This window comes from Streptomyces sp. NPDC005393, assembly GCF_040606675.1.
Classification (GTDB): domain Bacteria; phylum Actinomycetota; class Actinomycetes; order Streptomycetales; family Streptomycetaceae; genus Streptomyces.
In genome coordinates, this window is the sequence record NZ_JBEXFG010000007.1 from 1 (window position 1) to 55636 (window position 55636).

Annotated in this window: 55 protein-coding genes and 1 pseudogene (1 of these 56 cut by a window edge); 21 read left to right on the plus strand and 35 right to left on the minus strand. The window is 71.4% G+C overall.

Annotated features, from left to right (window positions below; genetic code table 11):
• Nucleotides 1-310, plus strand: a 310-nt coding sequence (locus tag ABZS71_RS09130) for a zinc ribbon domain-containing protein (RefSeq protein WP_356208536.1), incomplete at its 5' end; no start/stop codon positions are given.
• A gap of 267 nt (nucleotides 311-577) precedes the next feature.
• Complete coding sequence (locus ABZS71_RS09135; protein ID WP_356208538.1) at nucleotides 578-1435, plus strand: DUF5707 domain-containing protein; 858 nt, start codon at nucleotides 578-580, stop codon at nucleotides 1433-1435.
• An 84-nt stretch (nucleotides 1436-1519) separates the two neighbouring features.
• On the opposite strand, the gene ABZS71_RS09140 is transcribed toward ABZS71_RS09135, so the two are convergent.
• From ABZS71_RS09140 to ABZS71_RS09190, 11 genes are all read right to left on the minus strand, one after another.
• Entirely contained in the window at nucleotides 1520-2797 is a 1278-nt protein-coding gene (locus ABZS71_RS09140) for a thymidine phosphorylase (RefSeq protein WP_356208691.1), read from the minus strand.
• Nucleotides 2798-2843: 46 nt separating this feature from the next.
• Nucleotides 2844-3266 (minus strand): cytidine deaminase, encoded by a 423-nt coding sequence (locus ABZS71_RS09145; RefSeq protein ID WP_355856291.1) that lies wholly within the window; start codon nucleotides 3264-3266, stop codon nucleotides 2844-2846.
• The gene (locus ABZS71_RS09150) at nucleotides 3263-4558 is read right to left on the minus strand and encodes an ABC transporter permease (RefSeq protein ID WP_356208539.1); all 1296 of its coding nucleotides are present in this window, start codon (nucleotides 4556-4558) and stop codon (nucleotides 3263-3265) included. The genes ABZS71_RS09145 and ABZS71_RS09150 overlap by 4 nt, the downstream gene beginning before the upstream one ends.
• An 88-nt stretch (nucleotides 4559-4646) precedes the next feature.
• The gene (locus ABZS71_RS09155; RefSeq protein WP_355856298.1) at nucleotides 4647-5777 is read right to left on the minus strand and encodes an ABC transporter permease; all 1131 of its coding nucleotides are present in this window, start codon (nucleotides 5775-5777) and stop codon (nucleotides 4647-4649) included.
• Nucleotides 5774-7384 (minus strand): ABC transporter ATP-binding protein, encoded by a 1611-nt coding sequence (locus ABZS71_RS09160; RefSeq protein WP_356208693.1) that lies wholly within the window; start codon nucleotides 7382-7384, stop codon nucleotides 5774-5776. Before ABZS71_RS09160 ends, ABZS71_RS09155 begins: the two co-directional genes overlap by 4 nt.
• 128 nt (nucleotides 7385-7512) lie before the next feature.
• A complete protein-coding gene (locus ABZS71_RS09165) occupies nucleotides 7513-8547 on the minus strand; it encodes a BMP family ABC transporter substrate-binding protein (protein ID WP_355856301.1) in 1035 nt (344 codons plus the stop codon).
• Nucleotides 8548-8677: 130 nt separating this feature from the next.
• Nucleotides 8678-9901 carry an amidohydrolase gene (locus ABZS71_RS09170; protein ID WP_356208695.1) on the minus strand — a complete coding sequence of 408 codons (1224 nt, stop codon included), beginning with the start codon at nucleotides 9899-9901 and terminating at the stop codon, nucleotides 8678-8680.
• A 179-nt stretch (nucleotides 9902-10080) separates the two neighbouring features.
• Nucleotides 10081-11277: a hypothetical protein gene (locus tag ABZS71_RS09175; protein ID WP_355856304.1), complete on the minus strand. Its 1197-nt coding sequence runs from the start codon at nucleotides 11275-11277 to the stop codon at nucleotides 10081-10083.
• A gap of 116 nt (nucleotides 11278-11393) precedes the next feature.
• The gene (locus ABZS71_RS09180) at nucleotides 11394-12326 is read right to left on the minus strand and encodes an N-acetylneuraminate synthase family protein (protein ID WP_355856307.1); all 933 of its coding nucleotides are present in this window, start codon (nucleotides 12324-12326) and stop codon (nucleotides 11394-11396) included.
• Complete coding sequence (locus tag ABZS71_RS09185) at nucleotides 12327-13529, minus strand: acylneuraminate cytidylyltransferase (protein WP_356208540.1); 1203 nt, start codon at nucleotides 13527-13529, stop codon at nucleotides 12327-12329. It lies immediately after the preceding gene.
• Between the two features lie 56 nt (nucleotides 13530-13585).
• Nucleotides 13586-14905 (minus strand): DUF6716 putative glycosyltransferase, encoded by a 1320-nt coding sequence (locus ABZS71_RS09190; RefSeq protein ID WP_356208697.1) that lies wholly within the window; start codon nucleotides 14903-14905, stop codon nucleotides 13586-13588.
• 223 nt (nucleotides 14906-15128) lie between these two features.
• On the opposite strand from ABZS71_RS09190, the gene ABZS71_RS09195 reads away from it, so the two are divergent.
• The 3 genes from ABZS71_RS09195 to ABZS71_RS09205 all read left to right on the plus strand — a co-directional run bounded on the left by ABZS71_RS09195 (nucleotide 15129) and on the right by ABZS71_RS09205 (nucleotide 18831).
• A complete protein-coding gene (locus ABZS71_RS09195) occupies nucleotides 15129-16106 on the plus strand; it encodes a glycosyltransferase family 2 protein (RefSeq protein ID WP_356208542.1) in 978 nt (325 codons plus the stop codon).
• Nucleotides 16106-17518 carry a polysialyltransferase family glycosyltransferase gene (locus tag ABZS71_RS09200; protein WP_356208544.1) on the plus strand — a complete coding sequence of 471 codons (1413 nt, stop codon included), beginning with the start codon at nucleotides 16106-16108 and terminating at the stop codon, nucleotides 17516-17518. The genes ABZS71_RS09195 and ABZS71_RS09200 overlap by 1 nt, the downstream gene beginning before the upstream one ends.
• 215 nt (nucleotides 17519-17733) lie before the next feature.
• Nucleotides 17734-18831: an acyltransferase gene (locus tag ABZS71_RS09205; protein WP_356208699.1), complete on the plus strand. Its 1098-nt coding sequence runs from the start codon at nucleotides 17734-17736 to the stop codon at nucleotides 18829-18831.
• Nucleotides 18832-18883: 52 nt separating this feature from the next.
• Here ABZS71_RS09205 and ABZS71_RS09210 read toward each other — a convergent pair whose 3' ends face one another.
• From ABZS71_RS09210 to ABZS71_RS09220, 3 genes are read right to left on the minus strand one after another with little or no spacing between them, the layout of a single operon-like run.
• Nucleotides 18884-19108 (minus strand): hypothetical protein, encoded by a 225-nt coding sequence (locus tag ABZS71_RS09210; protein ID WP_356208546.1) that lies wholly within the window; start codon nucleotides 19106-19108, stop codon nucleotides 18884-18886.
• Nucleotides 19109-19155: 47 nt separating this feature from the next.
• Nucleotides 19156-19488, minus strand: a complete 333-nt coding sequence (locus tag ABZS71_RS09215) for an AzlD domain-containing protein (protein WP_355860510.1) — start codon at nucleotides 19486-19488, stop codon at nucleotides 19156-19158.
• On the minus strand, nucleotides 19481-20215 hold the full coding sequence (locus ABZS71_RS09220; protein WP_356208548.1) for an AzlC family ABC transporter permease: 735 nt from the start codon (nucleotides 20213-20215) through the stop codon (nucleotides 19481-19483). Before ABZS71_RS09220 ends, ABZS71_RS09215 begins: the two co-directional genes overlap by 8 nt.
• Before the next feature lie 62 nt (nucleotides 20216-20277).
• Here ABZS71_RS09220 and ABZS71_RS09225 point away from each other — a divergent pair, with 62 nt between their 5' ends.
• Nucleotides 20278-20736, plus strand: a complete 459-nt coding sequence (locus tag ABZS71_RS09225; protein WP_356208550.1) for an Lrp/AsnC family transcriptional regulator — start codon at nucleotides 20278-20280, stop codon at nucleotides 20734-20736.
• Between the two features lie 557 nt (nucleotides 20737-21293).
• On the opposite strand, the gene ABZS71_RS09230 is transcribed toward ABZS71_RS09225, so the two are convergent.
• Nucleotides 21294-22685 (minus strand): CoA transferase, encoded by a 1392-nt coding sequence (locus ABZS71_RS09230; protein ID WP_356208552.1) that lies wholly within the window; start codon nucleotides 22683-22685, stop codon nucleotides 21294-21296.
• A 47-nt stretch (nucleotides 22686-22732) separates the two neighbouring features.
• Complete coding sequence (locus tag ABZS71_RS09235; protein ID WP_356208554.1) at nucleotides 22733-23383, minus strand: TetR/AcrR family transcriptional regulator C-terminal domain-containing protein; 651 nt, start codon at nucleotides 23381-23383, stop codon at nucleotides 22733-22735.
• 68 nt (nucleotides 23384-23451) lie between these two features.
• On the opposite strand from ABZS71_RS09235, the gene ABZS71_RS09240 reads away from it, so the two are divergent.
• The gene (locus tag ABZS71_RS09240; RefSeq protein WP_356208556.1) at nucleotides 23452-24963 is read left to right on the plus strand and encodes an FAD-dependent monooxygenase; all 1512 of its coding nucleotides are present in this window, start codon (nucleotides 23452-23454) and stop codon (nucleotides 24961-24963) included.
• A gap of 12 nt (nucleotides 24964-24975) precedes the next feature.
• Here the strand turns inward: ABZS71_RS09240 and ABZS71_RS09245 are convergent, their stop codons facing one another.
• The 4 genes from ABZS71_RS09245 to ABZS71_RS09260 all read right to left on the minus strand — a co-directional run bounded on the left by ABZS71_RS09245 (nucleotide 24976) and on the right by ABZS71_RS09260 (nucleotide 28861).
• On the minus strand, nucleotides 24976-26052 hold the full coding sequence (locus ABZS71_RS09245; RefSeq protein WP_356208701.1) for an L-idonate 5-dehydrogenase: 1077 nt from the start codon (nucleotides 26050-26052) through the stop codon (nucleotides 24976-24978).
• 26 nt (nucleotides 26053-26078) lie between these two features.
• The gene (locus ABZS71_RS09250) at nucleotides 26079-26849 is read right to left on the minus strand and encodes a glucose 1-dehydrogenase (protein WP_356208558.1); all 771 of its coding nucleotides are present in this window, start codon (nucleotides 26847-26849) and stop codon (nucleotides 26079-26081) included.
• A gap of 81 nt (nucleotides 26850-26930) precedes the next feature.
• On the minus strand, nucleotides 26931-28328 hold the full coding sequence (locus ABZS71_RS09255; RefSeq protein WP_355860498.1) for a gluconate:H+ symporter: 1398 nt from the start codon (nucleotides 28326-28328) through the stop codon (nucleotides 26931-26933).
• Nucleotides 28329-28348: 20 nt separating this feature from the next.
• Complete coding sequence (locus ABZS71_RS09260) at nucleotides 28349-28861, minus strand: gluconokinase (protein WP_356208560.1); 513 nt, start codon at nucleotides 28859-28861, stop codon at nucleotides 28349-28351.
• Nucleotides 28862-28993: 132 nt separating this feature from the next.
• On the opposite strand from ABZS71_RS09260, the gene ABZS71_RS09265 reads away from it, so the two are divergent.
• From ABZS71_RS09265 to ABZS71_RS09275, 3 genes are all read left to right on the plus strand, one after another.
• Nucleotides 28994-29704 (plus strand): FCD domain-containing protein, encoded by a 711-nt coding sequence (locus ABZS71_RS09265; RefSeq protein WP_355860495.1) that lies wholly within the window; start codon nucleotides 28994-28996, stop codon nucleotides 29702-29704.
• Between the two features lie 479 nt (nucleotides 29705-30183).
• Nucleotides 30184-30315, plus strand: coding sequence for a DUF397 domain-containing protein (locus ABZS71_RS09270; RefSeq protein ID WP_356208562.1), 132 nt, complete (start codon nucleotides 30184-30186; stop codon nucleotides 30313-30315).
• A gap of 113 nt (nucleotides 30316-30428) precedes the next feature.
• The gene (locus tag ABZS71_RS09275) at nucleotides 30429-32645 is read left to right on the plus strand and encodes a glycoside hydrolase family 9 protein (RefSeq protein ID WP_356208564.1); all 2217 of its coding nucleotides are present in this window, start codon (nucleotides 30429-30431) and stop codon (nucleotides 32643-32645) included.
• A gap of 28 nt (nucleotides 32646-32673) precedes the next feature.
• Here ABZS71_RS09275 and ABZS71_RS09280 read toward each other — a convergent pair whose 3' ends face one another.
• Complete coding sequence (locus tag ABZS71_RS09280; RefSeq protein ID WP_356208566.1) at nucleotides 32674-34098, minus strand: amidase; 1425 nt, start codon at nucleotides 34096-34098, stop codon at nucleotides 32674-32676.
• Nucleotides 34099-34229: 131 nt separating this feature from the next.
• Between ABZS71_RS09280 and ABZS71_RS09285 the strand changes: the two genes are divergently transcribed.
• On the plus strand, nucleotides 34230-34373 hold the full coding sequence (locus ABZS71_RS09285; protein WP_356208568.1) for an SCO1431 family membrane protein: 144 nt from the start codon (nucleotides 34230-34232) through the stop codon (nucleotides 34371-34373).
• Between the two features lie 193 nt (nucleotides 34374-34566).
• Nucleotides 34567-35083: pseudogene (locus ABZS71_RS09290) on the plus strand (phenylalanine--tRNA ligase beta subunit-related protein); the annotation flags it as partial.
• 25 nt (nucleotides 35084-35108) lie between these two features.
• On the opposite strand, the gene ABZS71_RS09295 reads toward ABZS71_RS09290, so the two are convergent.
• The 3 genes from ABZS71_RS09295 to ABZS71_RS09305 are packed head-to-tail and all read right to left on the minus strand — an operon-like array spanning nucleotide 35109 to nucleotide 37564.
• Nucleotides 35109-35321 (minus strand): hypothetical protein, encoded by a 213-nt coding sequence (locus ABZS71_RS09295; RefSeq protein WP_355844788.1) that lies wholly within the window; start codon nucleotides 35319-35321, stop codon nucleotides 35109-35111.
• 15 nt (nucleotides 35322-35336) lie between these two features.
• Nucleotides 35337-35927 (minus strand): hypothetical protein, encoded by a 591-nt coding sequence (locus ABZS71_RS09300; protein ID WP_355844790.1) that lies wholly within the window; start codon nucleotides 35925-35927, stop codon nucleotides 35337-35339.
• Between the two features lie 47 nt (nucleotides 35928-35974).
• Nucleotides 35975-37564: a methylmalonyl-CoA mutase family protein gene (locus tag ABZS71_RS09305; protein ID WP_355844793.1), complete on the minus strand. Its 1590-nt coding sequence runs from the start codon at nucleotides 37562-37564 to the stop codon at nucleotides 35975-35977.
• Nucleotides 37565-37714: 150 nt separating this feature from the next.
• Here ABZS71_RS09305 and ABZS71_RS09310 point away from each other — a divergent pair, with 150 nt between their 5' ends.
• Nucleotides 37715-38602, plus strand: a complete 888-nt coding sequence (locus ABZS71_RS09310; protein ID WP_356208570.1) for a L,D-transpeptidase family protein — start codon at nucleotides 37715-37717, stop codon at nucleotides 38600-38602.
• 183 nt (nucleotides 38603-38785) lie between these two features.
• Here the strand turns inward: ABZS71_RS09310 and ABZS71_RS09315 are convergent, their stop codons facing one another.
• The 4 genes from ABZS71_RS09315 to ABZS71_RS09330 form a co-directional block, all read right to left on the minus strand.
• Nucleotides 38786-39934, minus strand: coding sequence for a hypothetical protein (locus ABZS71_RS09315; RefSeq protein WP_356208572.1), 1149 nt, complete (start codon nucleotides 39932-39934; stop codon nucleotides 38786-38788).
• The gene (locus ABZS71_RS09320; RefSeq protein WP_355845124.1) at nucleotides 39934-40614 is read right to left on the minus strand and encodes an RNA polymerase sigma factor; all 681 of its coding nucleotides are present in this window, start codon (nucleotides 40612-40614) and stop codon (nucleotides 39934-39936) included. Before ABZS71_RS09320 ends, ABZS71_RS09315 begins: the two co-directional genes overlap by 1 nt.
• 57 nt (nucleotides 40615-40671) lie before the next feature.
• Nucleotides 40672-41667, minus strand: coding sequence for a DUF4328 domain-containing protein (locus tag ABZS71_RS09325; protein ID WP_356208573.1), 996 nt, complete (start codon nucleotides 41665-41667; stop codon nucleotides 40672-40674).
• 293 nt (nucleotides 41668-41960) lie between these two features.
• Nucleotides 41961-43550, minus strand: coding sequence for a glycoside hydrolase family 20 protein (locus tag ABZS71_RS09330; RefSeq protein ID WP_356208575.1), 1590 nt, complete (start codon nucleotides 43548-43550; stop codon nucleotides 41961-41963).
• Between the two features lie 260 nt (nucleotides 43551-43810).
• On the opposite strand from ABZS71_RS09330, the gene ABZS71_RS09335 reads away from it, so the two are divergent.
• The 6 genes from ABZS71_RS09335 (at nucleotide 43811) to ABZS71_RS09360 (ending at nucleotide 49408) form a co-directional block, all read left to right on the plus strand.
• A complete protein-coding gene (locus ABZS71_RS09335; protein ID WP_356208577.1) occupies nucleotides 43811-44353 on the plus strand; it encodes a 2-oxo-4-hydroxy-4-carboxy-5-ureidoimidazoline decarboxylase in 543 nt (180 codons plus the stop codon).
• Nucleotides 44354-44510: 157 nt separating this feature from the next.
• Complete coding sequence (gene sdhC / locus ABZS71_RS09340) at nucleotides 44511-44891, plus strand: succinate dehydrogenase, cytochrome b556 subunit (RefSeq protein ID WP_355844811.1); 381 nt, start codon at nucleotides 44511-44513, stop codon at nucleotides 44889-44891.
• Nucleotides 44892-44896: 5 nt separating this feature from the next.
• The gene (locus ABZS71_RS09345) at nucleotides 44897-45367 is read left to right on the plus strand and encodes a succinate dehydrogenase hydrophobic membrane anchor subunit (RefSeq protein ID WP_355844814.1); all 471 of its coding nucleotides are present in this window, start codon (nucleotides 44897-44899) and stop codon (nucleotides 45365-45367) included.
• A gap of 24 nt (nucleotides 45368-45391) precedes the next feature.
• On the plus strand, nucleotides 45392-47146 hold the full coding sequence (gene sdhA, locus ABZS71_RS09350; RefSeq protein WP_355844817.1) for a succinate dehydrogenase flavoprotein subunit: 1755 nt from the start codon (nucleotides 45392-45394) through the stop codon (nucleotides 47144-47146).
• A complete protein-coding gene (locus tag ABZS71_RS09355; protein WP_356208578.1) occupies nucleotides 47146-47919 on the plus strand; it encodes a succinate dehydrogenase iron-sulfur subunit in 774 nt (257 codons plus the stop codon). The genes sdhA and ABZS71_RS09355 overlap by 1 nt, the downstream gene beginning before the upstream one ends.
• Before the next feature lie 214 nt (nucleotides 47920-48133).
• Nucleotides 48134-49408: a serine/threonine-protein kinase gene (locus tag ABZS71_RS09360; RefSeq protein ID WP_356208579.1), complete on the plus strand. Its 1275-nt coding sequence runs from the start codon at nucleotides 48134-48136 to the stop codon at nucleotides 49406-49408.
• 229 nt (nucleotides 49409-49637) lie between these two features.
• On the opposite strand, the gene ABZS71_RS09365 is transcribed toward ABZS71_RS09360, so the two are convergent.
• On the minus strand, nucleotides 49638-49790 hold the full coding sequence (locus ABZS71_RS09365; RefSeq protein WP_356208580.1) for a hypothetical protein: 153 nt from the start codon (nucleotides 49788-49790) through the stop codon (nucleotides 49638-49640).
• 167 nt (nucleotides 49791-49957) lie between these two features.
• Here ABZS71_RS09365 and ABZS71_RS09370 point away from each other — a divergent pair, with 167 nt between their 5' ends.
• Nucleotides 49958-50707 (plus strand): VanZ family protein, encoded by a 750-nt coding sequence (locus tag ABZS71_RS09370; RefSeq protein ID WP_356208581.1) that lies wholly within the window; start codon nucleotides 49958-49960, stop codon nucleotides 50705-50707.
• A gap of 351 nt (nucleotides 50708-51058) precedes the next feature.
• Here ABZS71_RS09370 and ABZS71_RS09375 read toward each other — a convergent pair whose 3' ends face one another.
• Nucleotides 51059-51487, minus strand: coding sequence for a hypothetical protein (locus ABZS71_RS09375; protein WP_356208583.1), 429 nt, complete (start codon nucleotides 51485-51487; stop codon nucleotides 51059-51061).
• A 49-nt stretch (nucleotides 51488-51536) separates the two neighbouring features.
• Nucleotides 51537-51788 carry a hypothetical protein gene (locus ABZS71_RS09380; protein WP_355844826.1) on the minus strand — a complete coding sequence of 84 codons (252 nt, stop codon included), beginning with the start codon at nucleotides 51786-51788 and terminating at the stop codon, nucleotides 51537-51539.
• 106 nt (nucleotides 51789-51894) lie between these two features.
• Here ABZS71_RS09380 and ABZS71_RS09385 point away from each other — a divergent pair, with 106 nt between their 5' ends.
• A complete protein-coding gene (locus ABZS71_RS09385; RefSeq protein ID WP_356208584.1) occupies nucleotides 51895-53169 on the plus strand; it encodes a D-alanyl-D-alanine carboxypeptidase in 1275 nt (424 codons plus the stop codon).
• 8 nt (nucleotides 53170-53177) lie between these two features.
• On the opposite strand, the gene ABZS71_RS09390 is transcribed toward ABZS71_RS09385, so the two are convergent.
• The 4 genes in view from ABZS71_RS09390 to ABZS71_RS09405 are tightly spaced (at most 44 nt apart) and all read right to left on the minus strand, a layout consistent with a single transcriptional unit that may run on beyond the window.
• Nucleotides 53178-54113: a YihY/virulence factor BrkB family protein gene (locus tag ABZS71_RS09390; protein ID WP_356208585.1), complete on the minus strand. Its 936-nt coding sequence runs from the start codon at nucleotides 54111-54113 to the stop codon at nucleotides 53178-53180.
• Nucleotides 54114-54140: 27 nt separating this feature from the next.
• Nucleotides 54141-54590: a GtrA family protein gene (locus ABZS71_RS09395; protein ID WP_356208703.1), complete on the minus strand. Its 450-nt coding sequence runs from the start codon at nucleotides 54588-54590 to the stop codon at nucleotides 54141-54143.
• 44 nt (nucleotides 54591-54634) lie between these two features.
• Entirely contained in the window at nucleotides 54635-55600 is a 966-nt protein-coding gene (locus ABZS71_RS09400; RefSeq protein ID WP_355844835.1) for a decaprenyl-phosphate phosphoribosyltransferase, read from the minus strand.
• On the minus strand, nucleotides 55593-55636 hold the end of the coding sequence (locus ABZS71_RS09405) for a phosphatase PAP2 family protein (RefSeq protein WP_356208587.1). The gene runs 556 nt beyond the window's last position; the window shows 44 of its 600 coding nt (coding positions 557-600); the start codon falls outside the window, past its right edge — the gene reads right to left on this strand; the stop codon is at nucleotides 55593-55595. Before ABZS71_RS09405 ends, ABZS71_RS09400 begins: the two co-directional genes overlap by 8 nt.

Below are 55636 nucleotides of genomic sequence, written 5' to 3' on the forward strand. Positions count from 1 at the left end.
GCTGGAGTACAAGTGCGCCTGGTACGGGCGCGAACTCGTCGTGATCGACCGCTGGTTCCCGTCCAGCAAGCTGTGCGGGGCCTGCGGCACGGTCGCGGCGAAGATGCCGCTGAACGTCCGTGAGTGGACGTGCGACTGCGGCGCCGTGCATGACCGCGACGTGAACGCGGCTCGCAATATTCTCGCCGCCGGGCTGGCGGCGTCTGCCTGCGGAGACGGTGTAAGACCTCAACGGGAGTCCTCCCGGACGGGGCGGTCGTCGGTGAAGCAGGAACCCCAGCGGGCGACCGCTGGACCCCCCCGCCTTTAGGCGGGGGAGGAAGTCAAACGGGCAGTCAACAGCAGGGGCCACAGTCCCTGGCCGTGGCTGCCCTACGACAGGCACGGCGGCCACGCCGTGGTCCGAAAGCGCGACGGGCCAGCGCCCTTGGCAAAGCGTCCGCAAAGGCTTCACCGGCCGTACAACTGGTCGCGAAGAGGGCGTGTCTGATCTCGCGAGTCAACAGACTCCCAGGTCACTCAGGCCCCGCGTGACGACATCCGCACCGTGGGGCCCCTTCTCCACAATGGGGAACACATGCACATGCGTGCCACCATGGCCGCCGCGACCGTCTCCGGCGCGCTGGCCCTCGCTGCTTTCGCCGTGCCCGCCGCACAGGCCGATCAGGGGGCGGCCAGGCCGGACGCCGCCTCGCGCTTCGGCATCCAGTCGTCGAAGGCGGGGTTCCGCGCCACCGGCGCCACGGCCGCGCCGACCATCAGCAAGGTCACGATCAACGGCGGCAAGGACATCGTCGTCGGCACCACGTCGTCGAAGACGGTCACCGTCTCGGTGACGGCCTCGCATCCCTCTGGTATTTCCGACGCCTTCGTCGACCTGTGGCACGGCACGGACCCGGACAACGATTTCGACGGCTACCTGGTCCCGAATGAGGACGAGGCGACCTGCACCGCGTCCAGCGCCACCACGTCCACCTGCGAGCTCACCATCACGGTCGACCCGCAGGCCGACCTGGTGAACTCCCTCGCGGGGTCCTGGCATGTGACGGCCGGCGCGCTCGCCGGTGACGGGAGCGACTACTACTGGAACGACTTCTATGGCACCGCCAGGGTGCAGCGTCTGTCGAAGCTGACCGTCAACGCCTCGCCGGAGCCGGTCAAGAAGGGCCGGACCATCACGGTCACCGGCGCGCTGACCCGCGCGAACTGGGACACCTCCGCCTACGCGGGCTACACCAACCAGTCCGTGAAGTTGCAGTTCCGCAAGGCGGGCAGCAGCACCTACTCCACGGTCAAGACGATCACGTCGAGCAGCACGGGCAGCCTGAAGACGACGGTCACCGCGTCCACGGACGGCTACTGGCGCTACGCGTTCGCCGGCACCTCGACGACCCCGGCCGTGAACGCCACGGGCGACTTCGTCGACGTGCAGTAGTCCCTCACCCCAGCCCCTCACCGCCCAGGCCGAAGGGGCCGTCCCGCCGCTGTGCGGCGGGGCGGTTCCTTCCCGCGCGATCCGTCAGGCGATGCGCTCCAGGACGATCGGGGACGGGGCGAACGCGGTGTCCGCCGGGGCGTACTCCACGGCGCCCTCCAGTGCCTCCAGCGCGTAGCCGAACTTCTCGGGGGTGTCCGTGTGGAGGGTCAGCAGCGGCTGGCCCGCCGTCACCCGCTCGCCCGGCTTGGCGTGGATCTCCACGCCCGCGCCCGCCTGGACCGGGTCTTCCTTACGGGCGCGGCCCGCGCCGAGGCGCCAGGCGGCGACGCCGACCGCGTAGGCGTCCAGCCGGGTGAGCGTCCCGCTCGCCGCGGCCGTGACGACATGCTGTTCGCGGGCGGTCGGCAGCGGTGCGTCCGGGTCGCCGCCCTGGGCGGCGATCATGCGGCGCCAGTGGTCCATCGCGGAGCCGTCGGCGAGGGCCTTGGCCGGGTCGGCGTCGGGCAGGCCCGCCGCGTCGAGCATCTCGCGGGCGAGGGCCAGGGTCAGTTCGACGACGTCGGCCGGGCCGCCGCCGGCGAGGACCTCCACGGATTCGCGCACTTCGAGGGCGTTGCCCGCGGTGCGGCCGAGCGGGGTGGACATTTCGGTGAGCAGCGCGACCGTACGGACGCCGTGGTCGGTGCCGAGGCCCACCATGGTGGCGGCCAGTTCGCGGGCGGCGTCGAGGTCCTTCATGAAGGCGCCGGAGCCGACCTTCACATCCAGCACCAGGGAGCCGGTGCCCTCGGCGATCTTCTTCGACATGATCGACGACGCGATGAGGGGGATGGACTCGACCGTGCCGGTGACGTCGCGCAGCGCGTACAGCTTCTTGTCGGCCGGCGCGAGCCCGTCGCCCGCCGCGCAGATGACGGAGCCGATGTCACGGAGGACCTGAAGCATCTCGTCGTTGGAGAGCGACGCGCGCCAGCCGGGGATGGACTCCAGCTTGTCGAGGGTGCCGCCGGTGTGACCGAGGCCGCGGCCGGACAGCTGGGGTACGGCGGCGCCGCAGGCGGCCACGAGGGGCGCCAGCGGCAGGGTGATCTTGTCGCCAACGCCGCCGGTGGAGTGCTTGTCGGCGGTCGGGCGCGGGAGGGACGAGAAGTCCATCCGCTCCCCGGACGCGATCATCGCGGCGGTCCAGCGGGCGATCTCGGCCCGGTCCATGCCGTTGAGGAAGATCGCCATCGCGAGCGCGGACATCTGCTCGTGGGCGACCTCACCGCGCGTGTAGGCGTCGATGATCCAGTCGATCTGGGCGTCGCTGAGGCGGCCGCCGTCGCGCTTGGCGCGGATGACGGAGATGGCATCCATGGTGGACATGGTGGACATGGTGGGGTGCGGGGCCTTTCGTCGGGGGTCAGCCGTCGGCGCCGAGGCGTTCGAGGTCGGCGGGGCCGAAGGCGTCGGGCAGGAGCTCGGCGAGCGGGCGGATGCCGGCCGCCGTGTCCATCTGGAGCCCCGGGCCCCCGTGCTCCCACAGCAGCTGGCGGCAGCGGCCGCAGGGCATCAGCACGGCGCCGTCGCGGCCGCAGCAGGTGAAGGCGGTGAGCCGCCCGCCGCCGGAGGCGAAGAGGGCGGAGACCAGACCGCATTCGGCGCACAGCGCGACGCCGTACGCCGCGTTCTCCACATTGCAGCCGCTGACCGTGCGGCCGTCGTCCACGAGCGCGGCGGCGCCCACCGGGAAGCGGGAGTACGGGGCGTAGGCCCGGGACATGGCGTCCCGGGCCTGCGCGCGCAGCGATTCCCAGTCGGGGGCCGCCACAGCGGGTGTGCTCATGTGCCCTGTCCCTTCCGGTAGGGCTTGTTGTTCGCCTTGGGCATCCGCAGCCGCTGCGAGGCGAGTCCCATGACCAGCAGCGTCACGATGTACGGCGTGGCGCTGACCAGATCGTTGGGCACCGTGTCGGTCAGGCCGTACCAGACCAGCAGCAGGACGGCGGCGGCGCCGGACACCGCGCCCGCGACATAACTCTTGCGGAAGATCCGCCAGCCCGCCATCAGAACGAGTCCGAGCGCGATCAGGAGCAGCAGGGCGTGGACGGTCGCGCCGCCGTTGCGCAGCTGGAGGGCGTCGGAGTAACCGAAGAGGCCGGCGCCCATGGCGAGCCCGCCGGGCCGCCAGTTGCCGAAGAGCATGGCGGCGAGGCCGATGTAGCCGCGGCCGCCGGTCTGGCCCTCGTTGTAGATGTGCGAGCGGACGAGGGCGAGGAAGACGCCGCCGAGCCCGGCCAGACCGCCGGAGACCACGACGGCCGCGTACTTGTAGAAGTAGACGTTGACGCCGAGGGACTCGGCCGCCGTCGGGTTCTCGCCGCAGGACCGCAGCCGCAGCCCGAACGAGGTCTTCCACAGGACGAAGAAGCTGCCGACGACCAGCAGGACCGAGAGGATGGTCAGCGCCGAGATGTCGGTGACCAGGCCGCCGAGCACGCCCGCGATGTCCGAGACCAGGAACCAGTGGTGGTTCTCCAGGGTCGCCAGCCAGTCGGAGAGGCCGGGCACGGTGAACGACGGGATGTCGTCGACCTGCGGGGACTGCTTGGGGGAGCCGCCGATGCTGGACAGCGGCTCGAACCAGCGCTTGGCCAGATAGGTGGTGGCGCCGAGGGCGAGGATGTTGATCGCGACACCGGAGATGATGTGGTCGACGCCGAAGGTGACGGTGGCGACCGCGTGGACGAGACCGCCGACCGCGCCGCCGAGGACGCCCGCGAGCACACCCACCCAGGGGTTGGTCTGGTAGCCCGCCCAGGCACCGAAGAAGGTGCCGAGGATCATCATGCCCTCAAGGCCGATGTTGACCACGCCGGCCCGCTCGGCCCACAGCCCGCCGAGCCCGGCGAGGCCGATGGGCACGGCCATGGAGAGCGCGGCGCCGATCTGGCCGGAGGAGGTGACGTTGTCGAAGTCCGCCTGCTGGGCGGCGTCGGCGAGCGCTCGTAGGACGGACAGCGCGATCAGCGCCCCGGCGACGATCAGCAGGATGGTGGCCAGGGACATCCGGGAGGTGGGCTTGTTGCCCTTCCCCGGCGTGGTCGTGCTCTTGGTGGTGGTCACCGTGGCACTCATCGGCTATCTCCGTTCGCTTCTCCGCCCGCTCGGCACGGAGGCGCGGCCATCGTCGTCGTCTGCGGCCCGGAGGCCTCGCGTGCGTCGCTCACGACACCTCCGTCTTGTCCGTGCCCTGACCCTTGGCGGCCTTGGCCTGGGCGGCGAGCTCCGCGCCGACCCTCTGCTGCTGGCGCTTGAGCCCGTAGCGGCGCACCAGTTCGTATGCGATGACGACGCACAGGACGATCACGCCCTGCATCACGCCGACGACCTCCTTGTCGTAGCCCTCGAACTCCAGCCGGTTGGCGCCGCGCTCCAGGAAGCCCCAGAGCATGGCGGCCAGGGCGATGCCGACCGGGTTGTTGCGGCCGAGCAGCGCGATGGCGATGCCGGTGAAGCCGATGCCCGTCGGGAAGTCGGAGGTGAACTGGTGGGTGTCGTTGAGCAGGGTCGGCATGCCGATCAGACCGGCGACCGCGCCCGAGAGCACCATGCTGGTGAGCACCATGCGCTTGACGTTGACGCCGCTGGCCTGGGCGGCCGACTCGGAGCGGCCCACCGCGCGCAGATCGAAACCGAACCGGGTGCGGCCGAGCAGGAACCAGAAGCCGACGCCGGCGAGCGCCGCGACGACGATGAAGCCCCAGATGGGGTCGAGGTCGCCGCCGGCCGGGATGGTGAAGAAGTGGCTGGAGGCGGGCAGCGGGTCGGTGGCGACGATGTTGGTCTGCTTGTCGAGGTCGGCCAGGCGCCCGTCCACCAGCAGATAGCTGATGAGGATGCCCGCGAGCGCGTTCAGCATGATGGTGCTGATCACCTCGCTGACGCCGCGGTAGACCTTCAGCAGCCCGGCGATGGACGCCCACATCGCGCCGACGAGCATGCCGACAAGGATGATCAGCGGGATCTGCACCGGACCGGGCAGCTTCAGCGCGCCGCCGACGACGGCGGCGAAGAAGGCGGCGAGCCGGTACTGGCCGTCGACGCCGATGTTGAAGAGGTTCATCCGGAAGCCGATGGCCACCGCGAGCCCCGCCAGGTAGTACGTCGTCGCCTTGTTGAGGATGTAGACCTGGCTGTCGGCCTTCACCCCGTAGTCGAACATGACGCCGAAGGCGTTGAACGGCTCCTTGCCGGTGGCCACCAGCACGAGCGCGGTCACCACGAACGCGGCGGCGAGCGCCAGCACCGGGGCCGCGACCGCGAGGACCACCCGCTCCTTGTCGATCTTCTTCATCGGTCCTCTCCCCCAGCCGTGACGTCGGCCTCAGCCGCGCCTTTGAGGTGGCCGGACGCCGCGCCGGTCATGGCCGAGCCCAGCTCCTCCGGGGTGATCGTGGCGGGGTCGGCGTCGGCGACCAGCCGGCCGCGGTACATCACCCGCAGGGTGTCGGACAGGCCGATCAGCTCGTCCAGGTCGGCGGAGATCAGCAGTACGGCCAGGCCCTCACGGCGTGCGGTGCGGATCTGGTCCCAGATCTGCGCCTGCGCGCCGACGTCCACACCGCGCGTCGGATGCGCGGCGATGAGCAGCTTGGGGTGGTGGCTCATCTCCCGGCCGACGATCAGCTTCTGCTGGTTGCCGCCGGACAGCGAGGCCGCGGTGACCTCGATCCCGGGGGTGCGGACGTCGTACTCGGCGACGATCCGCTCGGTGTCACGGCGCGCGGCGGCCGGGTTGAGCAGGCCGCCCTTGCTGTTGGGCTCCTCGGTGACATGGCCGAGGATGCGGTTCTCCCACAGCGGCGCCTCCAGCAGCAGCCCGTGCCGGTGGCGGTCCTCGGGGATGTAGCCGATGCCGTCCTCGCGCCGCTTGCGGGTGGGCGCGTGGGAGATGTCGGTGCCGTCGAGGGTGATGGTGCCGGCGTCGGGGTCGCGGATGCCCATGATGGCCTCGACCAGTTCGGCCTGGCCGTTGCCCTCCACCCCGGCGATGCCGAGGACTTCGCCCATCCGGATGGTGAAGCCGATGCCGTCGAGCACGGCCCGCTCCACGCCGTCCACATCGGTGGCGGTGAACCGCAGTCCGTCGACGGTGAGCATGTCCGTGTCGGTGACGGTGGACTCGCGGGTCTCCGGGGAGGGCAGCTCGCTGCCGACCATCAGCTCGGCGAGCCGGCGGGGGGTGGTCTCGGACGGAACGACCGAGGCCACCGTCGTACCGCGGCGGATGACGGTGATGTCGTCGGCCACGGAGAGGACTTCGCCCAGCTTGTGGGAGATGAACAGGACGGTCAGGCCCTCGGCCTTGAGCTCGCGGAGGTTGTCGAAGAGCGCGTCGACCTCCTGCGGGACGAGGACCGCGGTCGGCTCGTCCAGGATGAGCGTACGGGCGCCCCGGTAGAGGACCTTGAGGATCTCCACGCGCTGACGGTCCGCCACACCGAGGTCCTCGACCAGGACATCGGGGCGGACGTTCAGTCCGTAGGCGTCGGAGATCTCCTTGATCCGGGCGCGTGCCTTGCCGCCGATGCCGTGCGGCTTCTCCGCGCCGAGGACGACGTTCTCCAGCACGGTGAGGTTGTCGGCGAGCATGAAGTGCTGGTGCACCATGCCCACTCCGCGGGATATGGCGTCCGCCGGGGAGTGCAGTTCCACCGTCCGGCCGTCGATCGCGATGGTGCCCTCGTCCGGGCGCTGCATCCCGTAGAGGATCTTCATCAGGGTCGACTTGCCCGCGCCGTTCTCGCCCACGAGGGCGTGCACGGTGCCGCGGCGCACGGTGATGTCGATGTCGTGGTTGGCGACGACTCCCGGGAACCGCTTGGTGATTCCGTGGAGTTCTACGGCGACGTCCGTGACATCACCGGCGGGGGCGCCCTTGGGTGGGCTGGCGGCTTCGATGGCGCACTCCTGAGGGGCGAGGGCGATGGGGCGGGCCGGGGCAGGCCGAAGATGTGCCACGGACCCGGGCGGACGCGCGGGGAGCCGTACCCCCGGTGCCTTCCGCCCAGGTCCATGGCGATCCGGGATCAGTCCTTGTAGGTGTCGGCCACCTGGATCGTGCCGTCGACGATCTTCTTCTTGGCCGCCTCGATCTTCGGCTTGATGTCGTCGATGAAGCCGCCGGAGTACGAGAGGGAGACGCCGCCGCGCTTGAGGTTGTAGGACTGGACGCCGCTCTCGGGCTTCTTGTCCTTGAGGACGCTCTTGATGAAGTCGTAGACCGAGCCGTTCACGTTCTTGACCATGGAGGTCATGATCGTGTGCTTGTACGGGGCCAGGCCCTTGTCGTAGTACTGGTCGCCATCGACGCCGATCGACCAGGTGCCCTTCTTCTTCGAGGTCGCCTCGATGGCGCCGGCGCCGGAGCCGCCGGCCGCGGAGAAGATCACGTCGGTCTTGTGGGAGAGCATGCCCTCGGCGATGTCCTTGCCGCGGTCGGGCATGCCGAAGCCCTTGGCCGAACCGATCTGGACCCACTGGACCTCGAGGGACGCCTTGGGGTTGGTGTCCTTCAGGCCCTGCTGGAAGCCGCCCGCGAACTTCTTGATCAGCGGGCTGTCGGTGCCGCCGATGAAGCCGACCTTGTTGGTCTTGGTCTTGAGCCCGGCGGCCACGCCGGCGAGGTAGGAGCCCTCGTGCTCGGCGGAGACCAGGCTGGCGACGTTCTTGAGGTCGACGACCGAGTCGACGATCGCGAAGTCGGTGTCCTTGTACTTCTTGGCGGCCTTGGTGAGCGCGGGGGTCCAGGCGTATCCGACGCCGACGACGGGGTTGTAGCCCCCCTCCGCCAGGCTGGACAGCTTGTCGTAGCGGTCGGCGTCGGTGTCGCCGTCCTTGGCCGTCAGCTCCTTGCCCTTGACCTTGAAGTCCTTGAGGGCCTTGTCATAGCCCTTGGCGGCGGAGTCGTTGAAGGAGTGGTCACCTCGGCCGCCGACGTCATAGGCGAGGCCCACGCCGGCGTCCTTGCTTCCTTCATCGGAGCTACTGCCACACGCGGTGACGGAGAATGCGAGAGCCGCGGTGGCAATGCCCGCGACAGCTATGGTGGATACCCGGCGCACGAGGGTCCCCTCTGACTCGAAGCGCCTGCTTGGCGCTGGCTCCGCCGCATCGTAACGCGCGTAGATGTCAGATAAAGGCCCCTCCGGAAGCCGTTATCGGATCGTCGCGAACCTCTCCGGTCCGCCAGGTCTACAGAACGTTGCGATCAAGCAAAGCCGCGGCCGTGAAGAGCTCCACGCCCACCGCGATGGCACCCTCGTCCACGTCGAAGTCGCCCGCGTGCAGGTCACGCCGGGTGGTGTCGCCGACCCTGCGGACGCCCAGCCGGGCCATCGCACCGGGCACCCGCTCCAGATACCAGGAGAAATCCTCACCACCGAGGCTCTGCTCGGTGTCCTCGACCGCATACGATCCGCGCCGGGCCACCATCGCGTCGCGCAGCAGCTCGGCCGAGCTCGCCTCGTTGACCACCGGCGGGACGCCGCGGATGTAGTTGATCTCCGACTTGGCGCGGTGCAGGGTCGCGATCTCGTCGACGGCGGCGTGCACCAGATCGGGGGCCTCGCGCCAGGCGGGCAGATCCAGACAGCGAACGGTTCCGGACAGCTCGGCGTGTTGCGGGATCACATTGCAGGCGTGGCCCGCCTCGATCCGCCCCCAGGTGACGGCGAGCCCCGAGCGCGCGTCGACCCGGCGGGCCAGCAGCGCGGGCACCTCGGCGACCACCTTGGCGGCGGCGGTCACCAGATCGGTGGTGAGGTGGGGGCGCGCGGTGTGACCGCCGGGCCCGTCGAGGGAGATCTCCAGCCGGTCGCAGGCGGAGGTGATCGGCCCGACGCGCAGCCCGACCTTGCCGACCTCGACCTTGGGGTCGCAGTGCAGCGCCAGGATCCGGCCGACGCCGTCCAGCACACCGGCCTCGATCACGTCGGCGGCGCCGCCCGGCAGCACCTCCTCGGCGGGCTGGAACAGCAGCCGCACCGGACGGGCCAGCCGCCCCTCGCGGGCCAGCTCGGCCAGGACCAGACCGGCGCCGAGCACCACGGTGGTGTGCACATCGTGGCCGCAGGCGTGGGCGCGGTCGGCGACGGTCGAGCGGTAGGGGACGGTCTTGGTGTCGGGGATGGGCAGGCCGTCGATGTCCGCGCGCAGCGCCAGCAGGGGCGCCACGCCATCGCGGGGACCGATGTCACAGAGGAGGCCGGTGCCGGTCGGCAGCACCCGCGGTTCGAGGCCCGCCTGCTCCAGCCGCGCCTTGATGGCGGCGGTGGTGCGGAACTCGCAGTTGCCGAGCTCGGGGTGCATATGCAAAGCCCGCCGGAAGGCGATCAGTTCGGCGCGCAGCCCTTCGGGGAGCGTGCCGGGCAGCGCCGCGTCGGCGGGGGGTGTCGCAGGGGTCTCGTCGATGGACATCAATTGCTTCACCTGAAGAAGCGTAGAACGCCAGGTGGGTCCACCGAATGTCGATCAACAAAACTTCAACCGATCCGGGGAGGGAAAACTCCCCCTCCCGGCGCATGGTCTCCCTAGTCAGGGGGTATAACAGGGCGTTTCCTCGTGAGAAGCGCCACACGGCCGTATGAGCGAAGCTGTCAGGAAGCTGCCACGGGTGCGCCGGGTCCGGGCGCCGCGGACGGCCCGGGGGCGGCCGGTGGCGCGGGGGGCGGCGGCGCCGAGCTGAGCCGGTGCACATCCCGGGCCGTTCCGGTGACGCCCGACAGGAACCCCTGGGCGCGCGGCGAGGCGTCGCTGGTCAGCCAGGCGGGGTCCACATCGCAGACGGCGACCTGCACACCGGTGCCCGCGAGCGCGAGCGGCAGCGTGTGCACGACGGTCGACGGGAAGCTCACGATCGTATGGCCGATGGGGCCGCGGCGGGCTATCAGCTCCAGCGGCAGATCGGGCCGTACGATCTCCAGCCCCACCTCGCCGGCGACCCGGTGCAGCTTCTCGGCGCTCTCGCGGCGGTGGGCGAAGTAGCGGGTCGCGCCATGGGTGCGGGCCAGGGCGGTGACCGCCTCCAGATAGCGCTCCGGGTCGACGACGCCGGTCTCGACCAGGGAGGTGCCGACCAGATCGGTGGAGCGGGTGATCCGGGGCGGGCCGAAGCGGGCCCGGGTCCAGGCGAAGTCGTTGGCGGTGACGGTGACCCCGGCGGGCGGCTCGACGGGCATCGAGCTGAACACCTCGACCCGGCGCTTGGCGCCCGGGGTGAGCCTGCGGCGCGCGGTGGCGGACACCGGCGCGAAGATCATGTCGCGCGCTCCCCTGCTGTTGCCGCGCCGGTGCCAGCGCACCAGCCGCTCCCCGTTGGCCAGCTGGGAGATGAACTCCATGGTGGCCGTGCCGTCGTCCACGACGACCAGGTCCCGGGCGCGGCCGAGGGTCAGCAGCAGCTGCACATAGCGGGAGAACGGGTCGCCTATGACGATCCGGCCGGCCCGGCGCAGCGGCCCACGCAGCCCGACGATGGTCTTCAGCGGGGCGCCCGCCCCGCCGCGCGCCTCCTCCCAGCGCACCGCGACGCCCTCGTCCCGGGCGAGCTCCACCATCCGGCGCAGCTGGCCGCGGGTCATCGGATCGTGCGGGGAGAGCACGACCACGGTGAGGTCGACGGCCCCGCCCAGCGGGGGCAGCGGGGACGGCGCCGCATCGGACGCCGGGGGCTCGGGCGGCGGCCCGGCGGACCGGAGCGCGTCCGTATACGCCCACTCCAGCACGTTCAGCAGCTGGACCGGGCTCTCGACGAAGGCAAGCGTGGCCGAGGGGGTCGAGGGAGCGGAGGGCATCGCACCGTCCAAAGGCAGGGCCCGGAAGCGACGGGCAGCCCCCGAGGGATCGGGGGAACCCGCCGCTTCCGGGCGTGGGCCGGTCTCACCGGCCGGTGGATTCACGGCAGAGAGCCTCAGACCGCGACGGGCTCGCGGTCGGCGGTCTCGGTCTCGGCGACGACGCCCGCGACGCGGCGGAGCTTCTTCATCGGGCCGAGCTCGCTCTCGTAGACCTTCTTGACGCCGTCGCCCAGCGACTCCTCGATGGTGCGGATGTCACGCACCAGGCGCGTGAGGCCCTGCGGCTCGACGGAGGCGGCCTGGTCCGAGCCCCACATGGCGCGGTCCAGGGTGATGTGGCGCTCGACGAACGCCGCGCCGAGCGCGACGGCGGCGAGGGTGGTCTGCAGACCGGTCTCGTGGCCGGAGTAGCCGATCGGCACGTTCGGGTACTCGGCCTGCAGCGTGTTGATCACGCGCAGGTTGAGCTCCTCGGCCTTGGCCGGGTAGGTGGAGGTGGCGTGGCACAGCAGGATGTTGTCGCTGCCGAGCACCTCCACCGCGTGGCGAATCTGCTTGGGGGTGGACATGCCCGTCGACAGGATGATCGTGCGGCCGGTCGCCCGCAGGGCGCGCAGCAGCTCGTCGTCGGTCAGCGAGGCGGAGGCCACCTTGTGGGCCGGGACGTCGAACTTCTCCAGGAAGGCGACGGCCTCGGTGTCCCACGGGGAGGCGAACCAGTCGATGCCGCGCTTCTTGCAGTGCTCGGAGATGGCGCGGTACTCGTCCTCGCCGAACTCCACACGGTGGCGGTAGTCGATGTAGGTCATCCGGCCCCAGGGGGTGTCCCGCTCGATGTCCCACTGGTCACGCGGGGTGCAGATCTCCGGGGTTCGCTTCTGGAACTTGACCGCGTCACAGCCGGCGTCGGCGGCAGCGTCGATCAGCTTGAACGCGTTCTCCAGGTCGCCGTTGTGGTTGATGCCGATCTCACCGGTGACATAGACCGGGTGGCCGGGTCCGGCGATCTTGTCACCGAGGGTGCGGAGGCGATTGTTGGAGCTCACTTAAGACAGTTCCTTTCCGAGAATCCACGAGGCGATCTCGCGGATCGCGCCGTCTCCTCCGGGGGTGGAGGTGACCGCACGTGCGGCGCCGCGTACGACGTCGTGCGCGCTTGCGACCGCCACGGGCCAGCCGACAAGGCCGAAGCACGGGAGGTCGTTGACGTCGTTGCCGACGTAGAGCACGCGCTCCGGCGCGATGCCCTGCTCCTCGCACCACTGCTTCAGTGCGAGATCTTTTCGGTCGATGCCGTGGAGCACGGGGACCCGCAGCTTGCGGGCCCGTGCGGCGACGACCGGGTTCTTTTCCGTGGACAGGATCAGCAGCGCCAGCTCAGCGCGGCGCAGGGCGGCGATCCCGAGCCCGTCGCCGCGGTGCACGGCGACCAGTTCGCGTCCTTCGGAGTCGATCAGCACCCTGTCGTCGGTCTGGGTGCCGTCGAAGTCGAGTACCACCGCGTCGATGTCGTCGCGGGTGGGGAGGGCGCCCGGCCGCTCGGCGTCGAGCAGCGGGGCGAGCGCGCGGGCGCGGGCCAGGTCGTGCGGGTCGTCGATCTCCAGCACCCGGGCGGCGTCGGTGCGCACCAGCTCCGTACGGCCGAAGAAGCGGTGGCCCGCCTCGCGGAAGCCGCGCGCGTCCATGGCGTAGGCGGCGCCGGTCTCCAGGAAGTCCTGGGGGCGGTCCTGGCGGCGCGGACGGTAGGACTTGTCGTGGTTGACCCCGTCGCCGCCGTCGGCCTCCGGTTCCTCGCCCTCGCGCCAGACGAAGCCGTGGAAGGGGGCCACGGTCAGGGCGCTGTCCGCGCCCTTCTCGGCGACCGCCGCAGCGACCCCGTCGATGTCCTCGCGGACGATGAAGGGGCTGGTGCACTGGACGAGGAGGACCACATCCACCGCCGTGCCGTGCGTCGCCTGGTAGGCGTCCATGGCGTGGATCACCGCGGCCTCGCTGGTCGCGGTGTCGCCCGCGATGTCGGTGGGCCGCTGGATGACCACGGCGCCCGCGCCGCGGGCGGCGGCGGCGATGCCAGGGTCGTCGGTGGAGACGACCACGTCCGTCACCAGCCGGCTCGCCCGGCACTCCAGGACGGCGCGCGCGACGAGCGGCACGCCCCCCACGGCGGCGAGGTTCTTGGCGGGGACCCCTTTCGAACCGCCGCGGGCGGGGATCACGGCGAGCACACACCGGTCGGTGGAGGGGGTCATCGCGGCTCCTTCAGGGCTTTCGGAGGTGGTCACGTCGCTCACGGCGTTTACGTCGCTCACAGGTCCCCCATCCGCCGGATGACGGGGGCCACGCGCTGGACGCCATGGCGGTAGGCACCACGGGCCGCTTCCCGCATCGTGTTGCGCACGACCCGGCGCAACCCGCTGACCTGGGCCTCGTCCTCGGACGAGGCGCCGGGGCGGGGCCGGCCGTCGGGCTCGAAGCCGTAGCGGGCGAGCCGGCCGGGCAGATAGCCGGGCGCGGTGGCCTGGGTGTAGTAGGGGGCGAGCGGCGGAAGCGCGTCCGCCGCGGCCAGCTCGGCGACCCGCTCGCGCGCGGCGTCGAACCAGGTCTCGTACGGCCCGTCGGCGGCGACGCCCTGGCGGCTGAGCCACGTCGGGTCGGGCTCGGGCCGGTATCCGGCGTCCAGCTCGTCCCAGGAGGCGAGGCAGCCGGAGCCGAGGAAGTGGTGGTTGCCGAGCGCCTCGCGCACCCCGAGGTCGGTGAGGACGGCGGTCGGGATGGAGCGGTGCAGCGACTCCAGGGCGGCCGTGGAGCTGACCGTGACCAGCAGGTCCGTGGTGTCCAGGACCTCGCCCATGTTTCCGTAGGCGAGCCGGACGTTGGACGGCAGATTGTCGCCGAACTTGGCGATCAGCTTCTGGTACGGAAGCTCCTCGATATGCGTGGTGTGCTCGCCCGGCTTGCTGCGCAGCTTGACCAGGACCTCGCGGTCCGGGTGGCGGCGGGCGTGGTCGACGGCCCGGCGCAGCAGATACATACGGTCGGCGCGGTTGTCCGGGACGGACGGCTGGACGGCGAAGACGACCGTGCCGCCGGGGTACGTCCGCCCCTCGCGGGCCTTCTCGTCGTACCGGGCGCCGCCGAGGAAGGGAAGTGCGCACTCGACGACGCTCTCCGCGCTCGCGCCGACGCCCTGATAGACGTCACGGAAGCGCTCCGCGTCATGGCGGGAGTTCGCGAGCACCACATCCGCGCCATGGCGCAGCAGCAGTCCGTCGGCGAGCTTCTCGTAGACGACGCCCACGTAGCCGGTGACGACCACGGGGCGGCGGTCGGCGCCCTGCCAGGCGTGGCGAAGCCCGTGCAGCATGGCCTGGACGGCGCCGCCGACCAGGGACAGGACGATCACGTCGTAGCGCTCACGGTCCATGGACCGGACGAATTCGGTGCCCGTCACCTCGCGCATGGCATCGGCGCGCACCCCGACCTCGGCGAGCTGCCGGACGGTCGGAGTGGCGCGGCCGCGCAGCAGGAAGCCGTCCAGACGGCGGCCTGACTCCGAGCTGTCGGGGACGAGGCGGTGCGCGGTGAGCGCGCCCCATTTCCACCGGGTGTCGGAGTCGGCGAGCACGGCTACTCGCACGGGGGAATTGGTACGTGAGGGCACGTCGCAGACGCTAGGAAGCGATTTCGATTCACGGCCCAACGCAGCAGCAACAATGGGTTAACAGCACGTCGACGATTGGCGAATCGGCAGGCTGGAGTAGCGGGTTAACCGTTCCGACGTTCTTCGTTCACCTTTACGTACCCCTCAGGTCAAGACGAATGCCAGCCGGCGACCTAGCGTCACCCGCGTGGTTAAGCTCTCCGTCATCGTGCCGTTCTACAACGTGCAGACCTATGCCCCCGACACGCTCAGAAGTCTGCGCGCGAACGCGCGGGAAGACTTCGAATTCATTCTCGTCGACGACTGTGCCACCGACGGGACACCGGAGATCCTGGAGCGCGCCGAGCGCGATCTTCCGGGGGCCGTCTATGTACGGCATGAGAAGAACGGCGGGCTGGCCACCGCCCGGAACACCGGCCTCGACAAGGCTACTGGGGAGTACATCGCCTTCCTGGACGGCGACGACTGGCTGGCCCCCGGCTACTACGGGCAACTGCTCGCGGCGATCGAGGACTTGGGGTGCGACTTCGTCCGCACCGACCATGTCCAGTGCACCGCCCGCGCGCGCTCGATCCACCGGGTGCCGCATGGCCGGCGCAATGCGGTGATGCCCCCGCGGGACGCGATCCTCCCCGCCGACCGCTCGACCTCCGTCGACTACGCCTACGCCTGGGCGGGCATGTACCACCGCCGGCTGGCCGACCAGGGACTGCTGCACTTCACCCATGGGCTGCGCACCGCCGAGGACCGGCCCTGGATCTGGCGACTGCACCGCGAGGCGCGCAGCTTCGCCGTGCTGGGTATGCACGGGGTCTTCTACCGGCGCGGTGTCTCGTCCTCTCTTACTCAGATCGGCGATGTGCGGCAGCTGGACTTCATCCGCGCATTCGATCAAGTCATCGAAGAAACGGCACGTGACCAGGACGCCGATACTCTGCTGCCCAAGGCCGTGCGCACCTATTGCGCGATCATTTCCCATCACCTCGGCAACATCGAGAGATTCGAACCGCAAGTGGCTCGCAAACTCCGCTCCATGTCGGCGGCGGCGATGAAGCGCATGCCCCAGGACGTACTGAAGGACGCGCTGGATTCCATGGACTACGAGCGCGCCGCACGCCTGCGGCGGGTCAAGCGCCGCCCGGCGGGCACGGAGGTGGCGGCCTGATGTCCGCGTACACCCCGCTCGCCGCGCGCAAGCGCACCCAGATCTTCCTCGCCTCCACCCTCTACGGGGCGGCGACCCTGGCCGCCGCCATCGACGCGGCGAGCATCGAACCGGCCGACCGCCGGCTGCTGCTCATCAGCAACAACGCGGCGACGCCGGAGACCACGCCCGCCGTCGACGAGATGCCCGGCTTCGAGCGGCTGCGCGCGCGCTTCGACCGGGTGGTGTCCTGGAACGAGACGATCAGCCCCTTCCACCCCGGCGGCTGGTCCCCGCGGTCCGACGACGCCCCGCTGTGGGAGCGCCATCTGCGGCTGCTGTGGAACCTCGGCGACGACGACATCGAGCTGGTGCTGGAGTCCATCCAGGTCAACCCGGCGATGGCGGTCGCGAATGTCTTCCAGGGCGCGCCCATCGACGTCTACGCCGACGGGCTGATGAGCTACGGCCCGACCCGTAACAAGCTCGAACCGCTAATCGGCACCCGCATCCGCCGCCTCCTCCACCTGGATCTGGTGCCGGGGCTGCGGCCGCTGCTGCTCACCGAGTTCGGCGTCGAGCCCGAGGTGCTGCCCACCGAGGTCTTCACCAAGGTGCTTGCCGAGGTCGCCGACGCCGCCCCGCGCGGCGTCGTCTCCGCCAGCGAGCGGATCGCCACCGGCTCGGGCCCGGCCCTGATGCTGGGGCAGTATCTGTCCGCGCTGGACATCCTCACTCCGCAGGAGGAGGAAGAGCTGCATGTGCGGATGTTGCGCGGCGCCGTGGCGCTCGGCCACCGCACCGTCGTCTTCAAACCGCACCCCACCGCCCCGGCCCGCTGGTCGCGGATGCTGGAGAAGAAAGCCGCGGAGCTGGGCGCGGAGCTGACCGTGATGGACACCCCGGTCCTCGCCGAGGTGCTCTACCAGCGGATGCGTCCGGGCCTGGTGATCGGCTGCTTCTCCACCGCGCTGCTTACCGCGTCCGTCTTCTACGGGCTGCCGGTGGCCCGGATCGGCACCGAGGTGCTGCTGGAGCGGCTCACCCCGTACCAGAACAGCAACCGGGTGCCGGTCACCATCGTCGACGTGCTGCTGCCCGACCTGGAGGACCACAAGGCCGTGACCGCCGGTGCGCGGCCGGTCGACGAGCGGGCCGGAAAGCGGCTGACCGGTCTGGTCGCCGCGGTCGGCTTCTGCATGCAGGCGAAGATCTACCCCGATCTGCGGCCCGCCGCCGAGCGCTATCTGGCGGCCCATCTGGACGTCCACACCTGGCGCTACTTCAAGCGCCGCCGACTGACCTCGCTCGCCCTGCCCGGGTCGGTCCCGTCGCAGCTCGCCTTCATCCCGCGCAACGAGACGGTGCGCCGGGTCGCGCGCCGCGCCCGCGCCCTGAAGCGGTCCGCGCTGAAGCGGACGGCGACGGGATGAGCCGCGTGGCCGTGAGCGTCCACCACGAGAAGGAGTGACGGCGTGACCGCCGATCACGAGGCAAGCCCTATACGCAGCCGGCGCCCGGAGGTGATCTCGTGACCGCGGCCGCGAGCGCACCGCCCGCCTCCGACACGGGCCCGATACCCACCGGGACCACGGCGGCGCCCGGCCCGGATTCCGTGAACGAGTCCGCCAAGGCGTCCGCGAAGCAGATCGCGCAGGGGGCCGCACGCCCCGCGCGCGGCGGGCACCCGGCCCGGCTGCGCGCGCTGGACGGGCTGCGGCTGCTCGCCGCGCTGATGGTCGCCGCCTACCACTACGGCGGCCGCAGCGGCGAGATCGGCCAGGCGTGGGGTTCCTCGCCCCGCGTCCAGTTCCCCACCGCCTCGACGTTCTTCGCGTACGGCTGTCTCGGCGTCCAGATCTTCTTCATCATCAGCGGCTTCGTCATCTGCATGAGCGGCTGGGGGCGGCCGCTGCGGTCGTTCTTCGCCTCCCGCGTCTCCCGGCTCTTCCCCGCCTACTGGGCCGCGATCATCCTGGTCACCGCCGTCTTCGCGCTCCCCTGGGTCACCTATGAGGCGGTCTCGCCCAGCGACGCGCTCGTCAACCTCACGATGCTGCAGCAGCCGCTCGGGGTGGACCGGGTGCTGGGGGTGTGCTGGACCCTGTGGGCGGAGCTGCGCTTCTACGCCCTCTTCGCGCTGTTCGTCGTGCTCCCGGGCGCCAACCGCCGGCGTGTGGTGCTCTTCTGCGCCGTCTGGACGCTGGGCGCGGCGATCGCCCAGGCGGCGAACCTGCCGCTGCTGGACGTCGTGCTGATGCCGGAGTACGCCTCGTACTTCATCGGCGGCATCGGCCTCTATCTGATCCACCGCTTCGGCCACGACGCACTCTCCTGGGGCATCGTCGGGATCAGCTTCCTGATCGGCCAGCACTACGCGATCCGGGGGCTGTGGCACCCCGCGTCCATGGAGGCCTTCTCCTACCGCTCCTCCATGGGCATCATCGCCGTGGTGGCCTTCGGCTATGTGACGGTGGCGCTGGTCGCGCTCGGCAAGCTGCACTGGGCCAACTGGCGCTGGCTGACGGTCGCGGGGGCGCTGACCTACCCGTTCTATCTGGTCCATGAGCATCTGGGCTGGGTGGTGGTGTGGGTGCTCCACCGGAAGCTCGGCATCCCCTCGTACGGGACCCTCGCCCTGACCGTCCTGCTGATGCTGGGCCTCGCCTGGGTGCTCTACCGCTTCGTCGAACAGCGGCTCACGCCGCTGATCAAGCGGTCGCTGTCGACGGTGCGGCTGCCCTAGCGGCGGCCCCCGGCGCCGCGCGGGTGCGCGGTGCCGGGGGCCGAGGGGCTCGCTAGGGCCAGGCGCAGTGCTGGGCCTTCTCCTGGTCCGTCATGGGGCGGGTGTGCTGTGTCTTGGTGCTGGGCGCGTCCGGCTTGGGGCCGGTCGCCTCGAACGGCACGTACCAGATGTAGTGCCCGTAGAACCGGTCCGGGAAGTGCAGCTCATAGGTGCCCTTGACGCTCCGCGTCTGGGGCTCGCGGGTCACCCAGCCGGCCTCGCCGGGGCGGACGTCCACATTGGTGGTGTCGGTCCAGTGGGTCAGTGGGTCAGTGGGTCAGTGGATCAGCGGGCGAAGACCGTGCTCGCCAGGGCGACATGGATCGCGGTGCCGCCGAGGATGCTCAGGACGGCGTTGTGCCGCCACAGATGCAGTCCGACCGTGGCCGCGAGCGCGATGGCGACGGGCAGTCCGTACGGGGCGGCCGTGAGGGAGACACCGCGCAGGCTGTAGACGGCGAGGATCACCATCACCCCGACCGGCATATGAGCGCCCAGGAAGCGCACGGCGCGGGAGCCGCGCAGCGGGACGAGGGCGGCGAAGGGCAGGGCGCGCAGCGCCCAGGTGATGACGGCGGAGACGGCCACCGCGGTGAGCAGGTAGCGGGTGTCAGGCACGGGCCGACCGCCGTATGCCGAGCGCGTACCGGACCAGGAGCGCGGCGGTGAACAAGGTCATGGCGGTCAGCAGCAGCTGTCCGGGGAAGACGACCATGGCGATCAGCGCGGAGCCGAGGGCGAGGGCCGGGGTGGGAATGTCGCGCTGGGCGCGGTACGCGTCGAGGAACAGGACGACGAAGAGCGCGGTCAGGGCGTAGTCCAGCCCGACCAGCCGGGCCGGGACCAGCGCCCCGAACAGCGCCCCGGCGGTCCCGCCCGCCACCCAGTACACCTGCAGGAACACCTGGAGCCAGAGGATGCGGCCGCCGGTCAGGGTTTCGGCGGGGCGCGCGGTGCTGAGGGCGTACGCCTCGTCCGTCAGCCCGAAGGTGCTGTACGCCTTACCGGCGGCGCCGCGCACCCGGTGCAGGGGGAAGGACAGCGCGTAGAAGACATGGCGGATGTTGACGAGGAACGCGGTCACCGCGATCTGGGCCAGCGGGGCGACGGCCACGACCAGCCCGATCAGCAGGAACTCCAGCGAACCGGCGTAGACCACCGCGGTGAAGGCGGTCGCCCACCACCAGTCCAGACCGGAGTGGACGACGAGGATGCCGAAGGCGATGCCGAGGGGGAACATGGCGAGCCCCACCGAGCTGGTGTCCCTGAAGGCCAGCGCCGCGTCGGAGGGCGTCGGGGCCGTCGGGGCCATCTCGCGGGGGGTGGTGGCCGTGGCGGTTTGCATAGGGAAAGGTTAGGTCGAATTGAGCGTAATATGGTTTCCGGTTATGGCTCTAAAATGTTCGTATGGGCAATGATCGAGCACTCGATGACCTCGACCATGAGATTTTGTTTCAGCTGAGCCAGGACGGCCGGCTGACCAACGTCGAACTGGCCAAGCGGGTGGGTTTGACCCCGCCGCCGTGTCTGCGGCGGGTCAAGCGGCTGGAGGACGCGGGGATCATCGCCGGCTACCGGGCCCGTATGGACCCGGCGGCCCTCGGGCGGGGCTTCGAGGTCGTGGTCGCCGTCGACATCGGCGTCAACGATCTGAAGACGGTGGACGAGTTCGAGGGGGTCGTGGCGTCGTACGACGAAGTCATCGAGTTCCGCCGGATGTTCGGGCGACCCGACTACTTCATCCGGATCGCGGTCGCCGATCACGCGGCGTACGAGGAATTCCTGACCCGGAAGCTGATCGGACTGCCCGCGATCACCCGCGTCGACTCCCATCTGACGATGAAGCGGATCAAGACGGACGACTGACGGTTGCCGTGGGCCGGGCCCCGGGAACGTGCGGCAGGCCTGGCCCGAGCTGGGGGCCCGGGGGCTGGACGCCGTGGGGGCGGCAGGCGCCGTGGGACGCCCAGCGCCGTGGGACGCCCAGCGCCAGCGCGAGCTGGGGGCTGAGCGGGCGCCGGGGCCACGACCGGGCCGGGCCCCAGGAACGTGCCGCAGGCCCGGCCCGAGCTGGGAGCCCCGGGGGCTGGACGCCAAGCGGACGCCCAACGCCGTGGGACGCCCAGCGCCGTGGGGGCGCCAGGCGCCAGCGCGAGCTGGGGGCTGAGCGGGCGCCGGGGCCACGACCGGGCCGGGCCCCAGGAACGTGCCGCAGGCCCGGCCCGAGCTGGGAGCCCCGGGGGCTGGACGCCAAGCGGACGCCCAACGCCGTGGGACGCCCAGCGCCGTGGGGGCGCCAGGCGCCAGCGCGAGCTGGGGGCTGAGCGGGCGTCGGGGCCGCGACCGGGCCGGGCCCCGGGAACGTGCCGCAGGGCCGGCCCGCGCCGGGCGCCGGTGCTGGCGGGCGGCAGGGGCCGGGGCGGTCAGAGCCAGCGTGGGGCGTCGGTGCCCCACTGGCCGGGTGGGCGGGCCCAGTCGAGGGGGCGGCCGGCGTAGGTGATCGGCGAGCGGGCGTAGCGCAGTTGTCCGTAGGGGGCGGGCCTCTCGGCGAGATGGGGCTCGGGGTCGTACGGGGCGCCGTCCACGGCGGCGGGGGTGATGCCGTGCGTCAGCCAGGACGCGGTGCCCGCGAGGGAGAAGCGCAGATGGCGGCCGCCGCCCGTCTCGTGGCGTTCGGCCAGCGCGCGCAGCACCGCCGCGGCGAGCAGATAGCCGGTGCCGTGGTCCAGCGCCTGGGCGGGCAGCACCCCGGGGCTGCCGTCGGGTCCGGCCTCGGTCGCGGCGATGCCGGTCGCCGCCTGGACCAGGCTGTCGAAGCCGCGCCGGGCGGCCCAGGGCCCGGACCAGCCCCAGGCGCAGACCTGGGCGACGACGAGTCCGGGGTGCCGTTCCAGCAGGTCGTCGGGGGCGAGGCCGTAGCGGTCGAGCGCCCCGGGGCGGTAGCCGGTGACCACGACGTCGGCGCGGGCCAGGAGGTCGTTGAAGGCCCGTCGGTCCGACGGATCGCCGAGGTCCAGTTGGGCGGACCGCTTGCCGAAGCCGGTGTCGGCGTGCAGGTCCGGGTCCTCGGGCAGCCGCGGGGAGTCGATGCGCAGGACGTCCGCGCCCAGCAGGGCCAGGGTGCGGGTGGCCACCGGTCCGGCGAGGACCCGGGTCAGGTCGAGGACCCGGACACCGCTGGCGGGCAGGGGCGCCTCCGGGAGGGGCCGCGGGGCGCCCTCGCCGACCCGCCGGGATTCGATCAGCGGCAGCTCGGTCAGCGGGATCCCGGTCGGCGGGATCTCGGTATTGCCACGCTCCAGGACGGCCACGGCCAGTCCGCCCGCCGCGTACACGGTCTCCTGGATCCAGCGGGCCGGGCGGGTCGCCAGCTCCGCCGACAGCCGCTCGACGAGCGCGTCCGTCTCGCCGCCGTCGGGGAGGCCGAGGGCGGCCAGCAGCCGGGCGCGGTGGTGCGGGTAGTTGGCGTGGGTGCGGACCCAGCCGTCGGCCGCGCGCCAGAAGCCGGACAGCGGGGCGAACGACGTCGGCTTCCGGCCGTCGATCCGCACATGGCGTTCGCTGTGGAACGCCGTGGCGACCGCGGCCTCGTCCACCCGTACCGCCGGAACCGCCCCGCCCGCGCGCCGCGCGCCCAGCTCGGCGGCGGCCAGCGAGGCCACACCCACGGTGGCGCGGGCCAGCTCCCGCACGGGCAGCCGGGCGGCCGGCACCCCGCTGGAGGGGGCGTACGACACCGCCCCGAGCAGTTCGGCCGGGCCGCCAAGGGCGGTCCAGACGTGGGCGGTTGCCGCGTCGGTCTCCCCGTTCGCCATGCGCTCATTCTGCGGCACGGCGGCGAGGCGTCGAGCCACCGGGGGGATCAGCCCGAGGCGGGCCCCAACGTGGCCTCGATGCCCGCGACGACGGCGCGCAGACCCTCCTCGAAGCGCTCCTCGAAGTCCAGGAAGAGATCCGCGCCCGCGGCCGCCGCCAGCGGATAGTCCGCGCCGATGCGCTCGGCCCGCTTCTCGAGGTCGTACCCCCGCGCCCGTTCGCCCTCCATCGGCTCCACCGCCTGCTCCTCGACCACGAAGCCGAGGGTGAAGGAGTACACGATGAACGAGGCGCGGGCGGCGGCGCTCGGCGTGAAGCCCGCGTCCACGAGGACGCGCAGATGGGCGTCCATGGTCTCGGCGTGCCCGGTGTCGGTGAACCGGGTGCCGCTGAAGACCTTCGCGCCGTCGCGGTAGCCGAGCAGCGTACGGCGCAGCCCTCGCTGGACCTCCATCAGCCGCTCCTGCCAGGTGACACCCTCGGTGACCGCCAACCGGCGGGCCATATCGCGGTACATGGCCGTGGCCATCTCGTCGAGCAGCGCCTGCTTGTTCTTGAAGTGCCAGTAGAGGGCGGGCGCCTGGACGTTCAGCTCCTTGGCGATACGGCGCAGGGTGAGCCCTTCGAGCCCCACGTCATTGAGCAGCCGCAGCGCGGTGTCCACCACCTGGGCCGGGTCGAGTCGCGTTGTCGCCATAAGCCCATGCTCGCAGCTTAGCGTCCCTCCACTTGACAACTTAACAACGTTAAGGGCACGCTCGGGGCATGGAACTTAACAACGTTAAGGACATGGCCGGGGCCGAGGTGCTGATCGTCGGAGCGGGTCCCTCGGGCCTCACGCTCGCCATCGATCTGGCCCGGCGGGGCGTCCTGGCACGGCTCGTCGAGCGCGGCGAGGGGCTGTTCCCCGGCTCGCGCGGCAAGGCGATCCAGCCGCGTACCCGGGAGGTCTTCGACGACCTCGGGGTCATCGACGCCGTGCGGAAGGCGGGCGGGCCGTTTCCGTCGATGATGGCGTGGGAGGACGGCAGGCGGCTCGGCACGTTCGAGATGCTGGAGGGCGCCGCCCCGGCGCCGGACGCGCCGTACCGCGAGGTGTGGATGGTGCCGCAGTGGCGGACGGCCGAGGTGCTGTACGAGCGGCTGCGGGAGGTGGGCGGGGAGGTCGAGTTCGGTACGGCGCTGACGGGCCTGACCCATACCGCGGACGCCGTCGAGGCGCGTCTCTCGTACGCCGACGGCTCGACCGGGACCCTCCGAGCCCGCTACCTGGTGGCGGCGGACGGCGGCCGCAGTACGGTGCGCAAGTCGCTCGGGATCCCCATGACGGGCGAGTCCGTCGTCCCGCATCCGCTGATGGTCGCGGACGTCCGGCTCGACGGCCTCGACCGCGACCACTGGCATGTCTGGCAGCGGGCGAAGGGCGGCGGCTTCTCCCTGTGCCCGCTCGCCGGGACGGACCACTTCCAGGCCCTGGCCCAGTACGAGGACCTCGACGCCGTCCCCGAAACCGCCCCGGAGGCGGTGCGCCGGCTGATCGCCGAACGCACCCACCTCGCCGCGTCCGACGTCCGCGAGGTCCTGTGGGCCTCCCCCTTCCGCGCCCGCGCCGCCCTGGCGGAACGCTTCCGCGAGGGCCGCGTCTTCCTCGTCGGCGACGCCGCCCATACCCACTCCCCGGCGGGCGGTCAGGGCCTCAACACCAGCGTCCAGGACGCGTACAACCTCGGCTGGAAGCTGGGCGCCGTCCTACGGGGCGGCGCGGATCCGGCGCTGCTGGACACCTATGAGGAGGAGCGGCTGCCGGTCGCCGCCGACGTACTCGGCCTCAGCACCCGCATCCACCGAGCCGCCATCGCGGGCGACGCGTCGGGCCGCCGCCGTCCGACGGAGATGCACCAGCTCGGCCTCTCCTACCGCGCCGGCTCCCTCTCACTGGACCGCCGCTCCCCAGGCCCCCTCCACGCGGGCGACCGCGCCCCGGACGCCCGGTGCGCTCTCCCCGACGGAGCCCCCTTCCACCTCTTCGACGCCTTCCGTGGCCCGCACTTCACGGTGCTGGCCATCGACGGCGCGGAACTTCCCTCCCACGATGCGGAGTTCGACGCCCTCCAAAGCCTCCTGGGGTGCGCGGGCTCCGTACGGACCTACCGAGTCGGCGGCCCGCACCCCGACCTCCTCGACCAGCACCACCACATCCGCGACGGCTACGGGACGGGCCGCGGCCTCTTCCTCATCCGCCCCGACGGCCATGTCGCCTGGGCGGCCGAGGGGTGAGCGGGGGCGGGGTCAGGCGGCGCCTGCAGCGCCCCCCCGCCCCTCCACCGCCGTCCAGACCCCGCCGTCGAACTCCAGCAGCACCTTGCAGGACCGGCCGCGGTCGGCGGCCAGGGCGAACGCTTCCGCCGCCTCCCGGACCGGCCGTACCGCGCTGATCAGGGCGTCGAACGACGGCTCGGCGGCCAGCAGCCGCAGCGCGTCGTCGAACTCGGTGTGGAAGCGGAAGGCGCCCCGCAGCTCGATCTCCCGGCTGACCAGCAGATTCCCCGCGAACGGGCTCTGGCCGGGCGGCAGCATGCCGAGCTGTACGACCACCCCGCCCCGCCGCACCCGCCGCAGGCAGGTGTCCAGTCCGGCCGCGACCCCCGACGCCTCGATCGCGAGGTCGGCCTCGTCCGACGGCCAGTGGGGGTCGGCCGGATCGTCGGCCCTCACGCATGCGGTGGCCCCTGCGGCGGCGGCGAACTCCAGGGCCCGGGGCAGCAGATCGGTCACCGTGATCGTCGCCGCGCCCGCAGCGCGGGCCGCGGCGACGACCAGGCAGCCGATCGGCCCCGCGCCCGTGACCAGCACATGGCGGCCCTTCAGCTCACCCGCGCGCCGCACCGCGTGCAGCGCGACGGCCAGGGGTTCGGCGAGTGCCGCGCGCCGCGGCTCAAGGTCGTCGGGCAGGGCCCGCAGCTGTGCCGCCGGGACGGCGATACGGGCCGCGAAGCCGCCCTGGACGTGCGGGGTGCGCGCGGCGCTGCCCAGGTAGCGGGTGTCACGGCAGACGTTGGCGCGGCCGTCCACGCATTCGGGGCACGCTCCGCAGGGCGTCGCCGGGTGGACGGCGACCGGGGTGCCAGGGGCGGGCCCGGTCGCGCCCTCGCCGTACGCGACGACCGTGCCGACGACCTCGTGCCCGAGCACCATCGGCTCCTGGAGCCGGAAGTCACCCACCCCGCCGTGCCGGTGGTAGTGCAGATCCGAGCCGCAGATGCCGCCGTAGCGGATCGCGACCAGGGCCTGGCCCGCCTCCGGGCGCGGCTCGGGGATTTCCTCGACCCGCAGGTCGTCCTGTCCGTGGATCACGCAGCCCAGCACCACGTTCCGGTCCTCCGCGTTCGCGTTCACAGCACGCTCGTCATGCCGCCGTCGACGTACAGCACCTGTCCGCTGACGAAGTCGGCGGCGGGCGAGGCGAGATAGAGCAGCGCGCCGACCAGGTCCTCGGTACGGCCCCAGCGGCCGGCCGGGGTCCGCCCGCGCACCCAGGCGCTGAACTCCTCGTCCTCGACGAGGGGCCGGGTCAGCTCCGTCTCGATATAGCCGGGGCCGAGCCCGTTGACCTGGATCCCGTACGGGCCCCAGTCCGCGCACATGCCCTTGGTGAGCATCTTCAACGCGCCCTTGGTCGCCGCGTAGGGGGCGATGCCGGGGCGTACCACCTCGCTCTGGAGCGAGCAGATGTTGACGATCTTCCCGTGGCCGCGTTCGGTCATCCGCCGGGCGGCCTCGCGGCCCACCAGAAAGGCGCTGGTGAGGTTGGTGTCCACGATCTGATGCCAGGCGGAGTCGGTGAACTCCAGCAGCGGCGCCCGGTTCTGCATCCCGGCGTTGTTGACCAGGATGTCCAGCGGACCCACCCGCTCCTCGACCTCGGCGATCCCGGCGGCGACGGCCGGTCCGTCGGTGACGTCGAAGGCGGCGGTGTGGATACCCGCCGCGACGCCGCCGAGCTCGGCCGCCGCCTTGTCCAGGGCCTTCTGATCGCGCCCGTTGAGGATCACCGTGCAGCCCGCCTCCGCCAGGCCGCGCGCGAGGGCGTGGCCGATGCCCCGGCTGGAGCCGGTGACCAGCGCGGTGCGGCCCGTGATGTCGAAGAGCGGATGTGTCGTCATGCCGTGCGTCCTCACAGAGCGGCCAGGTCGTCCGGGCCCCGGATCGGCCAGGTCGTCCGGGCCCCGGATCGGCCAGGTCGGCTAGATCACGAGCGAGAGCAGCAGGACGAAGCCGATCGAGACGACGGAGATGATCGTCTCCATCACCGACCAGGTCCGCAGGGTCTGCCCCACGCTCATCCCGAAGTACTCCTTGACCAGCCAGAACCCGGCGTCATTGACATGGCTGAAGAACAGCGACCCGGCACCGATGGCCAGCACCAGCAGCGCCACATGCGCGGTGGACATATCGGCGGCAAGCGGCGCCACCAGGCCCGCGGCGGAGATCGTGGCCACGGTCGCCGAGCCGGTCGCCAGCCGGATGCCGACCGCGATCAGCCAGGCCAGCAGCAGCGCGGAGATGTGCCAGTTGTTGGCGAAGTCCAGGATCATCTGGCCGACGCCGATGTCGATGAGCGTCTGCTTGAAGCCGCCGCCCGCGCCGACGATCAGCAGGATCCCGGCGATGGGGGCGAGCGAGTGCTCGACGGTGGACGAGATCCGGCCCCGGGTGAAGCCCGCGGCGCGGCCGAGCGTGAACATCCCGACGATGACGGCCGCCAGCAGCGCGATCAGGGGCGAGCCGACGACGTCCGTGACCCGCTGAAGGGTGTTTTCCGGGTTGTCCACGACGATGTCGACGAGCGCCTTGCCCAGCATCAGCACGACCGGCAGCATCACGGTGGCCACGGTGGCGCCGAAGCCGGGCCGCCGCTCCAGGTCCTCCGAGGGGCGCTGCGGGATCATCTTGTCGGGCGGGGTGAGGTCCACCCAGCGGGCGGCGACCCGCGAGAAGAGGGGGCCCGCGATGACGACGGTCGGCAGCGCGACCAGCACACCGAGGGCGAGGGTGACGCCCAGGTTGGCGTGGACGGCGTCGATCGCGGCCAGCGGGCCGGGGTGCGGGGGCACGAGCCCGTGCATCACGGACAGACCCGCGAGCGCCGGGATGCCGATCCGCATCAGCGAGTAGTTGCCGCGCTTGGCGACCAGCAGCACGACGGGGATCAGCAGCACGATCCCCACCTCGAAGAACAGCGGCAGCCCGATGATCCCCGCGATCAGCGCCATCGCCCACGGCATGGTGCGGCCGTTCGCCTTGGCCAGGATGGTGTCGACGATCTGGTCGGCGCCCCCGGAGTCGGCGAGCAGCCGCCCGAGTATCGCGCCCAGCGCGATCAGCACACCGACGCCCGCGACCGTGGTGCCGAGCCCCGTCGTGAAGCTGGCGATCGCCTTGTCGAGCGGTGCGGCGGCGGCCGCGCCCAGCGCCAGTGAGCCGATGGTCAACGACAGAAAGGCGTGCAGCTTGAACTTGGTGATGAGGAGGACGATGACGGCGATGCCGATGAGTACGGCTATCCCCAGCTGTGCGTGACCGGCCGACGTGATCGGGTCGACGGTGTCCGCTGCCAGCATCTCGACGCTGAGTCTGGTCACGGCGGTTTCCTTTGCGTGTGTTACTGGCCTTCGCCTTGCCGCAGCGCGGCAAGGGCGTGATCGGTGATGACGTCGGGCTCCGGAGCGATGTCCACGACGATGCCGTGCTCGTCCGGCTGAAGGGGCTCGAGCGTCGCGAGCTGCGAGTCGAGCATCTTCTCGGAGAAGAAGTGGCCCTTGCGGGCCTCCATCCGGTCGGCGATCAGCCCACGATCGCCGGTGAGGTGGAGGAAGACGATGTCGGGCGCGGCGGCCCGAAGCCGGTCCCGGTATCCGCGCTTGAGCGCGGAGCAGCTGACCACTCCGCCCTGCCCGGCGTGAACATGCGCCCAGGAGCCGATGGCATCCAGCCACGGCCGCCGGTCCTCGTCATCCAGCGGGGTGCCGGCCGACATCTTGGCGATGTTCGCCGGCGGGTGGAAGTCGTCGGCCTCGGCGTACTGGACGCCGAGTGCGTCGGCCAGCAGAGGGCCGACCGTGGTCTTGCCCGTGCCGGACACTCCCATGACGACGACAACCTGGGGGGCGTGCATCGTGAAAAACCTCGCTGTCTTCCTTGACCTCGGCGCCGGGGAAACTCAACCCCACAGATACGACGTATTCAAGAGGTCGTGACCTAATAGTCATACTTAATTGCCAGCGCCCCGGCCACGTAGGCTGAGCCCATGGACAACCAGGGGCCCAAAGGGCGTGGACTGCACGGCCGAGTCCTGGCCTCCCTCGGCCCCGCGATCACCGCGGGCGACTACCCACCGGGCACCGTGCTGCGCACCGATGAGCTGGAGCGGCGCTTCGACGTCTCGCGGACCGTCGTACGGGAGGCGGTGCGGGTCCTGGAATCCATGCATCTGGTCGAATCCCGTCGCCGCGTGGGGGTGACGGTGCGTCCCGCCGACGAGTGGGACGTCTTCGACCCCCAGGTCATCCGCTGGCGCCTGGCCGGCCCGGACCGCCCCCGCCAGCTCCGCTCCCTGACCGCCCTCCGCTCCGCCATCGAACCGGCCGCCGCGGCCCTGGCCGCCGAGCACGCCACCCCCGAACAGTGCGCCGAGCTGACCGGACACGCGCTCAATATGGTCGCCACCTCACGGGGGCAGCAGCTGGCGGCGTATCTGGTGCACGACATCGCGTTCCACCGGGTGATCCTGCGCGCCTCGGGCAACGAGATGTTCGCCCGCCTCGGTGACGTCGTCGCCGAGGTCCTCACGGGCCGCACCGAGCACGAGGTCATGTTCAGCGACCCGGACCCGGAGGCGGTCACCCTGCATGTGCGGGTCGCCGAAGCGGTACGGGAGCGGGACGCGGCGCGGGCGGAGGCGTACACCCGCGAGATCACCGTGGGCGCCCTCCGTGAGCTGGACATCCTGGCACCGTAGCGCGCGGCGCCGGCCGCTTCGGGTACCTATGGCTCACCGGTCGAGCCGGTCCACGGCACGTGTGATCAACGCTCGCGCCGGCTGGCCGTACACCGCCGACCGCTGGAGGAGATCGAACGCCCTCGCGTAGAGCGCGATCATTGCTGTCCCGGCCGGGGGCCGTCGCGTGTCTGGGGTTGTCGAGGCCGAGCCTGCCCCGCCGAACCGCTTGTGCGCCAGCCGAGTTTGGGCGCAATCACCCGTGCGGGTGATGAGCGGCCGGGTTTGGTGGGGTCGGGTGGGTTCTCTCCCGAGGGTTCTTGGTCTTTGATCGCCCGCAGTCCCGGCGTATGGGCCACCGGGGCCCGGTTTTCCGGGACCCGGCGCGGCGCCGGACCGGGCACCTGCCCGACCAGGGCTGGGACCGGGTGCTGGTGTGGGCGTTTCGCGACCGGCATCGCGGGCACCCACCGACGACAGCCAGTGCGCTTAAGATCACGGTGGACACCGGGTACCTCGGCCGCGGCCTTTCCTACCGCATGCTGGCCGCGCTGCGGAACCCCACCGGCCCCCGACTCACCGTCACCCCGACCGCCTGGTCCACCTTCGTGACGTACGCCCGCAACAACTGAGGCCGACCGACCCCCGCCCGCGCGCGGCGGTCCGTCCCCGGGGACGGACCGCCGCGGGCGGCTGCGTTCGCGCGCGGGTGGCACGCGCCGTGAACACGGCGCACGCTGGAAACATGGCACAGGATCCGCTGGAGAGGGTCTTCAACGGGGGTTTCGGCGAGGGCACCGACGGCTGGTTCGCCTCGGAGGCCGCCCCGGTTTCCGTTGTCGACGGGAAACTGTGCGCCGACGTGCCGGGGGACACGCACCAGCCCTCTGACGTCATCATTGGACAGAACGACATCTGGCTGCAAAGGGATAAGCCGTACGCCCTCTCGTTCACCGCCTCGGCGAGCCAGCCGGTGAGGGTGAAGGTCCAGGTCCAGCTCAGCGACGAGCCATGGACCGCAGAGCTGTCTCAGGACATCGCCCTCGGCCCGGAACAGCGGCACACGTGCACGTTCACGTCCAGGGTCGACACCGACCGCGCCGCGGTCTCGTTCCAGATCGGCGGTAACCCCGCGGCCTGGCGCTTCCGCGTGGACGACGTATCCCTCACAGGTGGCGATCCGCTGCCACCCTACGTACCGGACACCGGCTCGCGGGTGCGGGTCAACCAGGTCGGCTACCTGCCGTTCGGGCCGAAACGCGCGACCGTCGTGACCGACGCCACCGAGCCGATCCCCTGGCAGGTGAACAACGGCGCCGGCATCACCGTCGCGTCCGGCACCTCAACGCCTCGCGGGGTCGACGCATCGTCCGGGCAGCAGGTGCACACGGTGGACTTCAGCGCGGTGACGGAGGACGGCACCGGGTACACGCTGAGCGCCGACGGGGAGACCAGCTACCCGTTCGACATCTCCGCCAGCGCCTATGACCAGTTGCGCTCCGACGCCCTGCACTTCTTCTACGTCCAGCGCAGCGGCATCGCCATCGACGACGCGCTGGCGCCCGGGTACGCGCGGCCGGCCGGGCATGTCGGCGTCACACCCAACCAGGGCGACACCAGCGTGCCCTGCCAGCCGGGTGTCGGCGACTATCAGCTCGATGTGCGCGGCGGCTGGTACGACGCCGGCGACCACGGCAAGTACGTGGTCAACGGCGGCATCGCCGCCTACCAACTGCTCAGCCAGTTCGAACGGACCCGGAACGCGCCCGTGGCGCGCCCGGACGCGCTGGGCGACGGCAGCCTGCGCGTTCCCGAGCGCGGCAACGGCGTACCGGACATCCTCGACGAGGCGCGCTGGGAGTTGGAGTTCCTGCTGCGCATGCAGGTCCCCGCCGGCCGGCCTCTCGCGGGAATGGCGCACCACAAGGTGCACGACGAGAAGTGGACCGGGCTGCCGCTGCGTCCCGAGGAGGACTCGCAGCCCCGTAAGCTGCACCCGCCGTCAACGGCGGCGACGCTCAACCTCGCCGCGACCGCCGCACAGGGCGCCCGGCTGTATGCGCCCTTCGATCCGGACTTCGCCGCGCGCTGCCTGACCGCGGCCCGTACCGCCTGGGCGGCGGCGCAGGCCCACCCGGCGATCCTGGCCAGCAAGACCGACACCATCGGCGGTGGCGCGTACGACGACGCCCACGTAAGCGACGAGTTCTACTGGGCGGCCGCCGAACTGTTCATCACCACCGGCGAGCAGACCTTTTTCGACGCGCTGCGGGCCTCGCCGCACTGGACCGGTGAGGTGTTCCCGCCGTCCGGGTTCAGCTGGCAGGATGTCGCGGCACTCGGCCGGCTCGACCTGGCGACCGTGCCCAGCCTGCTGCCGGACGCCGACCGGGACGCCGCCCGCGCCTCGGTACGGGCCGCTGCGGACCAGTACCTCGCGACCGCACGCGAGCAGGCGTACGGGATGCCGCTCACGAAGGACGAGTATCTCTGGGGCTCCAATAGCTCCGTGCTCAACAAGCTCGCCGTCATCGCCACCGCGTTCGACCTGACCGGCGACGAGCGGTACCGGGACGGGGTAGTGGAAGGGCTGGATTACCTCTTCGGTCGCAACGCCCTCAACCAGTCCTATGTGACCGGGTACGGCGAACACCACTCCCACAACCAGCACAGTCGCCTCTACGCTCACCAGATCACGCCGGCGTCGCCTGCGCCGCCTGCCGGTTCGATCGCCGGCGGCCCGAACACCGGGCTGGAGGATCCGAAGGCGAGAAGGGTGCTGATCGACCGCACGGTCGATCCGCTCAAGCGGCCCGAGCCGCAGTTCTCCTACATCGACGACATCCAGTCGTGGTCGACCAACGAGATCACCATCAACTGGAACTCGGCGCTGTCGTGGGTCATCTCGTTCGTGGCCGACCAGCGGGACGGTGGCGCGCCCCGCCACCGCGACGACCAGTGACGAGGAAACCCTGTCCCGCGCACAGTGGTCAGCCCCGGTCGATTAGCCGCTGGGGCCGGCGCTCGTACCAGCGCTGATCCGCTTCCAGCTGCGCCGCCAGGGAGATCAGGCGCGGCTCGCTGTCGGCGGGGCCCAGGAGCTGGGCGCCCAGGGGGAGGGTCTCGTCCGGGTCGGCGAAGCCGGCGGGGACGTTGACGGCGGGCCAGCCCAGGACGTTCCAGGGCCAGGCGTACGGGCAGGCCGCGATCATCGCGCGGTCCGTGTGCCAGCCCGAGAGCTCGGCCATGGCGCCGATCCGCAGCGGCGGGGCGGCGGTCGTCGGGGAGAGGACGAGGTCGAAGCCCCGGCGGTGGAAGATCTCGCCGACCCGGCGCCGCACCGGCCCCTCGGCCGCCCGAGCGAGCCGCAGGGCGGGGCCGCCGAGGAGGCGGCCGTGGCGGGCGGCGGCGCGGGTCCGTACGTCCAGGAGGCGCTGGTCCGGGGCGCGCCCGGCCCATTCGTGGATGCCCGCCGTGGCGCGCGGCAAAAAGGAGAACCCCACCGCCCCGTAGCGCGGCTCGGCCTCCACCACCTCGTGCCCCAGGGCGGCCAGCCGCTCGGCGAGGCGTACGACGGCGGCCCGTACGACCGGGTCCAGGCTCTTCGGCGTACCGGTGAAGGCGGGCTTGAAGGAGAGCGCGATCCGCAGCCGACCCGGGTCGCGGCCCACCGCGGAGAGCACGTCCACGGGCTTGGGACAGTGCAGATCGCCCTCGCGGTTGCCGCTCGCCGCGTGCAGCATCAGCGCGGCGTCGGCGACCGTACGGGCGAGCGGCCCGTGGCAGGTGATGCCGTTGAAGGACTCGGCGTCCGGCCAGGTGGAGATCCGGCCGCGCTGCGGTTTGATGCCGATGAGATGGCTCCAGGCGGCGGGGATCCGGACGGATCCGGCGCCGTCCGAGCCCAGCGCGCCGGCGACCAGCCCGGCGGCGACAGCCGCCGCGGCGCCGCCGGAGGAGCCGCCCGGGGTGTGCTGGAGGCTCCAGGGGTTACGGGTCTCCCCGAAGGCGGTGCCCTCGGTGAAGGGCCACTGCCCCAGCTCGGGCGTGTTGGTCTTGCCGACGATCACGGCCCCGGCGGCCCGCAGCCGCCGTACGGCCTCGCCGTCCTCCGTCTTGGCCGGGAAGTCGCCGGGGCAGCCGAAGGCGGTCGGCTCGCCCGCCACGTCCGTATCGTCCTTGACGGCGACCGGCACCCCGAGCAGCGGCAGCCGCTCCCCCGTCGCCAGCCGCCGGTCGGCCTCGTCGGCCTCGCGCAGCGCGGCCTCGGCCCGGATCCGGCGGAAGGCGTTGAGGGTGGGCTGTGTCTCGGCGATGCGCTCCAACGCCTGTTCGACCAGCGTACGGGAGGACACCTCACCGCCGGCCAGCGAGCGGACCTGCTCGCTCAGCCCCATGGGAATGACGCTGGTCACCGTGGACCTCCTCGGGTGAATTCGGCCACTCCCCCTTTACCCCAGGCGCCCTCTACGCGCACCCTGGGCAACGGTGATGACCTGTTTCATCACTTTCATCACGATCATCGCTGAGCACCAAGGACACCCGCATGACCGAGATCGCGGCGCGCCGCACCGGCCTCCTCCACCGTACCGGTGGCCCCTCCGACGACGAGCGGCTGACGGAACACATCCTCGGCTGGGCCCTCGTCATCGTCATCGCGATGTTCACCGCCCAGCTCGGCCTGTTCTAGGCCACCTGGCCCCGGACGGCGTCGCGAGCGCGCGCAGCGCACGGTCGAAGAAGGCCGCGACATGGCGTCGGTGTACGTCGCGTGGCGCGAGCCGGGCAGCGTGAGATCGAAGCGCGGGCCCGGGCTCAGCGAGGGTCTGCTGGCCGACGCCGAGGCGGCGGCGCGCAAGCGGTTCGGGGACGGTCCGGTGGAGGAGCATCCGCATCTCGCCGCGTGGCGGGAGGCGTTCCGCGCCTTCGGCGCGAAGCCGCAGCGCACCCGGCCCAGCGCGGAGGCGCTGCTGCGGCGGGTGTCCGCCGGGCTCCCCGGGTGGACCGGCTGACCGACATCTACAACGCGATCTCCGTCGCGTCCGCCCTGCCGCTGGGCGGCGAGGACCTCGACTCGACCACTACGCCGACGCGGCCCGGCTCGTCCGCGCCGAGGGCGACGAGACCTTCGGGACCACGGCCGGGGGCGAGCCCGCCGTGGAGCACCCCGCGCCCGGCGAGGTGGTGTGGCGGGACGACGCGGGCGTCACCTGCCGCCGCTGGAACTGGCGCCAGTGCACCCGCACCCGGCTCACCCACACCACCACCCGCGCCCTGTTCGTCCTGGACGCGCTCGGCCCGGTGGACGACGCCGAGCTGACCGCCGCGGGCGACCGGCTCAGCGAGGCGCTGACGGCGTCCAGCCTGGGGGTGACGATCGCCTCCCGGCTGGTCCGCTGATCAACCCGGAGGCGGCCCGGCGTCGTCAGAACAGGGCCTGCTGGCCCTGCGTCGGCGGATCGTCCTGGCCGAACAGCTTGGCAGGGGTGGTGAGCAGCGGCGCGATCCGCCGCGACCCCGGGCAGGAGACGAGGTCGTAGCCGGAGCGAGGCCCCGGCGGATCGTGGCGGGCGAAGCGCCCGCCGACGACCGCGATCTCACGGGTGCAGACCGGACAGGTGCGGCGGGGAGAGGACATGCACCCCAGTGTCGCTCACCCGCCGCGCAGGTCCTGGGCGAGCCGCTGGGCCGAGTCCCGGGTGAAATTCCCCGTGATCTGGATCTTTCCGCCGGAGATGCCCGAGGTGACGGACGGGGCGGACAGCAGCGTGCCCTCGCGGACCATCGCGAGCCGGTTCAGCGGGTACTGCTCGGCGGCGAGCTCGCGGGTGAGCTGGGCGAAGCGGACGCTGTCGCGCCGGTCCAGGCCCACGGTCACGGCGTAGCCCCCGAACGAGCTGTCGTAGCCCGCCCGCGCCGAAGCGGGACGCACCGTCATACCGGAGTCGGGCGAGACCGTGAGACAGGCCCGGCTCGGCTGGTCCTCGTAGGCGTCGGGGGCACCGCTCGGGCAGCTCCCGGGTGCCTGACGCGTCACGGGGAGGAAGCGCAGCGGCTGCGCGTCCTGCGCCACGGCGTACGGATCGGCGCTCACACTCGTCGCCGGGGCGAGCGTGGGCTGGGTGCCGATGTCGCCCTTACCGCCGTCGTCCCCGTCGGCCCCTTCGGTCCCGCACCCCGCGACCGTCGTCGCGGCCAGCGCGAGCCCGGCCGCCGCCGCGATCCTTCCCCATGTCCCTCTCATCGGCCCAAAGCCCCCTGTCGTCCTGATCCGTCGTCCGGATCCCCTGCTCAGAACGCGTCGGCGGGGACATAGGTACCCCACACCCCGCGCAACGCGTCACAGACCTCCCCCAGTGTCGCGCGCGCGGCAAGCGCGTCCTTCATGGGATACAGCACATTGGCCGTGCCCGGCTCACTCTCGGCCGCCTTCATCAGCGCCGCCAGCGCCGCGCTCACCGCCGCCCCGTCGCGCTCGGCGCGCAGGGCGGCGAGGCGGTCGCGCTGCCGGGCCTCGATGGCCGGGTCCACGCGCAGCGGCTCGTACGGCTCTTCCTCCTCCAGCTGGAAGCGATTGAGGCCGACCACTACCCGTTCGCCCGCGTCCGTCTCCTGCGCGATCCGGTATGCGTTGCGCTCGATCTCGTCCTTCTGAAAGCCCTGTTCGATCGCGGCCACGGCACCGCCGAGGTCCTCGACCCGCCGCATCAGATCCAGGGCCGCGGCCTCCACCTCATCGGTCAGCGACTCGACGGCGTACGAGCCCGCGAAGGGGTCGACGGTCGCCGTCACATCGGTCTCGTACGCCAGCACCTGCTGCGTGCGCAGCGCGAGCCGGGCGGACTTGTCGGTGGGCAGGGCGATGGCCTCGTCGAAGGCATTGGTGTGCAGCGACTGGGTGCCACCCAGGACGGCGGCGAGCCCCTGGACGGCCACGCGGACGAGATTCACCTCGGGCTGCTGGGCGGTGAGTTGGACGCCCGCGGTCTGGGTGTGGAAGCGCAGCATCTGCGACTTCGGGTCACGGGCGCCGAACTCCTCCCGCATCACCCGCGCCCAGATCCGGCGCGCGGCACGGAACTTGGCGACCTCTTCGAGAAGGGTGGTCCGGGAGACGAAGAAGAAGGAGAGGCGCGGCGCGAAGTCGTCGATGTCCATGCCCGCCGCGACAGCGGTACGGACGTACTCGATGCCGTCGGCCAGCGTGAAGGCGATCTCCTGCGCGGGCGAGGCACCGGCCTCCGCCATGTGGTATCCGGAGATGGAGATGGTGTTCCACTTCGGCAGCTCGGCCTTGCAGTACTTGAAGATGTCCGCGATCAGCCGCAGCGACGGGCCGGGCGGGAAGATATACGTGCCGCGGGCGATGTACTCCTTGAGGACGTCGTTCTGGATGGTGCCGGTCAGCTGGTGCCCCGCCACGCCCTGCTCCTCGGCGACGAGTTGGTAGAGGAGCAGCAGCAGGGCCGCGGGCGCGTTGATCGTCATGGAGGTCGAGACCCGGTCGAGCGGAATGCCGTCCAGCAGCACCCGCATGTCCTCGATCGAGTCGATCGCGACGCCGACCTTGCCGACCTCGCCGTGCGCGAGGCCGGCGTCGGAGTCGTACCCCATCTGGGTCGGCAGGTCGAAGGCGACCGACAGGCCGGTGGTGCCATGGGCGATCAGCTGCCGGTAGCGGGCGTTGGACTCGGCGGCGGTGCCGAACCCCGCGTACTGGCGCATCGTCCAGGGGCGGCCGGTGTACATCGACGGATAGACGCCCCGGGTGAAGGGGTACGCCCCGGGCTCGCCCAGCCGCTCGGCCGGGTCCCAGCCGGTGAGCGCATCCGGCCCGTACACCGGTTCGACCGGGAATCCCGACTCCGACTCGCGCGCCATGGGACCACGCCTCCTGATGGCTGATACCGGACCTTGTCCCGGTACGGGGCCTTCTTCACAGCATGCGTCGATGTTCGCCGCATGGCAGCCCCGGGAAACATTCAGGACGAAAGATCAGTGGACTGGGGGGATGGGATGCACCGGACATCGATGGCCCACGCCGCACTCGCCACGGCCACGGCGGCGGCACTGGTCGCGGGGTGCCGGGCAGGGGCGGTGACCGCGGACGGTCAGCGGCATACGAGACCCGACGCGCGGGCCCGTACGAGCGCGCCCGCGCGCGAGGCACCACCACGGCCCCACCGGACCTTCACGCACAAGCCCAAGGCCACACCCGGGCCGGCGAAGGCGCGCCCGCCGCGCGCGGCCACGGCGGCGAAGCCGCGGCGCGCCGCGCCCCGGGCGGCCCCGGCCGTCATCGCCTTCGGTACGAGCGGCGAGCGGGTGCGCGAGCTCCAGGCACGGTTACGCCGGCTCGGCCTCTTCGACCGCAACCCCACCGGGTACTACGGCACGCTCACCCGGGCGTCGGTCGGCGCCTACCAGCGCGCCCACGGGCTCCCGGCCACCGGCTCGGTCGACCAGCGCACCTGGACCTCGCTGCGCTCCACGACCAGGCCGCCCGCGCACGACGAGCTGTATCCGCCGACCACCAGTCCGCCGGCCAAGCCCGATCCACGGTGTCTGACCGGGCGGGTGCTGTGCATCAGCAAGAGCACCCGCACCCTGGCCTGGATGATCAATGGGCGGGTCGTCTCGGCGATGGATGTGCGCTTCGGCTCGCAGTACACCCCGACCCGGGAGGGCCTGTTCCAGGTCAACTTCAAGAGCCGGGACCATGTCTCGACGATCTACCACACCCCGATGCCGTACGCGATGTTCTTCAGCGGCGGCCAGGCGGTGCACTACTCGGCGGACTTCGCGGCCCGCGGCTACGGCGGCGCCTCGCACGGCTGCGTCAACGTCCGGGACAAGAGGAAGCTCGCGTCGGTGTTCAACCAGGTCAGGGCAGGCGACAAGGTCGTGGTCTTCAAATAGGCGGCGCCGGTTCAGGCGCAAAAAGGTGGCGCGGGCAGAGCCGGGGGAACGTGCTCTGCCCGCGCCGGATGCGCGGAGCCGTCGGTACGGGGGGAACCTCGGCTCCCGCGCGGCCGATGACCAGTCGGCCCGTTTCTCTCAGCGTCACCGCTGAAAAAAACGTCACACCTGGGTGCTGAGGCCTCAGCCGGCACCCGTTTCCGTGGTGGTCGCCGAGTCGGCCGGGGTCAGGGAATCCGTCGGGGTCGGGGTGTCGCTCGACGGATCGGCCGAGGAGGGCGGCGGCGGAGGCGGGGGCTGCGGGCCCTGGTCGGGGTGGGCACCGCCGTCGTCGTTACCGGAATCGCCGCCGGAGCCACCGTCGTCCGAGCCGCCGCTGTCACCGGACCCGCTGCTGTCACCGCTGCCACCGCCGTTGTCGGTGCCGTTGCCCGAGCCGTTGTCGTTGCCGCTGCGCGGAGTGCCCGTACCTTCGCTGCCGAGGACCTCGACGCAGTAGCCGTGGATCGCCGCCCGGCCACCGGCCGCATTCTTCAGCTTGTGCAGCGCCTTCTTGCTGATGTCCGGGCCCGTGCCGCTCTCGGACGCCAGATACTGACGGCAGACGTCGAGGGCCCACTGCCCGCCGCCCTGCCCCGACGAGCCCGTCGAGGAGCGGCCCTTCCCCTTGCCGCGCTTGCCGTTCCCGTGGTGCGTGCCGTCGTCCTGGCCCCCGGAGATCGCGGCTCCGCCCTGGGCGCCGGTCGAGGCGGCGTCGCTGGCATCGTTGTCGCCGGAGCCGCCGGGGTCGGGCGTCGGCGAACTGCCGTCCTCGGAGATCTCCGGGTGGGCCGACTGCCCGCCCGAGGGCCCGACGCCCGACACGCTCACCGCGGGCCCCGGGGTGCCGCCGCTCTCCCCGAACGGGGTCGGCAGGACGCCCGCGACCGCCGCGACCGCGAATCCGCCCAGCGCGCAGCCGGCCAGCGCGGCCACCATGCCCGCGCGCAGCGGACGGCGCAGCCTCGGCCGGTCCCCCCTGAGCCACACCAGCAGCCCGGGCTGCTCCTCCGGGGCCGTGCGGCCCGCCGCCGCGCGCTCGGCGCGGGCCGCCCGGAAGGCGGCCACGGCGGCCTCCTCGCCCGGAAGCGGAGCGGCGCCGGGCGCGGCTTCGGCCGTGGGGCGGGAGGCGCCGGCGACGGCGCCGAGCACGGCGGCCAACCGTTCCGCTTCGGCACCTGGCCGGTCGCTCCGGCCGTCGGGGTCGGCGAACCTGCCCTCGACCGGTTCGCCGCGAAGCAACCGCTCCGCGGCACTGTCATCCAGCCAGCTGCAGCGGTGGTCTTCGGCCATCACATGTCCTTCTGCGTTGGCGCGCCAGAATCCGTCACACCCGCGGACTTCGCCACCCCCGTACCGGTTGCCCCGCCGCGCGACTCGCGCTGAACCGGAATCCCGTCCAGCACCGCCGGATCGCCCCCGGCGCCCGGCCCGATGAGATCGGCGAGCCGCCGCAGACCGCGGTGGGCGGCGGTGCGTACCGCGCCCGGCCGTTTGCCCAGCACCGCGGCGGCGCTCTTCGCGTCGAGGCCGACGACGACCCGGAGCACCACCGCCTCGGCCTGGTCCTGCGGCAGCTGGGCGATGAGCCCGAGCGCGCGGCCGGTGCCGAGCGCCTCCATCGCCTCGCCCGCCGTGTCCGCCTCGGACGCCCGGGTCTCCAGCTCCGTCTCGTCGCCGCCTATGGCCGGGCGCCGGCCGCGCATCCGGAGGTGGTCGAGCGCGCGATTGCGGGCTATCCGGGCGGCCCAGCCCCGGAAGCGGTCGGCATCTCCACTGAATCGTTGCAGGTCACGCGCTATCTGCAGCCAAGCTTCCGAGGTGATGTCCTCCGCGTCTCCATCGCCGACCAGCGTCCGCACGTAACCGAGGAGACGAGGGTGCACGGACCGGTACACGGTCCGGAAAGCGGTCTCGTCCCCGTCCTGCGCCGCGCGGACAGCGGCGGTCAGCTCCGCGTCGTCCCCCTGCACGCTCTCTTCCTGCCCCACTCGGAGAATTCTGAGGTCCAGCGATGCCGCGGCCGTGGGCTAGCCCTGGCCGTAGGGGTACGGCTGTCCGGGCTGGCCCGGCGGCGGGGTCGGCGGCATCTGCGGGGCACCGTAGCCCATGGGCCCGGGTGCCGGGGCGCCATACGGGGAAGGTGCGGGTGCCCCGTACGGGGACGGGCCGCCCATCTGCGGCGGCAGCGAGGCGCGCTGCTCCTGCATCGCGGTGATCTGGCGGACCAGCAGCAGGGCGAGGATCGCGGCGGCGAGGAAGACCATCACCGCGAACATGTCGAACGCGAGGATGCCGCGCAGGTTGTCCAAGTCGTCCTTGGACTCGGAGAGGGAGGGTGCGTAGCCGTCGCTCTCCACCTTGGTGCGCAGCGCGGTGTAGCGGACGCTGCCGATGACGTTGGTGACGATCGCGACGATCCAGGTCACCCACCAGCCGTTGAGCAGACCGCTGCGGACGTGGTGCGGCCCCTGCGGGGAGCTGGCGCGCCAGATGTCATTGGCGATCTGCTTCGGGAACCAGAAGTTGACGACCGGGGTGAACCAGGAGCCGGCCGCCCAGCCGCTGCCGAAGCGGTGCTGACCGGGCGCGAAGACCTCCGCGTTCAGCCGCAGCCGCCGGAACCAGACCGCCCACACGATGGCGATCGCGAGGGTGAGCATCGAGTGGAGGACCTGCGCCGTGGTGAAGAAGTCGTCGGCGTCGTCGAGGTCCTTCTGGGTGACCAGCTTGCCGTCGAGTATGTCCCCGATGACGCCGTACTGGCCGCCGCGCGCCACCAGCACCAGAATGAGCGCGGGCAGCGCCAGGCTGAACAGCACGACGAGCGTGGTGGAGAGCCCGCGCCGCAGATCGACGCCGCCGGCCGGCATGCCCATCGGCGGGGCGGCCGGATAGCCGCCGGGCATCGGCGGCTGGTGCGGCGGAGCAGTCGGCTGCTGGAGCTGCTGCTGGTACGTTCCGCATGCGGCACAGCGCCCGTCGGGGCCGACGGCGACAGCACGGCAGTTCCCGCACGGATACATTTTTTGGTCCCCCTGGGGACGTGGCCCGCTCCAGGCCACGCGAGAAAATAAGCAACTGACCGCACCCATGGCGCGGACGTGCACGTTACGGGCATCCGACCGGTCCCGTCCAGAGCGGGACCCGGCCCCGGAGGCGCCATGACTTCGCGAGGTTCAGCCCACGGCGGGTGTGACGTAATCGGGGCGTGCGACGCTGTAGGGAGTACGGGTCCTTCGGGGCCCACGCTGGACGGCGGTCGGGGCCTCTCCTGTGGGGGGTGGCGGCCCCGGCCGTCCTTCCTCGCAGCCCCTTCTCACACGCCCAGCCGGTTGGCGAGCTTGGTGAACTCACCCCAGCTCAGAGGCGGTTTCCCGGGGTCCCACAGCCGTTGGGCGAGCGCCGCGAGCGGCAGCCGGATGCCCTGGGCGATCTGGGCCTGGGTCTGCGCGTCGGGATGGTCGGCCCAGATGGCGAAGCGGGCGCCGAGCACCCGGTCGGGTCCGGTGAGCCGCTTGTCGGGGACGGGCTGGGTGCCGCGCAGGGTCCCGGGCGTCCACTGTTCGTAGATGCGTTCCCCGGTCGGGTAGAGGAAGCCGTTGGGCTCGCCGAGGACGTAGTAGAGGTATTCGTCGTTGAGGTTCACGACCTTGCGGCCCTCGCGCAGATACTCCACCGGCGCCCGGCCCGGCTCCCTGGTCCGGCCCGTCCAGTACTCGACCTCGATGCTCTTGCTGGGGGTGACGACGCCGTCGGGGAAGAAGCCGTCGTTCCACGCCTTGGGCTGCTTGCCCAGCTGCCGGGCGACCGCCGCCCGGTCGTTCAGCCAGCCGGTGGCCAGGTCCTGGACCCGGGCCTGGGGGCCGTACTTCGCCCTCGCGGCGGCGGCGAGCTTCGGGAACGACGCCTGGGGGTCCTTGACGGTCAACGCGAGGTACTCGTCGCCGCCCAGATGCCAGTAGCGGCCGGGGAAGAGCGGGGCGAACTCACGCATCAGCTGGTCGACGATCCGGGCGGAGGCCGGATCGGAGATGTCCACGGCGCCCTGGAACGTGGTGCCGCCGGCGTTGCGCAGCTGGAGCTGCGGATGCGCTCGGATGACCGCGCCGAGATGGCCGGGCGAGTCGATCTCGGGGATGACGGTGATGTGCAGCCGCTGGGCGACCGCGACGATCTCCCGGACCTGGGCCTTGGTGAGGTGCTGGGGCGAGACGATCTCGGGGTGCGTATCGCTTCGGATACGGAATCCCTGGTCGTTCGAGAAGTGCAGACCCAGCTCATTGAGCTTGAGGTCGGCCATCTCGCGCAGCCGTGCCTCGATCCACCCGGGGGTGACGTACTTGCGCGCGATATCGACGTTCAGGCCGCGCTGGGGGCGGTCGGGCCGGTCGTGGATGACGCCCTCGGGGAGGCGGCCCCCGCCGGAGCGCAGGGCCTGTTTCACGGTCCGGGTGCCGTAGAAGACGCCCGCGTCGGCCGAGCCGGTGATCCGGGCGCTGCCCTTGGCGACGGTGAGGGTGTAGCCCTCCCGGCCGCCGCCGGCGCCCGACCGGAGGGCGAGGGACAGATCGCCGCGGTGGGCGGTGCCGGAGGCGGTACGCAGCCCCAGCTCATCGGCGATCGTCCGGGCCTCCTCGGCGAGCGGGCCGTGGAGGTCGGCGACCACCCGGCTGCCCGGGCCCGGCCGCCAGCCGGGGCCGGACTCCGGGGTGAAGTCACGGACGGACGGGATCGTGCGGGGTGCGGCGGGGTGCGCTTTCCCGGGCGCGGTCGCGGACGGGGAGCGCGAGGTCGTCGCGGAGTGCGGCTGTTGACAGCCGAGGGCTATCAGTACGAAGGTCACGGCGGCGCCGGCGATGACGCCGCGGATGGATGACGCCTTGGTGATCCTGAGAGGCACTCCCATGGCGCATACCTCCAAATATCAGGTGAAAACCACTCTGCGCCTCGACTCGTCGTCCATCCCCTGAAGCAAATCGTCCCCGTACGGGTGAATTTACGCTCTCTGCGGCACACCGGCCTCCCCGCATCGTTAGCGTGTACTGCTCACGCCCCGAGCACACGCATCCCGTGCACCCCGTGCACCCCGTGCACCCCGAGTACCTCAGTCCCGCACCCTTGTACCGCTCGCATCACGTGCCCCCGCCACGCGTGTCCAAGGAGCCCATGCTGTCCAGGTCCAGGTCCAGTGAGGCAGCCCACAGCCTCGACCGGCTCAACGCCGCTTCCCCCGAGGCGGCCGAGATCGCACTGCTCGCCTGCTGCGGCAGCCGCCGCTGGGCGCGGCTGATCGCGGCCCACCGGCCGTACCCCGATGTGGAGGCGCTGCTCGCCGCCGGGGACGAGGCCAGCTACGACCTCACCAGCGCCGATCTCGACGAGGCGCTCGCGGACGAGTCCCTCGTCGGCCATCCGCTGCCGGCCGCGGACAGCCTCGGAGGGCTCGCCGCGCACACCGCGTTACAGGCGGCTCACACCGCGTACGAGCGTCGATTCGGTCACGTTTTCGTGATCTGCCTGGACGGCCTGGGGCCCGACGACAAGCTCGACCGGCTGCTGGCCGGAATCCGGGGCCGGCTGGGCAATGAGAAGGAGGAGGAGCGGGCCCACGCCGCCGAGGAACTGCGGCGCATCGCCCGTGGGCGGCTCGCCCGGCTGGCGTCGGACCGCCCTCAGCTCTCCGGAATCCTGCGGTTCCGGTCCGCATGATCGCCCGTACGTGCCTCTTTGATCACACCTGAGCACCCCCGGGCGAACGAACCGACAACACGTCGCTACGATGGCCAGGGCCGGTGGACCGTACCCGGCCGGGCCCGACCGACCGTGAAGCCGGCAGGCCCCAATCCCCGCTTCCGGAGGGTTTTCCGTGCCGGCTGGAACGCTGTATCGCGGCCGGGAAGGTATGTGGTCCTGGGTGGCTCATCGAGTCACCGGCGTCCTCATCTTCTTCTTCCTGTTCGTACACGTCCTGGACACCTCGTTGGTCCGCGTCTCGCCCGAGGCGTACGACGAGGTGGTCGCGACGTACAAGAATCCCATCGTGAACCTGATGGAGTACGGCCTCGTCGCCGCCATCCTGTTCCACGCCCTCAACGGTCTGCGCGTCATCGCCGTGGACTTCTGGTCGAAGGGTCCGAGGTACCAGCGCCAGATGCTCTGGTCCGTTGTCGGTATCTGGGTCGTGCTGATGGCCGGTGCCTTCTACCCGATCCTCCAGCACACGCTGCGCGATCTGTTCGGGAGCTGACGCACATGTCCGCCGAGACCACCACCCCCGCAAGCGACTCGGTCAGCTTGTACGACGTGGACCATCCGGCCCCGGTCATCGAGCCGCCGCGGGCCCGTAGCCGCAGGACGCCGAAGACGACCCGTACCAACTTCGAGATGTACGGCTGGCTCTTCATGCGCCTGTCCGGCGTCCTGCTGGTCGTCCTCGTCCTGGGCCATCTGCTGATCCAGCTGGTGCTGGACGGCGGTGTCACCAAGATCGGTTTCGCCTTCGTGGCCGGCCGCTGGGCCTCGCCGTTCTGGCAGGCCTGGGATCTGATCATGCTGTGGCTCGCCACGCTGCACGGCGCGAACGGCCTGCGCACGATCATCAACGACTACGCGGAACGGGACAACACCCGCCTGTGGCTGAAGGGGCTGCTCTACACGGCAGCGGGATTCACCATCGTGCTCGGCACCCTGGTGATCTTCACCTTCGACCCGAACATCCGCTAGGCCCCGGGGCTGAGGTATCCACTCATGAAGATCCATAAGTACGACACCGTCATCGTGGGCGCCGGCGGCGCCGGCATGCGCGCGGCCATCGAGTCGACGAAGCGCAGCCGTACCGCCGTGCTCACCAAGCTGTATCCGACCCGCTCCCACACCGGCGCCGCCCAGGGCGGCATGGCCGCCGCCCTCGCCAACGTCGAGGAGGACAACTGGGAGTGGCACACCTTCGACACGATCAAGGGCGGCGACTACCTGGTCGACCAGGACGCCGCCGAGATCCTGGCGAAGGAGGCCATCGACTCGGTCCTCGACCTGGAGAAGATGGGCCTGCCGTTCAACCGGACCCCGGACGGCACCATCGACCAGCGCCGCTTCGGCGGCCACAGCCGTAACCACGGCGAGGCCCCGGTCCGCCGGTCCTGCTACGCCTCGGACCGCACCGGCCACATGATCCTCCAGACGCTGTACCAGAACTGCGTCAAGGAGGGCGTGGAGTTCTACAACGAGTTCTACGTCCTGGACCTGCTGCTCACCGAGGTCGACGGGGTCAAGCGCACCGCCGGTGTGGTGGCCTACGAGCTGGCCACCGGTGAGCTCCATGTCTTCCAGGCGAAGGCCGTGATCTTCGCCTCGGGCGGCTGCGGCAAGTTCTTCAAGGTGACCTCCAACGCGCACACCCTGACCGGTGACGGCCAGGCGGTCGCGTACCGGCGCGGGCTGCCGCTGGAGGACATGGAGTTCTTCCAGTTCCACCCGACCGGCATCTGGCGCATGGGCATCCTGCTGACGGAGGGCGCCCGCGGTGAGGGCGGCATCCTCCGCAACAAGGACGGCGAGCGCTTCATGGAGAAGTACGCGCCGGTCATGAAGGACCTCGCCTCCCGCGATGTGGTCTCCCGCTCCATCTACACGGAGATCCGCGAAGGCCGTGGCTGCGGCCCCGAGGGCGACCACGTCTACCTGGACCTGACCCACCTCCCGCCGGAGCAGCTGGACGCCAAGCTGCCCGACATCACCGAGTTCGCGCGGACGTACCTGGGCATCGAGCCGTACACGGACCCGATCCCGATCCAGCCGACCGCGCACTACACGATGGGCGGCATCCCGACCAACGTCCAGGGCGAGGTGCTCGCCGACAACGACACCGTCGTGCCGGGGCTCTACGCCGCGGGTGAGGTCGCCTGCGTGTCCGTGCACGGCGCCAACCGGCTCGGCACCAACTCGCTGCTCGACATCAATGTCTTCGGCCGCCGCGCCGGCATCGCCGCCGCGGAGTACTCCGCCAAGGCCGACTTCGTCGAGCTCCCCGAGGAGCCGGCCGAGTTCGTCCGCTCCCAGGTCGAGAACCTGCGCGATGCGACCGGCACCGAGCGGGTCACCGAGATCCGCAAGGCGCTGCAGGAGACCATGGACAAGAACGTCATGGTCTTCCGCACCGAGCAGACGCTCAAGGAGGCCGTCGAGGAGATCGGCCATCTGCGCGAGCGCTTCAAGAACTGCAGCGTCCAGGACAAGGGCAGGCGGTTCAACACCGACCTGCTGGAGGCCATCGAGCTGGGCAACCTTCTCGATCTTGCCGAGGTCATGGCCGTCTCCGCGCTGGCCCGCAAGGAGTCCCGCGGCGGCCACTACCGCGAGGACTACCCGAACCGCGACGACGTCAACTTCATGCGGCACACCATGGCGTACCGCGAGGTGGGCGCCGACGGCGCCGAGTCCATCCGCCTCGACTACAAGCCGGTCGTGCAGACCCGCTACCAGCCGATGGAGCGTAAGTACTGATGAGCACCCCCACGCTTGAGAAGCCCGACCAGGCGCCGGAGGCGGCCGACGCCACCGCCTCGCACCTGATCACGGTCACCTTCCGGATCCGGCGCTTCAACCCGGAGGTCTCGGACCAGGCGGTCTGGGAGGACTTCCAGATCGACATCGATCCGAAGGAGCGCGTCCTCGACGGCCTCCACAAGATCAAGTGGGAGCTGGACGGCACCCTGACCTTCCGCCGCTCCTGCGCCCACGGCATCTGTGGCTCCGACGCCATGCGGATCAATGGCCGCAACCGGCTGGCCTGCAAGACGCTGATCAAGGACATCAACCCGCAGAAGCCCATCACGATCGAGGCCATAAAGGGCCTCGCGGTCCTCAAGGACCTGGTCGTGGACATGGAGCCGTTCTTCCAGGCGTACCGCGATGTGATGCCCTTCCTGATCACGACGGGCAATGAGCCGACGCGCGAGCGCCTGCAGTCCGCCGAGGACCGCGAGCGCTTCGACGACACCACCAAGTGCATCCTGTGCGCCGCGTGCACCTCCTCGTGCCCGGTGTTCTGGAACGACGGCCAGTACTTCGGCCCGGCGGCGATCGTCAACGCGCACCGCTTCATCTTCGACTCACGCGACGAGGGCGGTGAGCAGCGGCTGGAGATCCTGAACGACAAGGACGGCGTCTGGCGCTGCCGCACCATCTTCAACTGCACCGACGCGTGCCCGCGTGGCATCGAGGTCACCAAGGCCATCCAGGAGGTGAAGCGCGCGCTGATCACGCGTCGCTTCTGAGCCTCGCGCTCCTCGGACGCGCTGATGCGGGCCCGCCCCCGATTCGGGGGCGGGCCCGTCCCGTCTGTCACCCCGTGAGCATGCGCCGCACCCGTTGAGCAAGCGCCGGTCTTGGTACGTACCTCCGGGGAAAGGCTGATGGGGCGCGTGAAACAGGGGTGACGCCATGACCGGCGGGCAAGAGCGCGAGCAAGAGCCAGGATCCGGCCGGCCCATGACCGGTGGCCGTCCGCTGAGCCAGGTGCTCGACCAGGACGGCCCGTTAGAGCCGGTCCGGGCCGCCGCTATCGGCCTGCGGCTGCTCGGCGTGCTGGAGGCCGCCCACCACAAGGGCATCACCCACGGCGACCTCCACCCCGCGCGGGTGCTGCTCCTCCCGGACGGCGAGATCGTCCTCACCGGTTTCGGCCCCACCGGCACGGACCCCTCCCTGCCGGTCACCGACCCGTCGTACGCCTCCCCGGAGCAGGCGCGGGGGGACGCCGGAACCCCCGCCTCCGACCTGTGGTCGCTGGGCGCGGTCCTCTTCGCGATGGTCGAGGGCCGCCCGCCCTACCGCGACCGGGGATGGATCGAGGCGACGCTGAGCGCGGTGGACCAGGAACCCGTACCGTCCTCGCCGAACGCCGGGCCGCTCACCCAGTCGATCCACGGCCTGCTGCGCAAGGATCCGCAGGAGCGGCTGACCGAACCGGTGGTGCGCCAGGCGCTGGAACGCATCCTGAACCAGGACCGGCCGGCCGACGCCCGAACCGGACCGCGGCTCCCCTGGCTGCGCGGCACCTACGAATCGTGGTGGCCGCCGGCGTGCAAACGCGACGGCCGGAGAGTCCGGGCCCTGGCGGTGGCCGTGGGCGCGCTGGCCCTCACCACCTCGCTGGTGGCCCTGGCCGCGAGCGGCTGGCTGACCGGGGGCGATGACCGCGCCTCCGGCGCCGCGCCCTCCGCGCCCCCGCCCCGCGGTGCCACCCCGAGCCTCCCCCGCGAGACCCCGGCGCCGTCCTCCCCCTCCCCATCCGGCGCTGCCGACGACCCGCCGCCGGGGTACTACCGCTATGCCGGCTCCGCCGGGTTCTCCATCGATCTGCCCAAGGGCTGGAAGCGGGTCACCAGCGGCTCGCGCTACCACCTCAAGTTCGCCGCCGACGGCGACGCGCGCAGTCTGGTCGTCACCTTCGGGAAGGGCCCCGAGTCCGACCCCGTCGACGGCTGGCAGCGCCTGGTGCCTTCGCTGCAGAAGCTCTCCCCCGGCTTCCAGCGGGTCGACGACATCCGCAGGGTCGACTATCGCGGGTGGAAGGCCGCCGACATCGAATGGTCCTCCGCCGTGGGAAGCGACCAATTCCGCACGTTCGGCCGCGGCTTCCTCGTCGGCGGTGGCCGGGGATTCACCATCAGATGGACGACTCCGGCGGACGTCTGGAACTCCGCTGAGAACAAGCGGGCGCTCGACATCTTTCTGACGTCCTTTGAGGAGACGGCCGGCTGAGGTCCGCCGCTGTCCGCTGACGGCTCCTCACATGGCTCTATACACTCTAGGTATACACATCACGTATAGTGCCGCGCATGGCCCACGCCCATCTCCTGCCGATCAAAACGGCCGCCGCCCTCTTCCCGCTGCTCGCGCTGTTATTGCTGCTGCCGACAGCCGTCGTCCTCTACCGCCGCCATGGCGTCATGTCCCCCGGCCGAGCCCTGTCGCTGTACGGCTTCCTGTACTACGGGCTCACCGCCTTCTGCATGACGGTCGTGCCACTGCCGAAGCGGACCGACATGTGCGCGCGGTACGCCGTCGTCGCCCGTCCGCAGTGGACACCGGGCAACACCTTCGGCGACATCTGGAAGGAGGCGCACCATAAGGTCGACGCCAACGCACTGGTGCTCCAGAACCCCGCCGTCGCCGGAACGCTCTTCAATCTGCTGCTGCTTCTGCCGCTCGGCGTCTTCCTGCGCTATCACTTCCGGCGGCGGGCTGCGCGCCACCGCCGGGATCGGCCTTGCGGTCTCCCTGTTCTTCGAGCTGACGCAGTGGACCGGGGTGTGGGGCGTCTACGACTGCCCGTACCGGCTCTTCGATGTGGACGATCTGCTCGTCAACACGGCGGGCGCGGTGGCCGGCTGGCTCGTCGCCGGGCCGGTGGCGCGGGTGCTGCCCGCGCTGGAGACGCTGGACGGACGGGCGCTGGCCGTGCGTCCGGTGCCGTTCGGACGGCGGACGGTGGCGCTGGTGGTCGATCTGGCCGGGTACGCGGTGACGTCCACCGTCACCGCGGGCGTCCTCGCGTCCACCGGCTTCATGGGCTACGCGCGCTGGGCGCCCGTCGGCGTCTTCGTGGCGTGGTTCGTCCTCCAGCCGATGGCGACCGGCGCGACACCGGGCAAGCGGCTGTTGCTGCTGCGGCTGGAGGCCCTTGACGGCGGCCCGCTCGCGCCCTGGCGGCTGACCGTGCGGGCGCTGGTGCTCGGGGTGGCGGCACTGCCGCTGCTGGCGGGGCTGTTCCTGGCCATGGCGGTGCTGTCGTACGACCCCTCACTGCCCGGCCTCATCGCCACGGCCCGCCGGGCGGACGGCCGCGAGGCGGCGACGCTCGCTGCCCTCTACCCCGGGGAGCTGCTGATGGCGCTGGCCGCGCTCGCCGGGGTCGCGACGTACGCGCTGCGCACCCTGCGCCATCCGGAGGGGCTGGGGCCGCACGAGAGGCTGTCGGGGGTGCGCAACGCCGCGCTGCCGCACTCCCGCGCCGCACGGCCGCCCGAGAACCGTGTCGTGGCGGCCCGGGAGTTCTGACCAAGGCTCTCGGCCGCGCCGAGTCGCGTCAGCCAACATTGATCTTGCTTTGGTCCTGCTGAAAGACGACCGCATGGACGAAGCATGTGACGCGGCTTCAAAGGCCATACTGAGCGGTCGCGTGGTGCCCTCGAACCACTGGCGAGCGCTGGAGGTAGTGAAGGCCCGGCAGCTACCTGAGGCGTCAGACCCACGCGAGGCATACCAAGGCATGAAGTCGATCGGCCGCTGATCACCCCGGCCAGTCGATCACCCGGGCCCGGCAGCAGGAAGCGGGGGGCGTCACCCATAGGCGCCCCCGCTTATTCGCAGGTCACAGGCATCGCGATGGACTGCACACGGGCAGTGTGTTCAGACCAATTTCCTGGTGACGAAATACGAGCCGTGGCGCGAGCGCAGCGCGCGCAGCGGCTTGGCGGCGGGGCCGAGGTCCTCGACGCTGCCGTCCACGAGACGCCGGGCGCGCCGCTCCAGCCACCTCCGTGGCGGCGGCCGTACCGCCTCCCCGGTCGGCAGGGCCAGGGTCAGGTACAGGTACAGGTACAGGACCCACAGATAGCCGGGCCACGCCAGCGCGCGCTGGAGCGCGAAGCCGGCCCGGCCCGCGATCAGCGCTCCGACGCTGACCAGCGGCAGCACGAATGCCGCCACCGTACCCGTACGCCGTGCCCAGCCGCCGCGCGTCGTCGTGTCCCGGACGAGCCGGCGCCACAGATACCCGTGCACACCTGCCAGCAGACCGATGACGGCCAGTGCGATCAGGGCGTAGAGCACGACCATCCCCGGTCCTCCCCTTGCGGGCTCGCGGCCCCGCGACTGCCTGGAACGGCTACTCGGAGGCGTCTTTCCCCCGCAGAGCGCGCAGACCACGGAACCCGATCACCCCGATCGCCGTCCCCAAGAGAAAGGACGTGATCGCGAGCAGCAGATGCACCCAAAAGTACGCGGTGGGATCGCCGGAGTCGTCGAAGGCGAGTCCGCTGGCGTCCTTCCACAAGTTTTTGACAAAGGTGAACCAGATGACCCAGCTCCACACCCCGAAGGCGAGCAGGAACCAGGACACGGGGCGGCTGAGCTTCATGGTTTCCAGTATGGACAGGTCCTCCGATACCTCCACGCGGGGGCCCGGGCCCCGTACGTCGGCGGTGCTGTCACCGTCCGCCAAGGCGCCAGGTACGTTCACCAGCGTGCCGACATCTTCATTCACCCCCGCCCGCCGCGGCGCAACGCCGCTGGCCACCGCCGCCGTCGTCCTGTTGTCCAGCCTGCTGAGCGCCGCGCCCGCGGTAGCCGCCGACCAGACCGGCGGCCCCGAGGGCAGCGAGACCCCGAGGCCTCCCGCCCAGATGTCCACCGTGGGCGGGGAGCGGCTCGGCCGGCCCGGCACTCAGGTGGACGCGAAGCCGGGGGCGCCCGCGCTGCCGAGGGGGCTGAGCGGGAAGTCCTGGCTGGTGGCGGACGCCGAGTCGGGTGATGTGCTCGCCGCGCACAACGCCCACTGGCAGCTGCCGCCCGCCTCCACCCTGAAGATGCTGTTCGCGGACACCGTGCTGCCGAAGCTGGCGAAGACGCAGGCCCATAAGGTGCTGCCGTCCGACCTGGCGGGGATGGGCGCGGGCAGCAGCCTGGTCGGGGTCAAGGAGAACTACACCTATACGGTGCACGACCTGTGGCTCGGTGTCTTTCTGCGCTCGGGTAACGACGCGGTGCACGTCCTGTCCGCGATGAACGGCGGCGTCCCGGCGACCGTGCAGGAGATGCAGGAGCACGCCAAGCAGCTGAACGCGCGCGACACCCACGTCGTCACGCCGGACGGCTACGACGAGAAGGGCCAGGTCAGCAGCGCGTACGACCTCACGCTCTTCGCCCGCTCGGGGCTTCAGAAGGCGGACTTCCGGGAGTACTGCTCGACGGCGACGGCGCAGTTCCCCGGGGCGTTCAAGAAGGGCAAGGACGGCGCGAAGACGCGCGAGAGCTTCGGCATCCAGAACACCAACCGGCTGCTGACCGGATTCAGCATCAAGCCCTATAAGGGCACCGCCGGAGTCAAGAACGGCTACACGACGAACGCGGGCTCCACCTTCACCGGGGTCGCCCAGCGCGGCAACCGGGTGCTGTTGGTCACGGTCATGAATCCGCAGAAGGCGGCGCCGAGCGAGGTCTACAAGGAGACCGCGCAGCTCTTCGACTGGGGCTTCAAGGCCGGCGACTCGGTGAATCCGGTCGGCACCCTCGTCCGGCCGGGCGCGGCGAGTGCGAGCCAGAGCAATGGGCCGGCCGGCAAGAAGTCGTCGGACGAGCACGCGCAGGCGTCCGTCTCACCGGGCCACGGCGGCTCGGGCGGTATGTGGACCGCGGCCGGGATCACGGGCGGCTCGCTGGCGCTGCTGGGCGCGGTGGCCTTCGCGGTGCACCGCCGCTGGCCCCTACCGGAGCTGGTGCGGCGGCGCTCGCGCCACTGAGCCCCGCCTTACGCCGCCGCCGGGGGTCCGTCGGGCGTGACGGACCCTCCGGCCTTGTCGGCCTCGGCCGCCCACTCGGCCGAGGCGTCGGCCTTGTCGGCGGGCGGGGTGGCGGTCCACGCGGCGCAGAACAGCGTGAGTTTCGCGGTGAAGTTCATCCACAGCAGCAGCGCGATGGGCACGCCGAACGCGCCGTACATGCTCTTGGCCGCCACATCCCGCAGATAGCTGCTCAGCAGCAGCTTGAGGAGCTCGAAGCCGATCGCTCCGATGAACGCGGCGACGACGACCGTCCGGCGCGGCGGCTCCACCCCGGGCAGCCAGGTCAGCACGTAGCACAGCAGCAGGAAGTCCGCGGCGACGGCGATGGCGAACGCGGCGATCCGCAGCAGCCAGCCGCCGCCCCCGTTCTCGGGAATGTGGAGGAGATGCGCGACCCGCCCGACGGCGGTGGCGGCGAGCGTGGAGACGGCGAAGGAGGCGAGGGCGACGCCGCCGAGGCCGAGCAGGACGACGGCGTCCTTGAGCTTACGTACCACCGGATTGCCCGGGTCCTCCTCCAGCTCCCATACGGCGCGCAGGCACTCGCGCAGCGAGCCCACCCAGCCGATGCCGGTGAACAGCAGCAGCGCGCCCGCGACGACCCCGATGGTGCCGGCGTTCTGGACGAGGCCGCCCAGGTCCAACTGGCCGGAGATCCCGGGGATCTGCTGGGCCATCTTCTTCTGCAGCTGGTGCATCTGCGTCTCGCTGAGCGTCGCGGCGCCGATGGCCGCCCCGACGGCGATGAGCGGGAAGAAGGAGAGAAAGCTGATGAAAGTGATCGCGGCCGCCAGCCGGCTCCAGTGGACGCGATCCAGCCGTTCGTACGCGCGCCAGGCGTGGGTGCGCATCACCCATGCGATCGCGGGGCCGACGAGCGGCAGCCGGGTCAACCATTCCATGATCAGCAACTACCCTTCTGCGCGGTTCTACTCCTCGGCGCACCGACGGGCGGCGCGGAAGACCAACGTTCGGGTTCCCCAGAACCGCAGACAGGTAGCAAGCACCATCCCGATCCCCGCTCCCGAGACGGCGTCCGCGCGCTCGGAGGTCAGCCCCAGCCCGTAGTGCGAGACGGCCAGGGTCAGCAGCTGGACGGCGGCACCCGCCAGGTTTACCGCGAAGAAGACCGCGTATTGGCGGGCACGGCGTACGGAGGCCCCCAGGGCGGCGGCGCGACGGCGGTACGTACCGATCGCGTTGCCGAGATAGGCGACCGTGCACCCGGCGATGAACGACAGCGCCTTGGCGGTGAGCGGGCCAAGCCCGACGGGCCCGCGCAGCCACAGGAACAGCCCCAGATCGGCGGCGTAGGCGGCGGCCCCGGCGAGCGCGAACCCGGTCAGCTCGGGCAGCATCCCCCGCACCCGCGCCCGCATCCGCGCCCGGACCCCCGGGCGGGCCCGCGACGGCGGCGCGCAGGTCACAGCCCGACGACCGCCGATCCGTACAGCGCCATCCAGGCGAGCGCCGTGGCCGCCAGGGGGCGGTCGCGCAGCAGTACGTCCTCAGGGGCGCCGGCGGTGCCGCGGTCGGCGAAGACGGCGTAGCGCAGCACGGCGAGGATGAAGGGCACCATGGACAGCTGGCGCCAGGGCAGCAGCCCATGGTGCGCGCCCTTGGTCTCCAGCGCCCACAGGCAGTACGCGAGCACGGCGACCCCGGCCGCCAGCTGCCACACGAACCGCAGATATCCGACGGTGTACTCGCCGAGCAGGGCACGCGTCTCCCCCGCCGCCGCACCGGGCCTTCCGGCCGTGAGCAGCGCCTCGGAATAGCGTTTCGCGGAGACCATATAGAGCGCGCCGAACCCCGTGGTGATGAGGAACCAGCGGGAGAGCGGGATGCCGAGCGCGATTCCGCCGACCATGGCGCGCATCAGAAAGCCGGTGGTGACGACGACGAGATCGACCACCAGCACCTGCTTGAGCCGCAGACAGTAGGCGAGCTGCATGACGACGTACGCGGCGATCAGCGCGGCGGTGGCCGGGTTGCACAGCAGCGCGGCCCCGACCGGCGCCAGCAGGGCCAGCGCCGTGCCCGTGGCGTACGCGACGGGCACGGGCACCTGCCCGGCGGCCACGGGGCGGCGGCACTTGTCGGGGTGGGCCCGGTCGGCCTCGGCGTCACGGGCGTCATTGACCAGATAGACGGCCGAGGCGGCGGCGGTGAACAGGACGAAGACGACGGCGAGGCGGGCCGCCACCTGGGGCGAGTCGAGCGCCCCGGCGGCGGCCGGGGCGGCGGTGACGAGCAGGTTCTTGATCCACTGCCGGGGGCGCGCGGTGAGCAGCAGCCCCAGCGGCAGCCGCACGCCCCTGGCCCGCGCCGTGCCGGTGGTGGCTGGGGTGGGCGGCGGCTCCTCCAGCAGGGTCATGGGATCAGCCATGGCGAGCGCCGCCGCTGTACGGTCCGCGCGTCCCTA

Bases quoted from the DNA above. Each gene is read 5' to 3' on its own strand.
- ABZS71_RS09135 (WP_356208538.1), top strand. From the start codon at position 578: ATGCACATGCGTGCCACCATGGCCGCCGCGACCGTCTCCGGCGCGCTG.
- ABZS71_RS09140 (WP_356208691.1), bottom strand. From the start codon at position 2,797: ATGGATGCCATCTCCGTCATCCGCGCCAAGCGCGACGGCGGCCGCCTC.
- ABZS71_RS09145 (WP_355856291.1), bottom strand. From the start codon at position 3,266: ATGAGCACACCCGCTGTGGCGGCCCCCGACTGGGAATCGCTGCGCGCG.
- ABZS71_RS09150 (WP_356208539.1), bottom strand. From the start codon at position 4,558: ATGAGTGCCACGGTGACCACCACCAAGAGCACGACCACGCCGGGGAAG.
- ABZS71_RS09155 (WP_355856298.1), bottom strand. From the start codon at position 5,777: ATGAAGAAGATCGACAAGGAGCGGGTGGTCCTCGCGGTCGCGGCCCCG.
- ABZS71_RS09170 (WP_356208695.1), bottom strand. From the start codon at position 9,901: ATGTCCATCGACGAGACCCCTGCGACACCCCCCGCCGACGCGGCGCTG.
- ABZS71_RS09175 (WP_355856304.1), bottom strand. From the start codon at position 11,277: ATGCCCTCCGCTCCCTCGACCCCCTCGGCCACGCTTGCCTTCGTCGAG.
- ABZS71_RS09185 (WP_356208540.1), bottom strand. From the start codon at position 13,529: ATGACCCCCTCCACCGACCGGTGTGTGCTCGCCGTGATCCCCGCCCGC.
- ABZS71_RS09200 (WP_356208544.1), top strand. From the start codon at position 16,106: ATGTCCGCGTACACCCCGCTCGCCGCGCGCAAGCGCACCCAGATCTTC.
- ABZS71_RS09220 (WP_356208548.1), bottom strand. From the start codon at position 20,215: ATGCAAACCGCCACGGCCACCACCCCCCGCGAGATGGCCCCGACGGCC.
- ABZS71_RS09225 (WP_356208550.1), top strand. From the start codon at position 20,278: ATGGGCAATGATCGAGCACTCGATGACCTCGACCATGAGATTTTGTTT.
- ABZS71_RS09230 (WP_356208552.1), bottom strand. From the start codon at position 22,685: ATGGCGAACGGGGAGACCGACGCGGCAACCGCCCACGTCTGGACCGCC.
- ABZS71_RS09235 (WP_356208554.1), bottom strand. From the start codon at position 23,383: ATGGCGACAACGCGACTCGACCCGGCCCAGGTGGTGGACACCGCGCTG.
- ABZS71_RS09240 (WP_356208556.1), top strand. From the start codon at position 23,452: ATGGAACTTAACAACGTTAAGGACATGGCCGGGGCCGAGGTGCTGATC.
- ABZS71_RS09250 (WP_356208558.1), bottom strand. From the start codon at position 26,849: ATGACGACACATCCGCTCTTCGACATCACGGGCCGCACCGCGCTGGTC.
- ABZS71_RS09260 (WP_356208560.1), bottom strand. From the start codon at position 28,861: ATGCACGCCCCCCAGGTTGTCGTCGTCATGGGAGTGTCCGGCACGGGC.
- ABZS71_RS09265 (WP_355860495.1), top strand. From the start codon at position 28,994: ATGGACAACCAGGGGCCCAAAGGGCGTGGACTGCACGGCCGAGTCCTG.
- ABZS71_RS09275 (WP_356208564.1), top strand. From the start codon at position 30,429: ATGGCACAGGATCCGCTGGAGAGGGTCTTCAACGGGGGTTTCGGCGAG.
- ABZS71_RS09285 (WP_356208568.1), top strand. From the start codon at position 34,230: ATGACCGAGATCGCGGCGCGCCGCACCGGCCTCCTCCACCGTACCGGT.
- ABZS71_RS09295 (WP_355844788.1), bottom strand. From the start codon at position 35,321: ATGTCCTCTCCCCGCCGCACCTGTCCGGTCTGCACCCGTGAGATCGCG.
- ABZS71_RS09300 (WP_355844790.1), bottom strand. From the start codon at position 35,927: ATGAGAGGGACATGGGGAAGGATCGCGGCGGCGGCCGGGCTCGCGCTG.
- ABZS71_RS09305 (WP_355844793.1), bottom strand. From the start codon at position 37,564: ATGGCGCGCGAGTCGGAGTCGGGATTCCCGGTCGAACCGGTGTACGGG.
- ABZS71_RS09310 (WP_356208570.1), top strand. From the start codon at position 37,715: ATGGCCCACGCCGCACTCGCCACGGCCACGGCGGCGGCACTGGTCGCG.
- ABZS71_RS09315 (WP_356208572.1), bottom strand. From the start codon at position 39,934: ATGGCCGAAGACCACCGCTGCAGCTGGCTGGATGACAGTGCCGCGGAG.
- ABZS71_RS09325 (WP_356208573.1), bottom strand. From the start codon at position 41,667: ATGTATCCGTGCGGGAACTGCCGTGCTGTCGCCGTCGGCCCCGACGGG.
- ABZS71_RS09330 (WP_356208575.1), bottom strand. From the start codon at position 43,550: ATGGGAGTGCCTCTCAGGATCACCAAGGCGTCATCCATCCGCGGCGTC.
- ABZS71_RS09335 (WP_356208577.1), top strand. From the start codon at position 43,811: ATGCTGTCCAGGTCCAGGTCCAGTGAGGCAGCCCACAGCCTCGACCGG.
- ABZS71_RS09345 (WP_355844814.1), top strand. From the start codon at position 44,897: ATGTCCGCCGAGACCACCACCCCCGCAAGCGACTCGGTCAGCTTGTAC.
- sdhA (WP_355844817.1), top strand. From the start codon at position 45,392: ATGAAGATCCATAAGTACGACACCGTCATCGTGGGCGCCGGCGGCGCC.
- ABZS71_RS09355 (WP_356208578.1), top strand. From the start codon at position 47,146: ATGAGCACCCCCACGCTTGAGAAGCCCGACCAGGCGCCGGAGGCGGCC.
- ABZS71_RS09360 (WP_356208579.1), top strand. From the start codon at position 48,134: ATGACCGGTGGCCGTCCGCTGAGCCAGGTGCTCGACCAGGACGGCCCG.
- ABZS71_RS09375 (WP_356208583.1), bottom strand. From the start codon at position 51,487: ATGGTCGTGCTCTACGCCCTGATCGCACTGGCCGTCATCGGTCTGCTG.
- ABZS71_RS09380 (WP_355844826.1), bottom strand. From the start codon at position 51,788: ATGAAGCTCAGCCGCCCCGTGTCCTGGTTCCTGCTCGCCTTCGGGGTG.
- ABZS71_RS09390 (WP_356208585.1), bottom strand. From the start codon at position 54,113: ATGGAATGGTTGACCCGGCTGCCGCTCGTCGGCCCCGCGATCGCATGG.
- ABZS71_RS09395 (WP_356208703.1), bottom strand. From the start codon at position 54,590: ATGCGGGCGCGGGTGCGGGGGATGCTGCCCGAGCTGACCGGGTTCGCG.
- ABZS71_RS09400 (WP_355844835.1), bottom strand. From the start codon at position 55,600: ATGGCTGATCCCATGACCCTGCTGGAGGAGCCGCCGCCCACCCCAGCC.